Below are 57,671 nucleotides of genomic sequence, written 5' to 3' on the forward strand. Positions count from 1 at the left end.
GACCGACCATGTGACGAACACCGCGACGGGCGTGATCATCGGGTCGATTGACCTCAATGCCGGCGATGACCGCATCGACAATGCCGGCCGGATCACCGGCGACATCTACATGCGTGAAGGCAATGACACCATCGTCAACGCAGGCACCATCACCGGAACGGTGCGGATGGGCGATGGCGATGACAGCTTCACCCATCTCCTCGCTTCGGCGGTGTTGAACGGAACGGTCGACGGCGGCGCAGGGGAAGACACGCTTTCGTTCGACATCACCGGAACGACCTACACCGGTTCGATCGATCCGGCCCTCCGTCAGCTGTTCACCAATTTCGAGATCGAGAAGATCATCGGCACGGGTCAGGTCGTGGTCCAGCAGACGGTTCAGGTATCCAGCGGTGGCCCGCTCAACCTGACCCAGGGATCGAGCATCGTCGTGGCCCCGGGCGAAACAGCCATCAGCGGCGGAAGTGAAAGCGTCACGATCGCAAACAGTGGCGAAGTGATCGGCAATGTCGATCTGGGTGCAGGCGACAATGTCTTCAGCAATGCGAGCGGTGGCTCCGTCACCGGAAACATCATCACCGGTCCCGGCAACAACAGCATCAGCAACCAGGGTGGCACGATCAATGGCAATATCCTCGCCGGAAGCGGCGCGGACAGTCTGACCAACACGGGTGCGATCTCCGGCAATGTCGATCTGGGCGCAGGCGCCGACACGGTGACGATCGGCACGGGCGGCAGCTTCGGCGGCACGGTGGCCGCGGGCGGGGGATCCGATACGCTCGCCTTCAATACGGGCAGCACCTATGAATCGCAGACCACGATCAACGGGTCCAACTTCACCGGCTTTGAAGAAGTGAACAACGCCGCGGGCGTGAACAGCTTCACCGGCGATCTCGACGTCAACCAGGTCAATGTCACCGGTGGCCGCCTGATCGGTCTGGCCGGATCGACCCTGACCGGATCGGTCGACGTGGCGAGCGGCGGCACCTTCGGCACCGCCGGAACGGTCAGCGGCAACGTCACGATCGGCAATGGCGGCACGCTGTCGCCCGGCGCTTCGCCCGCGATCATGACGATCAACGGCAATCTCGCGATCGGCAACGGCACCACCACGACCTTCGAGTTCGTGCCCGTGGGCCAGAGCGACCAGATCATCGTCAATGGCGGATCGGTGGCGATCGGCGACAATACGGTGCTGAACCTGACCGGCTCGCTCACCCCCGGCGCATCGCGCGACCTCATCATCGTCAACGGCGGCGGCACGATCACTGGCGAGTTCGACATCGTCAACCGCGATCCCGGCATCGTCGGTGTGCTGCGTTACAATGCATCGAGGCTGCAACTGCTCGGTACTTTCGTGGCGCCCGCGGGCACCAACGTTCAGGCCAACGCCGCGATCAATTATGTCAACGGCCTGTTGGTCGCCGGCACCGCCGGCACGGCGCTGATCAATGCCGTGCCCACATTGCTCAGCGGCAGCACGGCAAATGCGGCGGCCTTCGGCCAGCTTACAGCGGAAGCTTATGCCAGCGCCTCGCAGCTCGGTGTGGAACAGGGACTGGCCATTGCGAAGGCCGGCCGCTCCGGCCTCGCCGCAACCCGGCGCGACACGGCGGGCCCGTTCACCTTTGCGCAGAGCCTGGGGAACTGGCGCACGCTGAAGGGCAATGCGGTCCTGGGTAGTTCCACGGCCAAGAGCCACAGCTATGGCGTGCTGGGCGGCATCGGCTTTGGTTCGGCGGCGGCATCGGTCGGTGGGTTCGTCGGCTATGTCGACAGCCGTCAGACCGTCAAGGCGCTGGGCGCGCGTACCGATGCGGACGGCGTGGTTGCCGGTCTGACCGGTCGCGTCACCAGCGGCGGTTTCGACGCGGCGGTGACGATGGCCTACGACTGGAGCGAGGGCAGCACCCGCCGCGCCGTTCCAGGCGCGACGGTCGCATCGAACGACTATCGCCTGCGCAGCCTCGTGCTGGACGGTTCGGTCGGCTACAGCTTCCCCATGGGTAGCTGGGCGGTTCGGCCGGAAGTCGGCATCACCCACGTCTCGACCCGCCGTGGACGCGCCACTGAAACCGGCAGCGCCGCCCTCGCACTCGCCATCGATCGCGCCAAGACCCATGCCACCTTCATCGACGGCGGCCTCAAGTTCGAGGGCGGCGTCGGCGAGGGCGACCGTTTCCATCCCTGGGCACAGGCCGGCGTGCGTCACCAGCTTGAGGGCGAGCTTTCCGCCGCCAGTGCCGGGTTCGTCGGCAATGCCGAACGCTTCACGGTCTTGGGCGCCGGCCGCAAGGAGACGATGGCGACCGCCGGTGCCGGCGCGCGCTACGATGTGGCTCCGGGCTTCAGCCTCTACGGCGCCTATCAGGGTGAGTTCGGCGGCACGCGCAGCCATAATGTCAACCTGGGCGTCCGTTTCGATTTCTGACGCATCGGAGCGCGTCGGGGGCGTCACCCAAATCCACAGGGGGCGCCGGTCGCAAGGCCGGCACCCCTGATCCCCTTCCGCAACGCGCCGGTATTCCCCGCCACACACGGCGGTGTCCGGCCCCTGCGATCCGGCAGGCGCCGAGCCTCGATCGCTAAATGACTCCCATGGCCTGCATCGCTTCGGCGACCCGCACGAAGCCCGTGATATTCGCCCCAAGAACATAATTGCCTGGCGCGCCATAGGCTTCGGCGGTTTCCGCACAGCTATCGTGAATGCGGCGCATGATCGCGGCCAAACGGGCCTCGGTCTCCTCGAAAGTCCAGCTGTCGCGCGAGGCGTTCTGTTGCATTTCCAGCGCCGAGGTCGCGACACCCCCGGCATTGGCGGCCTTCGCCGGACCGAAGAGAATATCGGCTTGTTGCAGGAGACGCACTGCCTCCGGCGTGCAGGGCATGTTCGCGCCTTCTCCCACGGCGATGACGCCATTGCGTATCAGGGCTGTCGCGTCATTTCCGTTCAGCTCATTCTGTGTGGCCGATGGCACCGCCACATCGCACGGAATTTCCCAGACCGATCCCTGGTCGGAATAATAGGCTCGTTCGCCTTTCAGACGGACATAGTCCGAAATCCGCTCACGACGGACGAGCTTGATTTCCTTCAGCAGTTCCAGATCAATTCCGTCTTCGTCGACGATGAAGCCCGACGAGTCCGAACAGGCGACCGCCTTGCCGCCGAACTCATTGATCTTCTCGATCGCATAGATCGCGACATTGCCCGACCCGGATACGACCGCGCGCTTGCCATCGAGGCTCTGCCCCCTGGTCTTCAGCATCTGGTCGATGAAATAGATGGCTCCATATCCCGTCGCTTCCGTCCGCGCCCGCGATCCGCCGTAGATCAACCCCTTGCCGGTCAGAACACCGGCCTCGTACCGGTTGGTAAGGCGCTTATACTGGCCGAACAGATAGCCGATCTCCCGAGCGCCGACACCAATGTCGCCGGCGGGAACGTCGGTATATTCACCCAGATGCCGATACAGTTCGGTCATGAAGGATTGGCAGAAGCGCATGACCTCGCCATCCGACCGGCCGCGCGGATTGAAGTCGGAGCCGCCCTTTCCGCCGCCGATCGGCATGCCGGTCAGCCCGTTCTTGAAGGTCTGTTCGAAACCGAGGAACTTGATGATCCCGACATTGACGGACGGATGGAACCGCAAGCCCCCCTTATATGGCCCCAGTGCGGAGTTGAACTGCACACGAAAGCCGCGGTTGATGTGGATATGCCCATTATCGTCGACCCACGGGACGCGAAAGATGATCTGCCTTTCCGGCTCGCAGATCCGCTCGATCAGCGCATTGTCGATATATTCCGGATGTTTCGCGATGACGGCGCCCAGGCTTTCCAGAACCTCCTCGACGGCCTGATGGAATTCCGTCTCGCCTGCATTGCGTCGCAGGACATCCTCGTAAATGGGAAGAAGCTTTTCGTCGATCCGTGGCAAAGTCGGGCCTCCTGTTCAGTTATTTTATTGTGTGAAAACATGCGGGTAAGCGGGCGGATGATGATCGCTCTGCCTAGGATCGCGGCGGCTGCGTAACCTTCAAAATGGCGAGAGGTCGCTCGCGTCCGTCGCGGTCGGGCCAAAGGATCACATCGCCCGCGCTCAAGCCTATCAGACCGGCGCCCACGGGCGTGAGGATCGAAATGCGTCCTTTCGATATATCGGCTTCTCCGGGATAGACCAGTTGCACCGTACGGCTGGCGCCGCTCGCCGCGTCCTCGAATTCGATCATCGAATGCATGGTAATGATATCGCCGGGAGCCTGGTCGGCCCTGCATATCGAGGCCCGGGCAATTTCATCGAGCAGCAATTCTCCCGCCTGCTTCGCTGGGCCGGAGGCATTCAGGGCAATGTCGGTGAGCCTTTCGGCTTCGGTGTCGATGAGGCGAACGGGAGGGCGTTTTGTCTTGAGGCGGCTGGCCATGGCGCTGACTTTCGATCGTGAGGGGGCGCCTGCCCCTCAAGGCGGCGACCATCATGTGTCGATTTGCCCCGAGTCCGGGGCAAGTGCGCCGAGACCCGGGGCTATATGCCCGCGAGAAGCTGCCCTCCGTGATGGCGAAAGCGCGCAAAGTTGACCCGAAAGTTCATGCCGGCACTTTGGCAGGCGAAGTCGTGCGAGTCAAACGCCGCCAGTTTCGCCTGCCTTCGATGGTTCATGCGAGATGATGCCGGCGGAGGTCAGAAGCCGGCCATTTCCGCTTTCTCGACCGCGCCCAGGTGCGGCGAAGCAACAGAGGCGCGGGCCTGCGCCGCGACGTGGCCACCGGGGCCATCGTCAACGCCGCGGGACCACCCTAGTGACCCGAATCTGAAGTTCGTCACATTGTCGGGCAGGCGTTGAACGAACTTCAGATTCATCAGGGTCACTAGCAAATATATGATTCTACTGTGGTTTATGGATTTGAAATACGCTCCCCACCTGGCCGCTATAAGGAGGCGTATTTCAAATCCACCACACTAGCGCATGACATTCATTTCTCCGCAGCCGGAGCTGCGGGGACGACGACGCCCTTTTCCCTGGCGTAGCTGTCCCAATCGGCGATCAGTTCCCGCAGCTTTGTCGGTTCGCTTGTCGCCAGATCGTGCGCCTCGGCAGGGTCCTTGGCGACGTTGAACAACTGCCATGTGCCAGTGCCAAAGCCACCGCGCGGATAGGTGCTGCCGGACTTCGGCAGGTAGACCGCCTTCCAGTCGCCCTTGCGCAGGGCGCGACGATAGAACAGCTCCGTTCCGACGGGTTCGGTCGGCTGGCGCAGGTTGGTTTGGCTGGCGGTCAGCACGGGCACAAGGCTATGCCCCTGCATGGCCAGGATGGGCCGCCCTGCGAAGCTGGCGGGCTGTGTCTGTCCTGCGAGGTCGAGCAGCGTGGGCGCCACATCCGTGACGCTGAGGAATGCGTTGGCGATCCGTCCGCCGGCGACATGCGGCCCGGCGGCAAAAGCGGTCACGCGCGTGCCGCCTTCGGTCGGATAGCCCTTCACCAGCCAGGATGGCGAGCTGTTCGCCTGGGCCCAGCCGGGGCCATAGCCGACGTAGGAGGTGGCCGCGCCGATATTCCCGAGGCTGTTGTCGATGCCCAGCTTCGCCGCGCCCTCAGGCTTCGACGCGGCCTGGAACGGCGCGTCGATCACATTGCCTTCCGGTCCATTGTCGGCGAGGAAGATGATGACCGTGTCGTCATATCTGCCCAGGCGCTTGAGGGTCGCGACGACCCGGCCGACATTCTGGTCCATGCGGTCGACCATCGCGGCATAGACTTCCATCTTGCGCGCCTCCACCGCTTTTTCCTCCGGGCTGAGCGAGGCCCACGGCTTTACATTCTGAAACGCGTGCGGTGTCAGATCGGCGGGCACCAGGCCGAGCTCCTTCTGGCGTTTCAACCGTGCATCGCGCAGCGCCTCGTACCCCGCATCATAGCGGCCCTTATATCTGGCGATGTCTTCCGCCGGCGCCTGTATCGGCCAGTGCGGCGTCGAATAGGGCAGATAGGCGAAGAAGGGGCGTTTGTCCTTCCTGCCCTCCTCCAGGAAGCCGATCAGCCGATCCGTGAAGTAATCGGCCGAAAAGCGCCCCTTGGGATAGGAGACGATCTTGCCGTTGTCGCGATAGGTCGGCGCGGCATCGATCGCCCTCCACGCCTTATTCTGGTCCGCGCCGAAATGATTGCCAAGGCCCTGGAGCAGAGCGTAGGACCGCTCAAAACCCCGCGCCGCCGGGCCGCGTTCGGAGGTGAGGCCCAGATGCCACTTCCCCGCCATCAGCGTGCGATAACCACCCTGATGCAAGAGTTCGGCGATGGAGGCGACCCGATCGTTGAGATAGCCTTCATAGCCCGGCTGGCCGGTCTGTTCGGGTTGGAGGGTCTCCGCCATGCTGCCAAGGCCAGCCTGGTGATTGTCGACACCGCTCAGCAGCATCGAGCGCGTCGGCGAACAGGTCGGTGCGGTGTGGAAGCCGGTGAAGCGGACGCCGGCATTCGCGATGGCGTCCAGATTGGGTGTCGCAATCTCTCCACCGAACGATCCAAGGTCCGACCAGCCAAGATCGTCAGCGACGATCAGCAGGAAGTTCGGGCGTTGCTGGGCAGGCGCCGGAACAGTGCTGCCGGTCGCCGCCGGTGTGGTCCGCGCCTGCCCCATGGCGCCCCATGAAAGAGCGGTCGCGGTCAAAAAAATAGCTGATTTCAGAAATTTACTCATCCGATATCTCCAGAACCGATTGGCGCGTCAGGCGCTGGACCTAAGGCAAAAGGGCCGGAAATTCGTAGCAATCAATTGTCTATGATATTGATAGAAAAACTGTCTGGCAGGCTGTCCAGTGATTTCTCTAGTGGATGAGTTGAGAATCATTCAACCGTCCTGGTCGCTGAAAAAAGGGGATTTCATGACTATCCTGCGTTCTTCTTCCACCTTCGCTCTGGCATTCGCTCTCGCCGCCATCGCCGTGCCGCAGGCCCGTGCGACGGAAGGCGAAGTCGCCGCTATTCCATCGGCCGTCGATGCCATGGATGATGGCGGCGCGATCATCATCACGGCCCGGCGCCGGGACGAAAAAATCCAGGACGTTCCTGTTGCTGCGAACAGCTATGGCGGGGATAAGCTCGCGGCCACGCGGACTTACAATTTGCGCGATCTTCAGGCGCTCAGCCCCAGTCTGGTGGTGACGGTCACCAATCCGCGCAACACCAGCATCAATATCCGGGGACTTGGCAACAATGTCTCGGTCTATAATGACGGGCTGGAGCCGGCGGTAGGCGTTTATATGGATCAGGTCTATCTGGCGCGACCGGGTCAAGCCGTATTCGATTTGGCCGACATCGAACGGATCGAAGTGCTGCGTGGACCGCAAGGCACCCTATTCGGCAAGAATACGTCGGCGGGTGCCGTTGTCATTACCACAAAGTCACCCAGCTTCGAGCCGGAATTTGGCGGCGACATAAGCTATGGCAATTACGACTTCCGTCAACTGCATGCCTATGCCAGCGGCGCGCTGATCGACGACAGGCTCGCTGCCCGGCTCTACGTCTCGAAGACCGACCGAGACGGCTATGTCACCAATCGTTATGATCATGGCCGGACGCAGGATTATCATGATTTCGGCCTGCGCGGGCAGCTGCTGTTCACGCCTGCCGACAATTTCAAGCTGCGGCTGATCGGCGATTATGGATTCCAGAAGCAGCAAACCGCCGCAGCCGTGCTGACCGGGGTGATCCGCACCTATGATAATGGCGCCAATTTCGCGAACAATTATACCGACCGGACGACCCGGTTGGGCGTACCGGTCGTTACCGATGCGCCGGGTGAACGCATCGTCGATGTGAACGGCAACCCGCGTTACAAGATGCGTCAGGGCGGCGTGGCCGCAATCGCGGATCTGACATTGCCGGGGCACAGCTTGACTTCGGTCACCTCCTGGCGGCGGTGGGACTGGTATCCGCATAATGATGGCGACAGCACGCGCCTCGATGCCGGTCGCGATTTCCACCAGAGCAACAACCAGCAACAGTTCAGCCAGGAACTGCGCATCGCATCCGAGGGAGAACGCAAGGTCGACTATATCGGCGGCCTTTATTATCTCTGGCAATCGATCAGGGCGGAAGCGCTCAACGCCTATGGCGCGGACGCGGCGAACTGGTTCTTGGCGCCCAGCACTGATCCGGCGGTGGGTGCGGCGGCGCTCAACAATTATACGGTCCTCAGCCATTCCCGGCCCGTCACGAACAGCTATGCCGCGTTTGGCCAGACAATCTGGCACATCACGCCGACGATCGACCTCACCACCGGCCTGCGTTATACGTACGAGACCAAGGGCGGCTGGTTTGATCAGGAGGCGACAGGTGCCGTTCTGAGCGGCCTCACCGCAGCACAGCAGGCCGCCGCGCAGGCGATCCGCGCCCGCTATGGCGTCGCCAACTTCTATGAGGCGAAAACGAAGGAAGGCCGTCTGTCGGGACAGGCGACGCTGTCGTGGAAGGTGACTCCTGATGCGCTGATTTACGCCACCTATGGCCGGGGCAACAAGTTCGGCGGGCTCAACCTTGCCAACATCATCACCACCGGCCAGTTTGCCGTCGATCCTGTGATCAAGCCCGAGACGATCGACAGCTATGAACTGGGCCTCAAAACCAGTTGGGCTGGCGGCAAGCTGACCGCCAACCTCGCTGGATTCTGGACCGATGTCAGCGATTATCAAACGACGATCGTCGATACCGCGCCGGATCGCAACAATATCTCCTATTTCACGAATGTCGGCAAAGTGCGCACCCGCGGGATCGAGGCGGATCTCCAGGCCAGCCCGGCTCCATGGCTCTCTCTTTATGGATCGGGCACCTACACCGACGCGAAATATGTGAGCTACCCCAATGCGCCTTGTCCGATCGAGACGACGGGCGTCACATTCTGCGATCTTTCGGGTGACCGCCTGCCAGGCGTGTCCAAATGGGCCTTCTCCGTTGGCGGAGAGGCAAAGGCTCCGGTCGGCAACCATTGGGGGCATGATATGGAAGTCTATGCGGGCGCCGATTACAGCTACCGCTCCAATTTCTATACGACGGCCAGCCTGTCGCGCTATTCGTTGATACCCGGTTACAGCCTGCTCAACGCGCGGATCGGCGTGCGGGCGCTGGACGGGTCGGTGGATTTGCAATTGTGGGGCCGCAACCTGTTCGACAAGGATTATTTCCAGAGCCTGTCGGCCGCGAACACGGGTGCGATCACCGGCACGCTCGGCGATCCGCGTACCTATGGCGTGACCCTGCGAACGCGTTTCTGAGGTCGAAGCTGCCGGGGATGGCGACGGACGATAGTTTGAACGGCTCGATCATGGCTTGGTGCGCGGCGACGATGCTTATGGCGGGGTACACATGCGTGTCACAAGCGCGAGCGTGTCGTCTATGATCTCGTCCCTCTCCCTAGCGCTTCGTGCAACCGTCATATCTTCGATATCGCGGATCATCGAAAGGAAGACGATGTTCGCGTAGATGAGATGCCGCGCAGTGACTTCGCGGGGGATGTCCGACCGCAAATTCAGGATCATGTCGACGATGAGGTTCGTCACCGGTGTTTGATCGGGCATCTCCGTGAAGGCGAAACGCCAATTGGGCGATTCAAGTGCCTGAAGCTGGAAAGCCGCATAGCTGCGTCGGCCGTGTTCATCGACATGTTCGGTCAGCGGCACGAAAAACGCGGCCATGAGATCTCGGGCGCTTGCGCCCGATCGAGCGACCCGCAATTGGGCGAGGCGATCGGCCCGCATTCGCTCCAGGGCGGGGATGTTGCGTTCATAGATGGCGCGCACCAGGCCGGCGCGATCGCCAAAATGATATTGCACGGCGTTCACATTGCGCTGTCCCGCCGCCGCGGCCACCTCTCGCAACGAGATACGGTCGATACCCTGTTCGGCAAATAGCCGTTGCGCAGCGTCCACAAGCGCGTCCGGCACCGATTTCCTGGGATTGAGCTTGCGTGCGAGAACCATCCTTGCCTCTGTGCTTCCGATCACGCGGCGTGTCCATTCCGGTTTTGGATATAATTCTCATGACTGATATTTACAAACACATGTTTTAAATTTATCAGCATGCCTTGCGGTAGGCGGGGATAGGAGAAACTGTGGCTGCATCCTGGATCTGGAAGGCGTCATTGTGCGCGCTGATGAGCATGGCCCTGCCGCTTCATGCGCAAGAGACAGATCGTACCAGCCTGCCTTTGCCGGATCCGGCGTTCAAGGGGACCGTCGGGCGTACCTACCGCGATTCCACTCCGGCCGTGCCGCATCAGGCGGTACAAGCTCCGAAGGGCGCGCCGAACATCGTGGTCATCCTGCTCGACGACGCCGGCTTCGGGCAATATGCGACCTTCGGCGGGGCGATCCCTTCGCCGGCGCTGGACATGCTCTCCCGTACCGGACTGCGGTATAATCGGTTCCACACCGCGGGCATATGTTCGCCAACCAGAGCAGCGCTGCTGACCGGCCGCAATCCCCATAATGCGGGTGTCGGGATCGTCACCGAACTGTCCACCGGCTATGATGGCTATACCGGCGTTATTCCGCAAAGCACCGCGCCGGTCGCCCGCATCCTGCGCGACAATGGCTATGCGACCGCAATGTTCGGCAAAAACCATAACACGCCGGCCGCGGAGGCGGGCGCGGGCGGACCCTATGCACATTGGCCCAACGCCCTTGGCTTCGACTATTTCTACGGGTTCAACGCCTGGGGCACCAGCCAGTACCAGCCACTGCTGTTCGAGAATATGCGCGCGCTGTCCCCCTCCAACGATCCCGATTATCATCTGACGCACGATCTGGCCGACAGGGCGATCGACTGGGTCCGTCAGACACGGTCGGTCCACCCCGACCGACCCTATTTTCTGTACATCGCCACGGGTGCCACCCACGCTCCACATCATGCGCCGAAGGAATGGATCGACAGGTTCAAGGGCAAGTTCGATCAGGGCTGGGACAAGTATCGCGCGGAGATATTCGCCCGCCAGAAGAAGCTGGGCGTGGTCCCGGCCGACGCGAAGCTGACGCCGCGCCCCGACGAACTGCCCGCCTGGGACAGCCTGACACCCGAACAGCGGCATATTGCCGCCCGGCAGATGGAAGTATTCGCGGGCTTTGCCGCCCATACCGACGCGGAGATGAAACGCGTGGTGGACGCGGTGCGCGCCATGCCCGGCGGCGAGAATACGCTGATCGTCTATATTGCGGGCGATAATGGCGCGAGCGCGGAAGGCGCGGTGACCGGCACCCTCAATGAACTTGCACCGGCCAGCGGGCTGGAGGAGGAGGCCCGGCCCACATTGGCGAGCCTTCCCGACCTGGGCGGACGGAGATATAATAATAATTACCCGGCCGGTTGGGCGTGGGCGGTCAACACACCCTTCCGCTATTACAAGCAGATCGTTTCCCATCTGGGCGCCGTGCGTAATCCGATGGTCATTTCGTGGCCGGCCGCGATCAAGAAGGGTGGCGGTCTGCGGTCCCAGTTCGCCGATGTCACGGACATCGCGCCGACCCTGCTGGAAGCGGCACATGTGCCGGCGCCCGAGAGCGTCGACGGATTCAAGCAAAAACCGATGGATGGCGTCAGCCTGCTGCCGACGTTCAGCGACGCCCATATGCCGGAAGTGCGCAGCCGCCAATATTTCGAGGTCTTCGCCAACCGTGCCATCTACGACAAGGGATGGATGGCTTCGGCAAGGATCGCCATTCCCTGGGAGGCGAACCGCGACGCGCTTGATCCGGACGAGGTCAAATGGGAGCTTTACAATCTCGACAAGGATTTCACCCAGGCCGATGATCTCGCCGCGAAAGCGCCCGAGCGGCTTGAGGCATTGAAGATTCTCTGGTGGGAGGAAGCGAAGCGCAACGATGTAATGCCGCTCGACTGGCGGGCGGGTTCGCGGATGGCGGCGCTGCAACGACCGCAAACGCGGACCAGCTTCACTTATTATCCGGGGCTGGCCGGCCTGCCGGAAGCGATCGCTCCCAGCATTCGCAATCGTTCCTGGACGATCAGGGCGGATGGCGATTTCATGCCGACTGACAGTGGCATATTGATCGCACAGGGCGGCATGACGGGAGGGTGGGCGATCCGCATGGAGGGCGGCCGGCTGGTGTTCGATTATAATCTCGCTCTTGTCGACCATTTCACGGTCAGGGCCGACGCCCAAATCCCTGAGGGGACGAAAAACCTGTCCGTTCGCTTCGACTATGACGGCAAGGATCGCGAGCGGGGGCGTGGCGGGACGATCACCCTGCTTGCCGATGGCAAGGCAATGGGCTCCGGCAGGCTGCCACGAACGCTTGCGGGGAGCTTCGCACTGAATGAAGGCATGGATGTCGGGGCTGATTATGGCTCCCCGGCAGGAGATTATGCTGTGCCGTCGCTCTTTACCGGGAAATTGCGAAGCGTTTCCCTTGATTTCCCGAAGTGATGGGCGTCTGGAAGACCGAAATGATGCCCGCGACGATCCGTCGTGAGGACGCAGTGGCCATCGGCGCAAAAGCGCTGCACGAGTAGCCGGCTGATGGCTTTTCTGCGCTCTCAGCCGAGCGATTTCATGACGATCGGCGTTATTTTGCCGACGATCACGTTCACGCCGGCGGGATTGGGATGAATGGAATCCGCCTGCATCAGCTTGGCGTCGCCAATGACGCCATCGAGGAAGAAAGGGTAGAGCGACAGATCGTAATCCTTCGCCAGCCGGGGATAGATGGCGTTGAACTTGGCGCCATATTCCGCCCCCATATTGGGCGCGGCCCGCATGCCGGTGAGGAGCACGGGGATTTGGCGCCGCTTGAGTTCGTCCAGGATGGCGCGCAGGTTCTTTTCGCTCTCCTCCGGTTGAAGGCCGCGCAGCATGTCGTTACCGCCCAGGTCGATCAGCAGCAGGTCGGGCTTGCGCGGAAGACCGTCGAGGGTGAAGGCGAGGCGCTGCATGCCCCCTAGGGAAGTTTCGCCCGAAACGCCCGCATTATGGACCTGGGCCGCCAGCCCCTTCGCCCTCAGCGCTTGTTCGAGGCGGTAGGGAAAGCTCTCATTCTGGGCCACGCCGTATCCGGCATAGAGGCTGTCGCCGAAGGCGAGGATCAGCTTTCCGTCGGCTATCGGAGCGGCGCCGTTCTGGAGCTGTGCGGACGGGACGGCGCCGTTGCTGGTGGCCGGTTCATTCGAACAAGCGGTGAGCAATTGCACAATCGCTGCCATACCCACATATATCGGCCATCTCCCCGCGTTCATGGAGTTCCTTTCGCTGATGCACGGTTCTTCCCACCTCGACCATATCGCGATTGAAGCGCGCAATGTCACCCTCTCGCTTGGCAGCCGTGAAGCGCCCACCCCTATTTTGAAGGGCGTCGACCTTTCCATCCCCAAGGGAGAGAGCCTGGCGATCCTGGGACCGTCGGGGTCCGGCAAGTCGTCGCTGATGGCGATCCTGTCGGGTCTGGAGCGCGCGAGCGGCGGTGATGTGCGCGTCGCGGGAATCGATTATGGACCGCTGGACGAAGATGCGCTGGCGCGGGCGAGGCGGGGGCGCGTGGGCATCGTGTTGCAGAGCTTCCACCTGCTGCCGACCATGACGGCCGTGGAAAATGTTGCGGTGCCGCTGGAACTGGCCGGTTTCCGGGATGCATTCGCCCGCGCCGCGAATGAGCTGGAGGCGGTCGGACTGGGACACAGGCTGCATCATTACCCCGCGCAACTTTCCGGCGGCGAGCAGCAGCGCGTCGCCATCGCGCGCGCCGTTGCGCCCGAGCCCGGCATCATCTTTGCCGATGAGCCCACGGGCAATCTCGACGGGGCGACCAGCGGGTCGATCGTCGAACTGTTGTTCGCCCGGCGGGAAGCCAATGGCGCGACGCTGGTGATCATCACCCACGATCCTGCCCTTGCCGAGCGGTGTGACCGCATCGTCGAGATGCGCGACGGCCTGATCATTGCGGACCGGCGGCCATGACGGTGCTGGGGGCGGAATGGGGGCCGGGGCTGGGCTGGCGGGGTTGCTGGCGGATCGCCCGGCGCGATCTGCATCGCGGCTTTCGCGGTTTGCGGTTGCTTTTCATCTGCCTGTTTCTGGGGGTGGCGACGCTTGCCACGATCGGTGGCCTGACCGCCGCCATCATGGGCGAGATCGCAAGCAAGGGGCAGCTATTGCTGGGCGGCGATGTCGAGGTGGCGATGTCGCAGCGTGAGGCGAGCGCGGCCGAGAAGGCGGCATTCCGTCGGGAAGGGGTATCGAGCGAGACGATCAGGCTTCGTGCCATGGCTCAGCGGGTTGAAACGCAACGGGCAGGGGCCGGCCACGCCCCGTCCGCGGTGCTGACCGAACTCAAGGGAGTAGATGCGGCCTATCCGCTCTACGGCACCTTGATGTTGAAAGCGGGACGTGCAGGGCCGATGCGCGCGGACGAAGTGGTGATCGGACAGGCGCTGGCGGACAGGCTGGACGTGAAACCGGGCGATTCCCTGCGCTATGGCATGGCGACCTTCCGAATCCATGACATCATCGCGGACGAGCCCGATCGTGTAGGAGAAGGCTTCACCCTGGGCCCGGTCGCCCTCACGTCGATGGAGGGCATCCGGCGCACGGGCCTTATCCAGCCGGGCAGCCTCTATGAAAGCAAATATCGCATCCGCATGGCAGCGGGCCTGGACGCGGGGGCAGCCGGCGACCGGCTGAAACATGCCTTTCCATCCGCCGGCTTTGAGATCAAGGACCGCGACGGGGCCGCGCCGGGGACCAGCCGTTTCCTGGAACGGATGGGGCAGTTCCTGTCCCTGATCGGTCTTGCTGCGCTCGCCATCGCCGGGATCGGGGTCAGCAACGGGGTCGCATCCTATCTGGCGATCAAGCGCAACGGTATTGCGACGCTCAAGATATTGGGCGCCTCGTCCGCCGACATCGCGCGCATCTATTTGATGCAGATCGGCGCGGTGGCCATACTGGCCATAGGTTGCGGGCTGGCGGCGGGCATCGTGCTGCCTCTGGGCCTGGTGGCGGCGATGCGGGACATATTGCCGGTGCAGCCGGGCTTCGCCATCGCCGCTTGGCCGCTTGTCACCAGCGCGCTCTACGGTTTGCTGATCGCCTTCATCTTCACCATGCCGCCACTGGCGCATGCGCGGACGCTGCCCGCCGCCGCCCTGTTCCGCGAGACGGTGGACAGGCGTCGCGCCATCGACCGCGCCAGCATGATCGCGGTAGGTGCGGCGGGGGGCGCTGCCGTCGCGCTGGCGCTGGGCACCGCGAAGGAGCCATGGTTCGCCGCGTCGATGCTGGGCGCGGTCGCCGCCGTGCTGGTCTTGTTGACCGGAATCGGACTGCTGGTCCGATATGTGGCGCGCCGTGCGCCCGCGCCCCGGCGGCCTCTTGCCCGGTTGGCGGTGGCCAATCTCCACCGCCCGGGTGCGCAGACATCGGCATTGGTGGTGGCGCTGGGGTTGGGGCTTACCCTGTTCGTGACGCTCGCGGCGATCCAGTCGAGCCTGAGTTCCGAAATTCGCGATAGCGTGCCCCGCACCGCGCCCGACCAGTTCGTGCTCGACATTCCCATCGCCGGAAAGGACCGGTTCCTCTCACTCGTCTCGCAAGAGGCGCCGGGGGCACAGGTCAACATTGTCCCGACCCTGCGGGGCACGATCGTCGCCTATGGCGGACAGCGCGTGGCGGACCTCAAGGAGCTGCCCGAGGGCGCATGGTTCCTGCGCGGCGAGCGGGGCGTCACCTATAGCGAGACGCTGCCCGAGGGATCGGAACTGGTGAAGGGGCAATGGTGGCCGCGAAACTATGCCGGGCCACCGCTGATCTCGCTGGATCGGGAGGCGGCGAAGGTGATGGGCGTCGACATCGGCGACACGCTCACCATCTCAGTATTGGGGCGCGAGATCGAGGCGCGGATCGCATCGTTGCGGCAGGTCAATTGGGAGACGATGGGGTTCAACTATATCATGGTCTTCCCGCCGGCCACGCTGAGCAGCGCGCCGCATAGCCTGTCGGCGACGATCACCATGAAGGGCGCGTCGGAGGGAGCGATGACGCGCACGCTGCTGGCGGCGTTCCCGTCGGTGTCGATCATTGCGGTCGGTGAGGTCGTGGCGCAGGTCACCGAGCTGCTGGGTCAGATGTCGACCGCGATCGTGCTGGCGGGATCGGTGGCGATCCTGGCGGGGATCGCGGTACTGATCGGCGCAATCGCGGCGTCGCGGCAGACGCGTGCCTATGACAGCGTGATCCTCAAGACGCTGGGCGCGACGCGTGGACAGATATTGGGCGCGCAGGCGATCGAATATGCGCTGCTTGCCGGGGTGCTGGCGCTGGTGGCACTGGGCTTGGGGCTGGCGGCGGCGTGGTTCGTGATCGTGGAGATATTCCATTTCGGATGGGCGCCGGATTGGGTGCTGGTGCTCTCGACGCTGGGCATGGGCGCAGTGCTGACATTGGGGATCGGCCTATTGGGATCGATCCCCCTCATGTCGGTTCGGCCGGCGCGTGCATTGCGAACGCTGTAAGCTTGTCGACTGCCCGAAGGGTGGAGTGAAATATGATCCAATTTGGGCCAGCATATCCTTGAAAGATCGCTGACGGGTTCTAGATTCGACGGATCACTCTTCCCCCTTGGAGTGATGCTTCCCTGAACCTTGGCCCCGCCGTGGAGCTTGCTCCGGCGGGGTTCTTATTGTTCGAAGGGCGGATATGAGCGATGTCACTGCGATCCGAAGATCGGTAAGCAGGACAATGAATCAAGGATATAAGGCGGTCACGGCACGCGTCTACCGGCCACGAGCTGATAAACCAGGACGATCAACGCCAAGACGAGCAGCAGATGGATAAGACCGCCGCCGACGGGTATGATGAATGCGCCCAAGGCCCACAGGACCAGAAGAATAAGAAGGATGGTCCACAACATGATCCATCTCCGATTGAGTAACTGTACATTAAATGGTTCGGAACGGATGCGGTTCCATGCCCTGGCCGAACTATGTGCGTCAGCCTGGTCTTTGCAGTCCAAGGATTTCTAATCGAGCAGCGCGATGCCCAACGGGTTGGCGCAACTGGCGCCCATGGTCGATAGGCGCACGTTCGGCAGGTCGGCGCCTCGGGTCTCCTGATATTCTCCCTGTGGCTGGATACCTGCCGCCATTTCTGGGAACTGGCGGCCTTCGCTACCCCGTTAATCCGGTTGAGTACGGTCTTGGGCTCTTGTTCGGTGCGTCGATCACACAATGCCCTGCGTCATATCGAAAAATGGACGCTCGTGATCGTGGTCTTTCTGTCCATTGTTGTCACTGACGCTCGGGATGGCGACGGTGGCCCTGTTGGTCAACGGGCTCCTGGGCTATCATCTGGCACGGAAAGAGCATGGGCGATCGCGCAATTCGAACAACGCGATGCGAAGGAGGAAAAATAGGAGTGGCTGGATGGTCCGGCCCCGGAGGATGCGATGGACAGGTCGATGCGAAAGATATGAAGATTTGACTGTAACATATGTTTGGTATAACCGCTGACACTGAGATTTTCACGTGAGGCCCCGATGTTCAACTATATTCCGCCGATCGACGATTACCGCTTCCTGCTGACGGAGGTTCTGGGCTTTGACCGGGCGATGGCGGACATCGGCAAGGAGGTCGATGCGGACCTCGCCGCCGCCGTGCTGGAGGAAGCCGGCCGGATGTGCGCGGAACGGCTGCACCCGCTCAACCGTCATGGCGATGAGGAGGGCAGCCGCCTCGTCGGCGACAAGGTGGAAACGCCCGCTGGTTTCGCCGAGGCGTGGCGTGATTTTGCCGCGGCAGGTTGGGCTTCGTTGTCGGCGGCGCCGGAGCATGGTGGACAAGGACTGCCCTTCATCCTCCAGCTTTGGCTGGACGAGATGATGGCCGCCGCCAACCTGTCCTTCGGCCTCTTCCCGGGCCTGACGCGCGGCGCGTGCGAGGCGATTGCGGCGCATGCGGATCAGGCTCTGAAAGCCACCTATCTGCCGCCCATGGTCAGCGGTGAATGGACGGGTGCCATGGCGCTGACCGAAAGCGGTGCGGGCACGGACCTCGCCCTGCTCAAGACCAAGGCCGTGCCCCAGCAGGACGGCAGTTATCAGGTCACCGGCCAGAAGATCTTCATTTCGTCGGGCGATCATGATTTCGGCGGCAATATCGTCCATCTGGTGCTGGCCCGGCTGCCCGACGCGCCTGCGGGCGTGAAGGGAATCAGCCTGTTTCTGGTGCCCAAATTCCTGCCCGATGCCGATGGCGGCTTCACGGTCCGCAACGCCCTGTCGGTCGGCGCGCTGGAAAAGAAGATGGGCATCCATGCGCAGCCGACCTGCGTCATGAACTATGATGGCGCGACCGGATGGCTGGTAGGCGAGGCGAACAGGGGGCTTGCCGCCATGTTCACCATGATGAACGCGGAACGCCTGATGGTCGGCATTCAGGGGCTCGGCATTGCCGGTGCGGCTTATCAGCAGGCCAGCGGCTATGCCAAGGAGCGGCTCCAGGGGCGCAGTGCCGACGGCGCGCGCAATCCGGTGGCGATCATCGAGCATGCCGATGTGCGGCGCATGCTGCTCAATATCCGGGCTTTTGTGGAGGCGGGAAGGGCGCTGGCCGGATGGACCGCGTTGCAGCTCGACCGGGCGCACCACCACCCCGACGCCAGCGAGCGGGCCAGGGCCGATGCGCTGGTCGCCCTGTTGACCCCCGTGGTGAAGGCGGGCTTCACGGATTTCGGTTTCGAAAGCGCCGTGCAGGCGCAGCAGGTGTTCGGCGGCCATGGCTACATCCGTGAATGGGGCATGGAACAATATGTCCGCGATGCCCGCATCGCCCAGATCTATGAGGGCACCAACGGCGTGCAGGCGATGGATCTGGTCGGGCGGAAACTGCCGCTTGCGGATGGCGCGGTGGTCGAGGGCTTCTTCGACCTGATCGCGGCTGATCTGGCAGCCGCCGAAGGTCTGGCGATCGCGGAACGGACGAGGGAGGCGCTGGCCTTGCTCCGCGCCACGACGGCTTCGCTGCGCGGTGCGGGCATTGACGCGGCCGGGGCGGCTGCGGTCGATTATCTGCGTTTCTTCGCCCTGGTGGCCATGGGGTGGATGTGGACACGCATGGCCGTGGCGGCCCAGGAGACCGACAGCCCGCTGCACGAGGCCAAACGCGCCGTGGCGGACTATTTCGCTGCGCGGATGCTGCCGCAGTCGCAGGGTCTCGCGGCGAGCATCGCGTCGGGCGAAGGCAGCATCATGGCGCTGGCCGCCGACGCTTTCTGAAAAAGACGGGACAGGATAGGGATAGAAGATGACGGACGTTTTCCTGGTGTCGGCGGCGCGGACCGCCATTGGCAGCTTCGGCGGGTCGCTGAAGGATCAGAAGCCCGGTGAACTCGCCGCCCATGTGGCGAAGGCCGCGATCGGGCGGGCGGGCATCGATGCGGCGCAGATCGGCAATGTGGTGCTGGGCAATGTCATCCATTGCGAGCCGCGCGATGCCTATGCCGCGCGCATCGCCGCGATCGGCGCGGGCGTACCGCAGGAAAGCCCGGCGCATGCGGTGAACCGGCTTTGCGGGTCGGGCTTGCAGGCGATCATCACGGCCGCGCAGTCGATCATGCTGGCGGATTGCGAGATCGCCCTGGGTGCGGGCGCGGAGATCATGAGCCGGGCACCCTATTTCCTGCCCGCCGCGCGCTGGGGCCAGAAGATGGGCGATGCGCAGGTGCAGGATGGGTTGACCGGCGCTCTGACCGACCCGTTCCAGGCGATCCATATGGGCGTGACGGCGGAAAATGTCGCGGCGCGTTATGGCATTTCGCGTGAGGATCAGGATGCGCTCGCCTATGAAAGCCAGAAGCGGGCGGCGCACGCCATCGCGCAGGGCTATTTCAAGGACCAGATCGTGCCGGTCGAGGTGATGGTGCGGCGCAAGCTGGTGCCGTTCGACACCGACGAATTCGTCCGCGCCGATGCCACGGCAGAGGATTTCGGCAAGCTCAAGCCGGTCTTCCAGAAGGACGGCACCGTGACGGCGGGCAATGCTTCGGGCATCAATGACGGCGCGGCGGCGGTGGTGTTGGCGAGCGGCGCGGCGGTGCAGGCGCAGGGATTGAAGCCGCTGGCGCGGCTGGTTTCCTACGGTCATGCCGGCGTCGACCCCGCCTATATGGGCATCGGCCCGGTGCCTGCCACGCGCAAGGCGCTGGAACGGGCGGGGCTCAGCGTCGCCGACCTCGACGTGATCGAATCCAACGAGGCGTTCGCGGCCCAGGCCTGCGCCGTCGCGCGGGAGCTGGACTTCGACCCTGCCAAGGTCAATCCCAATGGCAGCGGCATTTCGCTCGGCCATCCGGTCGGCGCCACGGGTGCGATCATCACGACCAAGCTGGTCCATGAATTGCATCGCGTGAGCGGTCGTTACGGGCTGACGACGATGTGCATCGGCGGTGGCCAGGGCATCGCCGCGATCTGGGAACGGGTGTAACGATCAGCCCGCTTGCTGGCTGGGCCGGTTCATCGCCGGCCCCAGCTCATGTTGCAGGCAGTCGACCACCTGCTGCACTTTCGGCAGCAGGTGGCGGCGCTGTGGATAGACGGCCCATATGGGCTCATCCTCGGGCTGCACATCTTCCAGCAGCAACTCCACCATGCCGTGCTTCAGATGCGGTAATATATAGAAATCGGGGAGTTGGCAGATGCCGAGGCCTGCGATGCATGCTTCCATCACGGCATGGCCGCTGTTGCAACGGAAACGGCCTCTGGGACGGTGAAGCACTTCCTGCCCGTCGATCTGGAAATGCCAGGTGGCGCTGGTCCCGGCGATGCATTCATGCCCCTCCAGCGCATCCACCGTCCCGGGGCGCCCCGCCTGGGCAAGATAGCTGGGCGCGGCGCAGGTGTAGAGCGTGCGGGAGGCGACCCGCACGCCGATCAGGCGCGTGTCCGTGACGACGCCGGTCCGCACCGCGAGGTCGTAACCCTCCGCCACTAGGTCGATCACGCGGTTGGAGAGCTCGATCGACACGTTGAGCTTGGGATGCCGCATGGCAAAGCGCCGGATGATCGGCGCCACGAACCGCTCGCCCATTGCGGTGGAGCAGGTGACCCGCAATTCCCCCTGCGGTTCGCTTTGTTCGGAGATCAGCGCAATGGCTTCGTCCCGTTCCTGCGCGATCCTGGCACAGCGTTCGAAGAATACGCGGCCCGTGTCGGTCAGGCGGACGGTGCGGGTCGTGCGATGGAATAATTGGGCCTGCACCCGCTGTTCCAGTGCCATCACCGCCCGGCTGATATGGGTTGGCGAAACACCCAGCGCCCTGGCCCCCCGCGTGAAGGATTCCGCCGTTGCCACGGCAATGAATTCGTCAATGCCGTCCCACGCGGTCATATTTGTCCCATCTTCGTGATAATAAGCCGTCAGATGGTCCGATTATCACATCGGAGACGGATTGTCATAAGGGTGATGGGGCCGGTCGAGCCAATTCCCGGCCAGTATGCACGCCCGGCCGCAGCCTCTTGTGCTGTTCCGTGGAACCGTGCGAGTGCATGCCTCATGCCCCGGCGGAAAGACATATGGAGATGCGGCATCGTCGCCCAGCCGATCCCGGCGATCGTGGCGGCGGGTGGTATCGGCGGGCCGGTGACTTGGCTGGAGGAGGAGCCGGATTTCCAGTTCCTGGCCGACCCCTTCGGCTGGCGTGACGGGGAAGGGCGGCTGCATCTCTTCGCCGAACATTATGACTATCGCATCCGGCATGGGACGATCGAACGGCTGCTGTTCGACGATGCCCTGGCCTTGATCGACCGCCGCCCTTGCATGATCGAGCCGTGGCATCTTTCCTATCCGCAGGTCTTTGCCGGGGAGGGGGCGATGTGGATGCTGCCCGAAGCGCACCGGTCGGGCGGGTTGACGCTCTATCGCGATCATGGCGGGCTGGTCGACTGGCGGGCCGAATGCCGGATCGCGCTCGACTGCGTGCCGGTCGATGCCAGCGTGATGCGGCATGAGGGGCGCTGGTGGCTGTTCTATTCGCCCGCCACCAGCAAGTTGACGAAGATGGCGCATCTGCATGTGGCCTGGGCCGATCGGCTGTGCGGGCCGTGGACCGCACATCCTGGCAATCCGGTGCGGATCGACCGTCGATCGGCCCGGCCCGGTGGGACGCCCATGCCGATTGGCGGGCGCATCATGCTGCCGGTGCAGGATTGCGCGGCGACCTATGGCGGTTCGATCCGGCCGCTATGGATCGATCGGCTCGACGAAGGGCGGTTCGTGGCGGAGGCGGGCGAGGCTTTGGCCATGCCGGAGGAGGCGGGGAGCTATCGGGAGGGGATGCACACGCTGACCGCCTGTGGCGATGTCACGCTGTTCGACGTCAAGCGGATCGACCGGTCGCTGCGCGGGTTGATGCTGGACGTCCGGCGCGGGCTTGGCGGATATAGTTGAGGATTGCCGTCCCGTTGGCAACGAAGCGATCCTGCGAAAAGCGGTTGAGCATGTCGCGACGGGCCGCCCCGCCCATGATCTGAAGCCGGGCCGGATCGGCAAGCATGGCGTCCAGCGCGCTCGCCAAGGCCTCGGGATTGCCGGGGGGCACGATGACGCCGGTTTCACCCTGCCGGATCGAAAAGGGCAGTTCCCCCACGGCGGAGGCGACGACCGGCAGGCCTGCGGTCAGCGCCTCATGGGCGGCGATGCAAAATCCCTCCGAACGCGACGGCTGGACATAGAGGTGCAGGCCCGCAAGAAAGGCGTGGGGATCGTCGGTATAGCCGGTGAAATGGACCTCGACGCCCGCCTGCCGCGCGAGGCGTTCGAGATGGTCCCGCTCCGCGCCGTCGCCTGCGATCGAGAGGGTGAAGGCGCGGCTGTCCATTCGGGCCAGTGCGGCGATCAGTACGTCATAGCCCTTGACCGGATGGAGGCGACCCAGCGTGCCGATCCGGACCGGTTCGCCCGGCTGCCAGGGGCGAGACTGCGGCATGACAGGATCGGCGGCGAAGATCGGCCAGCAGGCCAGCCGATCCTGTGGAACGGCCAGGCGCTTGGCCGTCAGCGCCGCGACCGACTGCGAATCTCCGACCCAGAGCATCGCCCGGGATTCGAGCAGGCGCATCAGCCGCCGGTTCCAGGGTTTCAGGAAAGCGGCATGTTGCCAGCTCACCACCGGCAGGCCCAACATCGGACCAAGGATCAGCCCCAGGATCGTCGCCCGGCTGAGCGAGGTCCAGATATGGGTCGCGCCCCAGTCCAGAAGCTGCCGCCGCAACCACAGCGCAGCGGCAAGATGATCGGTCAGGCCGCCCTCGCGCACCGCGGGATCGAGCCCCGCCTCCACCATGGCGGGCAGGCCGCGTCGGTCGCGCGGGGTGAGGGCGAAGACGCGCACCTGCGCACCCGCATCGCGCAGGACACGGGTGATGGCGGGCACCGGCTGGGCCGCGCCGCCGCCCTCCACCGAATTGATGACGTAAGCGATCCTCAATGGGCAAGGCTCCTGCGCCACACGAGGCTGGCGAGCAATATACTCGCCAGCAATGCCTGTCCCACCGCCTGCGCGCCCGCGCCCATCAAACCCCAATGATGCAGCATCAAGGGCAGCACCGGCAGGAAGATCAGGCTGGCGAAGAGATTGGCGCTCATCGACAGGGCGGGAAAGCCCATGGCGGAGAGGGCGGATGAGCAGGGCGGACCGATCACCGCGATCATCCGCGCCGCGACCAGCACGACCATGACGCTGCCCGCCGCCTTGAACGCAGGACCGGCCAGCAGCGTGACGATCTGCGTGGGAAAGAGCGCCGCGATGATCACCACCGGCGCGGCCGCCGCCAGCGCGATGCCAATCACGCGGGTGAGTGTCCGGCGCAGCGGCGCGCCGCCCTGTCCGGCGGCGACCATGCGGGCGAGTTCGGCATAGGCGGTATTGCCCAATATCTGTGCGGGCTGGGCGATGATGACGGTAGCGCGCTGGGCGACGGCGAACAGGCCCGCCATGGCTGGCCCCATCACCCAGCCGACGATCAACGGTGCGATCCGTCCTGCCAGTTCGCTCAGGGTGACGTCGGCATTGCTGGCGACCAGGAAGCGCCAGATGCCCGGATTGTCCCTTACCGCGCTGCCGTTTGCGGGGTGGCGTAAAACCATGCCCAACCGGTTATGGGCGCAGATGAGGCCCATCCCCCACAAAACCGCGAATTCTGCAAGCGCGGCCGCGAGCCAGGCGATCAGAAAGCCCTTCAGCCCCCAGCCCAGCAGCCAGGCCAATGTGGCGCCGGTGAGGCGCACAAGCGGCTGCACCATATTGTGCAGGCCGATCAGGTCGAAGCGGTCGATCAGTTGCAGATAGCCCGCCGGGGCCGACCGCACCGATCCCAGCACGGCGAAGCTGTAGGGAATGGCGAAGGCGACGGTTTCCGGCGGCCAGCCCAGATGCGGCCCGACCAGCGGCGCCAGTGCCATGGCCGCGATGATCGCCGCTGCTCCGCCCGCCAACTCGACCGCTGTGCCGAAACGCAGCAGGCGGGCGAGGCGGTGCGGCGCATCCTCCGCGCTGGCTTCCGCGCCATAGCGGACGATCGCCTGCCAGGCGGGAAATTCGACGATTCCGACCACCGCCGTCACATAGCCGTGGACCAGAACCAATATGCCATAGTCGCGCGGCCCCAATGCGCGCGCGGCGATGATCAGGTACACAAGGCTGATCAGCCCGGCGCCGGCCTTTCCGCCCAGCACCAGTCCCAGTCCCTTGAAAATCCGCCCCGTGATTCCGGCCCGTTCCGTCATGCGTTAGGGAAAGACCAGTCTTTCCGGCGCAAGGCAATGCCCATGCTGTTGCGGGCGGCCAGACGGCGGCCCAGAAAGCGGTAGAAATACCAGTTCATCGCGGCGCGGGGCGTGTAGCGGTAGAGCAGCCGCTCGCCCCGCGTCCAGCTCACCGCGGTGCGCGAAGCGCGCCGGTCCGACGGAAAGCAGACATGGCTTGGATGATAGACGGCCCGGCCATGGGCCATCACGCGATGGACGATCTCATGATCCTCCAGCACATAGGGCCAGCGCTTGACGTCGAAGCCCCCGGCCGCTCGCAGCGCATCGGCGCGGAAGGCCTGGGCATAGCCACCCGCATGGCATTTGCCGGCGAAACGGCGGCTCTTGCGCAGGATGAAGGCGATGCGCTCGCGGGACTGGCTGTTGGTTTCGGGGGCGTAGAGGTCGATCGCCATCACCGCCGCCGCGTCGTCATGATTCTCAAACAGCTCGATGATGCGCCGCACATAATCGGGGGGATAGCGTGTGTCGGCATCGCAGATCGCGACCAGCGGCGTGGTCACATGATCGAGGCCATGCGCCATGGCGTGGATCTTGCCGGGCGTGGGGCAGGGCAGGATCGTGGCGCGTTCCCCCAAGGGGAAGGCATGGGTCCTGGCCTCGTCCGCCCCCGCATCGGTCGAGCCATTGTCGATCAGCAGCAGCCGAAAGCGCGGATCGCTCTGGGCGGCCAGGCTGTCGATGGTGGTGCCGATCCACCCCTTTTCATTGAAGAAGGGAAGGATGATCGTCAGCAGCGCAGTCATGCCGCTTGCACCGCCGACCCGCTACCCGGCTGCCCGGAGCGGCGTTCGGCCAGGCGCGCGATGACTTCGGCGGCGCGTTCGGAGGAGGGGCGGCCGTCCAGGTCGAAACTGTCGGCGAACATCTTCTCCTGCACAGCGTGGTAATGGTTCGCATGCAGATCCTCGGCGCGGTCCAGGGCATCGCCCAGTTTCGCCGGATCGCGAATGACCTCGCCCGCGTGCCAATGCGCGAAATTGGGGTCGCCCCGCCAGTTGGTGCCATGGCTGTCGAGGAAGATGCAGGGGCGTGGGTGCAGCAGGAATTCATAGACCTGGCTGCTGGCATCGCCCAGATAGATGTCCGCCGCCATGGTATAGCTCATGTCGGTGGAAGCCCGGCTGCCCAGGTCGAAATGGATATTGTCCCCGTGCAGATAGCGGTTGTCGATCGCTCCTGCGCGACTGATCGTCAGCTTGTCGATGGTCAGGACGAAGGGGCGTTCGAACAGCATGACATGGGGCGCGAAGATCAGTTCGCGCTCGTCATGCTGAACGAAATGGTCCAGCACCGCCCGCCCGTCCTTGTACCAGGAGGACAGATGCGGCGACACATGGGGGTTGTAGAGGACCACGGGCCGTTCGCGGCTGAAATGATGGGTGCGGCCGGCTTGGCGGACCATGTCGAACTTGGGATAGCCCACGATGCTGATCGTCTCGGGATCGACCCCGGCCTCGACGATCAGGCGGCGGCGGATCTTCTCGCCCGAACAGAGAACATGATCGAAGCGTGCGCTTGCCCGGTCGAAACCGATGGCCCGGTCCCCGGCGCCGTGCCGGGTGTGGACCATGAACAGATTGTCCAGGCCATAGTGCGTCTTGAGCAGAAGTGATGTCTTTTCCGCCACCACCAATATGTCGAGGCTGCGGAAGAAATCCAGATTGTCGCGATAGAGCATCAGCTTGCCCGCCGGCACGAGCTTGCCCAGCACGCCCGCTATGCGCGCGGATCGGGGCGTCAGCGTCAGGCGGACATGGGTGATGCCCGCGTTGAGCCATTCCCCGGCCAGCCGTTCGACCTCGGCCGCCAGCCGGTCGTTGGTCGTCGCCACGATGATTTCGCCCGCAAAGCCGCCCTTGGCGAGCGCGATGGCGATGGGCAGGCTGTGGGCGACCTGGTGAATCTGGTCGTGGTTGAACAGGAATCCGATGCGCATGGCGCGGGGACGTCACGCCCCTGCATCCACCTCAGTCCTGTTTCGGCGGGGTCCGAAATTTTTTCAATATTGTGTCCGGCCTGGCCTCAACGCTCCTTGACCGTCTCCATGGCGACAAAGGTCGATGTGCTGGCGACATGGGGCAGGCTCGAAATCTTCTCCCCCAACACGATGCGATAGCGGCGGATGTCCGCTGTCCGCACCTTCAGCAGATAGTCGAAGCTGCTGGCGATCATATGGCATTCCTCCACCTCGGGAATGCGGCGGACGCCTGCATTGAATTCCTCCAGCGCCTTTTCCCGCGTGTCCGACAGTTTCACTTCGGCAAAGGCGACATGGTCGAGCCCCAACTTGGCGGCATCGGTAATGGCACGAAAGCCCAGGATCACGCCGGTGTCGATCAGCCTTTTCAGCCTCACCTGGCAGGGCGTCTTCGAAAGCCCGACCTGTCGCGCGAGATCGGTGACGGTGATCCGGCCGTCCTGAGCCAAGGCCGCGAGAATCTTGCGGTCAAAGCCATCCAATTCGACTGATTTATCGTCCATAGCTATATTATATGACCTGAATATGGGGAAATTGAAGTATATTTTGTCGATATATGGATAGTCTTTGGCCGGATCGGCAGGATGAAGTGCGATATCATATGGCCATGACCAGCCAGCTCCCCTTTGCCGCCTTCGCCCCGCCCATCCGTCAGCAGTCGCCGCTGCGACGGGCCATCACCTCCGCCTATCGCCGGGATGAGGCCCAATGCATTGCCCCGCTGATAGAGGCCGCCACTTTGGACGAGCCGACCCGGCGAAAAGCGCGGGAGACGGCACGTCAGTTGGTGACGACGCTGCGCGCCAATCATCGCGGCAGCGGGGTCGAGGGGCTGGTGCAGGAATATTCGCTCTCCAGTCAGGAAGGCGTGGCGCTGATGTGCCTGGCCGAAGCGCTGCTGCGCATCCCCGACGCGGCGACCCGCGACGCGCTGATCCGCGACAAGATCGCCGATGGCGATTGGAGCTCCCATCTGGGCGGCGGCAAGTCGCTGTTCGTGAATGCGGCCACCTGGGGCCTCGTCGTCACCGGCAAGCTGGTCGCCAGCGTCGACGATCGGGGCCTGGGCGCGGCGCTCGCCCGCCTGGTCGCGCGGGCGGGGGAGCCGGTCATCCGCCGGGGCGTCGATCTGGCGATGCGGATGATGGGCGAGCAGTTCGTGACCGGGGAGACCATTGCCGAAGCCCTGAAACGCGCCCGCGATCTGGAGGCGAAGGGTTTCCGCTACAGCTACGACATGCTGGGCGAAGCCGCGACGACAGCCGCCGACGCGGCGCGCTATCATGAAGATTATGAGCGGGCCATCCACGCCATCGGCCGGGCATCGGCCGGGCGCGGAATCTATGAGGGACCGGGCATCTCCATCAAGCTGTCGGCGCTGCATCCCCGCTATGCCCGTGCGCAGGCGGACCGGGTGATGGGCGAATTGCTGCCGCTGGTGAAGCGACTGGCGCTGCTGGCCAAGGGTTACGACATCGGCCTCAACATCGACGCGGAGGAGGCCGATCGCCTCGAACTTTCCCTTGACCTGCTGGAAAGCCTCGCTCTCGATCCGGACCTTGCGGGCTGGGACGGCCTGGGCTTCGTGGTGCAGGGCTATGGCAAGCGTTGTCCCTTCGTCATCGACTGGATCGTCGATCTCGCCCGCCGCGCCGGACGGCGGATCATGGTCCGGCTGGTCAAGGGCGCCTATTGGGATGCGGAGATCAAACGCGCCCAGGTGGACGGCCTCGCCGATTTCCCGGTCTATACGCGCAAGGTCCACACCGACGTCTCCTATGTGGCCTGCGCCCGCAGGCTGCTGGCCGCGCCCGACGCCGTGTTCCCGCAATTCGCGACCCATAATGCGCAGACGCTGGCGACCATATACCATCTCGCCGGGCCGGATTTCGTGGTCGGCCAATATGAGTTCCAGTGCCTGCACGGTATGGGCGAGCCGCTATATGAGCAGGTGGTGGGCGCGGCGAAGCTCAATCGTCCCTGCCGCATCTATGCCCCGGTCGGCACGCATGAGACGCTGCTGGCCTATCTGGTCCGGCGACTGCTCGAAAACGGCGCCAACTCATCCTTCGTCAACCGCATCGCCGATCCGCAGGTGCCGGTCGAGGAGATGATCGCCGATCCGGTCGAGATCGTCCGCGCCATGCCCCGCCCCGGCGCGCATCACGATCAGATCGCTCTGCCCGCCAACCTCTATCCCGACCGCCGCAATTCGGATGGCATGGACCTGAGCGACGAAGCGGCGCTGGCGGACCTCACCGCCGCGCTTTTGCATAGCGCCACGATCGAGTGGACCGCCGCGCCGGAAGATGGCGAGGGCACGCCGCGTCCGGTGTGCAATCCCGCCGATCATCGCGACCGGGTCGGCACCGTGACCGAAACGTCGCCGGGGCACGCCGCCGCCGCCGTGCATCGCGCCAGCGGATCGGGTTGGAGCAAAGTGCCGGTCGTCGATCGGGCGGCGGCATTGGATCGGGCTGCCGATGCGATGCAGGCGCGCATGCCGGTCCTACTCGGCCTGATCGTGCGGGAGGCAGGCAAGTCCCTGCCCAACGCCATTTCCGAAGTGCGCGAGGCGATCGATTTCCTGCGCTATTACGCCGGGCAGGCGCGCGCGACCTTCGGCCCGGCGCAGACGGCCATCGGGCCGGTCGTCTGCATCAGCCCGTGGAACTTCCCGCTTGCCATCTTCACGGGGCAGGTCGCCGCCGCGCTGGTCGCGGGCAATCCCGTGCTGGCCAAGCCCGCCGAGGAAACCCCGCTGATCGCGGCCGAAGCGGTGCGTCTGCTCCATGAGGCGGGCGTTCCCGCCGATGCGCTGCACCTGGTGCCCGGCGATGGCGCCATAGGAGCCGCGCTGGTCGCCGCGCCTGAAGTCGCGGGCGTCATGTTCACCGGATCGACCGAGGTGGCGCGGCTGATCCAGCGCCAGCTCGCGACGCGGCTATCGCAGGGGGGCAAGCCGATTCCGCTGATCGCCGAAACCGGCGGACAGAATGCGTTGATCGTGGATTCCTCCGCATTGGCGGAGCAGGTGGTGGCGGACGTCATCGCCTCCGCCTTCGATAGCGCGGGGCAGCGCTGCTCGGCGCTGCGCATCCTCTGCTTGCAGGAGGATGTGGCCGACCGCACGCTGGCGATGCTGAAGGGCGCGCTCAAGGAACTCCGCATCGGCCGCACGGACCGGCTGGCGGTCGACATCGGTCCGGTCATCACCGCTGAGGCGCAGGCGGGGATCGAGGCGCATATCGACGCCATGCGCGGCCTTGGTCGATCGGTCGAGCAACTGGACCTGCCGCCGGAGACGCAGCACGGCACCTTCGTCCCGCCGACGATCATCGAGATCGACGATATCGCCGATCTGAAGCGGGAGGTTTTCGGCCCTGTCCTGCACGTCATCCGCTTCCGCCGGGAAGGGCTGGATCAGCTCATCGAGTCGATCAACGCCACCGGCTATGGCCTGACCTTCGGCCTCCATACCCGGCTGGACGAGACGATCGCCCATGTCACCGGACGGGTGAAGGTCGGCAATATCTATGTGAACCGCAATGTCATCGGTGCGATCGTCGGGATCCAGCCCTTTGGCGGCTGCGGCCTGTCGGGCACCGGGCCGAAGGCGGGCGGGCCGCTTTATCTGGGGCGGTTGGTGGCCGTGCCGCCGGTCTTCACGGCCCGCGCCGGGCATCCGGATTCGCCGCTGCACGACTTCATCGCCTGGCTCGAGGCGCGCGGCGACAGCAAAGGGGCGGCCATCGCCCGCCGCCATGGCGCGGAATCGGCGCTGGGCGTGACGCTGGAATTGCCCGGCCCTGTCGGGGAGCGCAATCTCTATGCCCTCCATCCGCGCGGCCTGATCCAGATGAAGCCGGAAACCGCCGCCGGGTTGGTCGAGCAGATGGCCGTGGTGCTGGCGACCGGCAATCGCGGGATCGTCGAGGGCATGGCACTGCCGGCCGCTTTGCCCGACAGCGTGGCGGCGGCCTTCCCGGCCAGGGCGGATCGGCCCTTTGCCGCGATGCTGGTCGAAGGCGGCACGGATCGCGTGTCGGCGGCTGTGGCCGCCGCTGCGGAGATGCCCGGCCCGATCGTTCCTGTCCATGCCGCCGATTCCGGCCGGGCTATCGCCTATCATGCCAACTGGTTGCTGGAGGAGGTGTCGACCTCCATCAACACCACCGCTGCCGGCGGCAATGCCAGCTTGATGATGATCGGTTGATTTTCGCGTTCAGCCGCGCCGGGGCAGGCGCGGCACGGCGTCGGACTGGCGACGGACCAGGCTGTAATTGAGCTGCGCGAGCTTTTGTGCATTCGTCGCTTCGCCATTGCGCAGGGCATGGGCCAGCAGCGTCATGGCGGCCCGGCTCATATCGCGGATCGGCTGGCGGATGGTGGTCAGCGTCGGCCAGATCGCGGCCGCCAGGGGCGTATCGTCAAAGCCGCAGACGGTCAGGTCCGCAGGGACGCTGATCTGCCGCTGATGGGCGATGGTGATGGCGGCCGCCGCCATGTCGTCATTGCAGGCGAAGATCGCGCTGGGCGGGGAAGGCAGGGCCAGCAGACGCTCCGCCGCCTCCAGCCCCGAGCGATAGCTGAAATCGCCCTCCACGACCCACTCGTCTTCCACCGTCAGGCCATGGTCCGCCATCGCCTGGCGAAAGCCCTCCAGCCGTCGCGCGCTGGCCCGGTGCTGCGCATTGCCCTGGATGAAGGCGATGCGGCGGTGGCCCAGGCCAATCAGGTGACGGGTCATCTCGCTGGCGGCTTGCCGGTCGTCGATCGCCACGACCATCGCGCCTTCCTGCCCCTGGTCGGGCGCGATCGCGACGCGGAGAATGCCGTGCCGTGCCAGCGCGTCCGTCAGTTCGTCCCAATCGCACAGGGGCGGCGGCACGATGACACCGGCAACGCGCGCCTGAAGGATCTGGGCGATGATGTCCTCCGCCGATGAAGCGGCGTCGCATTGCTCCACCACCAGATGGAGATGGTGCCTGGCTGCCTCGTCCAGCCCGCCCAGCAGCAATTCGCCCAGATAGGCCGATGTCGTGGTGTTGCGGTACAGCAGCGCGACCCGCCGGTCGTCGCCCCCGGCCAGGGCACGCGCCGTGGCGTTGGGTGCGTAGTGGAGGTCCTCGATCGCCTTCTCGACCTTCGCGCGGGTCTGCGGGCTGACCCAGCTCTGCTTGTTGACCACGCGCGAGACGGTCATCACCGACACGCCTGCCCGTGCGGCCACATCGCGGATCGTCGGCGGTTTCCGGTCGTTCATAATGGATCGTGCCCTAGCGTCGCCTGGCGTCGAAAGCCAGTCATGGATGCCCCGGCGCGTGGGGAAATTGCAGGGCCTTGTACCAGTTCAGATCATGTTCCGGTGTCGCCGCGCCGGCCGGCAGGGGGCGTTTCGAAATCGACTGGAAATAGGCGATGCTGGCGTCGCGCCACCATTGCGCCTCCCGGTGCTGGATGCGCAGGAAAGTCTGCGTCTTGGCAAAGCGTTCCGCATCGATCGCGGGGCGCAGGCTTTCCCATGTCTTCTGCATGCCCGCGACATAGGCGACGCCCGCGTCATAATGGCGGATGAGGGCATTCCACAGGGTTTCGCCCGATTTCAGCTTCGTGTCCCAGCCGACATGATGGAACCAGAGCAGGTCGCGTTCGGGCGTCGTTTTCGGGTCCGCCAGCATCTTCGCGACCGCCGGCGCATATTGGGCGACGGCGTTGCTGCCCGTCTTCGTACGGTCGAAGCCTATGCCCTGCGCGTCGGCCTTGTGATAATAGGCCGGGTTCCATTCCGGCCGGGCGAGGTCGGCAATCCATGGCGCGGGGCCATAATGATGGCCTGTCCCCATGAGATGGGTGAGGCCCAGCGGGGTCATGTAATCGACCGCGGCCTCGCGCGATCCCATCATCATCGCGACGACGGGGTCGATGACCTTCGCATCCGCCGAAAATGTCTGGGCCGCCCATTCGCGGGCGATGGCCTGCGCCGACAGATCGGGATTCCAGGCGAGGCGGCCGAAGGCATACCAGTCCGCCTGGTTGAAGATCGATCCGCTCCAGTCGCGGTCCACACCGATATTGGCGACCCCGGCAATGCCCGTCAGCCTGTGGCCCTCCAGCGAACCGTCGATCACCCTGGCGATGGTCGAACCCTTGCCACGGGCGAAGGTGTCGCTCTTCAACGTCTCCTCGAACAGCGTGCCGAGATAGGTCAGATGGGTGGACTGGCCCAGATATTCCTTGGTGATCTGGAATTCCATCATCAATGGCGTCCTGGGCATCGCGCCGAAGAGCGGATGGAACGGCTCGCGCGGCTGGAAGTCGATCGCGCCGTTCTTCACCTGCACCAGCACATTGTCGGCGAACTGCCCGTCCAGCGGCTTGAAGTCGCTATAGGCCTGCTTGGCACGATCGTCCGGATTGTCATGGGCGTAGACGAAGGCGCGCCACATCACGATGCCGCCATGCGGTTTCACCGCCGCTGCCAGCATGTTCGCGCCGTCGGCATGGGTGCGCTTGTAATCCTGTGGCCCGGGCTGGCCCTCGCTGTTCGCCTTGACCAGGAAGCCGCCGAAATCGGGGATCGCCCGATAGATTTCATCCGCCTTCGCCTTCCACCAGGCCGCGACCTCCGGGTCCAGAGGATCTGCGGTCCTGAGGCCGGAGAGCTCCATCGGCGCCGTCCATTTGACAGACAGATAGACCTTGATGCCATAGGGGCGGAAGATGTCGGCCAGCGCTGTGGCCTTGGCGATATAGGGCGCGGTCAGGCTGTCCGGCGAGGCGTTGACATTGTTGAGCACCGTGCCGTTGATGCCGATGGAAGCGTTTGCCCGGGCATAATCCGTGTAGCGCGGCCCCTTCCAGTCGGGCAGGCGCCACCAGTCCCAGATGGATTGCCCGGCATAGCCGCGCTCCACCGTGCCATCCAGATTGTCCCAATGGTTGAGCAGCCGCAGCTTCACCCGCGGCGCGCTGCGTATGTCGAGCCGATCGAGCGAGGCGCCGGTTTCCGCCAGTCGTAGATAGGCATAGGCGCCGTACAGCAAGCCCATATCGCCGTTGGCGGCGATCACGGTCACGGACTGGCCGTTCAGCGTGACTGAGCGAATGGCATAGCCTTCCTCGCCGAGCCCATCGAGCTTCACGGGCAAATCGGGCGCGGCGGATGGGGTGGCCAGCCAGATCGCCCCGTCCCGGGGCTTGTCGGCCTGCACAGGTGCGACACCGGTGGCGCCGGAAAGGCCGCGCATCAATTCATCGCGGGCGGCAAGGGCGGTCGCGCCGCGGCCGGGGGCGATGATCGCGGTTGCGTGCCTGGCCAGATTCCCGCCGTCCTCCACCTTTGCATGGCGCAGCCACAGATCATAGCCGTCCTCCGCCATGGCGGGTGCCGTCATGATGCTGGTGGCGATGGTCCAGACAAACAGGCGCGCGAACATAAATCCCCTTTCCTCTCCATTCCTGTCTTCGCCCCGATTCAAGCTTTGCACCGAAGGGCATTGACAGGCCGCTCTTGTCTGAGCAATGTTAACGCTATCAGTTGCGGCGGGGCAAGCAAAAAGCTCAGACCCGCCGAAAAAGGGAGAGGCTGTTTGGAGATCCGGTTTCGTAAGCTGTTGTGCGCGGCTTCCGCGCTGACGCTGATGGTCGGGATGCCTGGCGTGCCTGCCATGGCGGTGCCCGCTTCGAACGCCGCGAAGCCGCTCTACAAGGATGCGGCGGCGCCCATCGAGTCGCGTGTCGACGATTTGCTGTCGCGTATGACGCTCGACGAAAAAATCGCCCAGATCACCGCGGTCTGGACCGATAAGGTCAAGATTTTCGATGACAGGCTGCAACTCGACCCTTCGAAGCTCGACGGAGTTTTTCCCCACGGAATCGGGCAATTCACGCGTCCCTCCGATGCCAAGGGTGCCTTTTCCCCGCGCGAAGTGCCTGGCCGCAACCCGCGTCAGACGGTCGCCCTGGTCAATGCCCTGCAACGCTGGGCGACAACCGGCACACGCCTCGGCATCCCGATCCTCTTCCATGAGGAAGGGCTGCATGGCTATACGGCTGTTGGCGCTACCAGCTTCCCGCAATCGATCGCCATGGCTTCGTCCTGGGACCCGGACATGGTGCGTGAGGTGAACGCGGTGATCGCCCGCGAAATCCGCTCGCGCGGCGTCAGTCTCGTCCTCTCGCCCGTGGTCGACATTGCCCGCGACCCGCGTTGGGGCCGGATCGAGGAAACCTACGGCGAAGACCCCTATCTGGTCGGAGAAATGGGCGTCGCTGCCGTGGAGGGCTTGCAGGGCAAGGGCCGCTCACGACTGCTGCCGCCCGGCAAGGTCTTTGCCACGCTCAAGCATCTGACCGGCCATGGCCAGCCCGAAAGCGGCACCAATGTCGGCCCGGCGCCCTATTCGGAACGCGAGTTGCGCGAGAATTTCTTCCCGCCCTTCGAACAGGTGGTGAAGCGCACCGGGATCGAGGCGGTGATGGCCAGCTATAATGAGATCGACGGCGTGCCGTCCCATGCCAATCGCTGGCTGCTGCACGATGTGCTGCGCGGCGAATGGGGCTTCAAGGGCGCGGTGGTCAGCGACTATTCGGCGGTCGACCAGTTGATGAGCATCCACCATATCGCCGGCAGTCTGGAGCAGGCGGCCGGCCGCGCGCTGGATGCGGGGGTGGATGCGGACCTGCCCGACGGCCTGTCCTATGCGACGCTCGGCAAGCTGGTGCGCGAGGGCAAGGTCAGCGAGGCACAGGTCGACCGGGCCGTGCGGCATATGCTGGAATTGAAGTTCCGCGCCGGACTGTTCGAAAATCCCTATGCCGATGCGGCGGCGTCGGAGAAGATCACCAATAATGCCGAGGCGCGCGCTTTGGCGCTGAAGGCGGCGCAGCGCTCGATCACCCTGCTCAAGAATGACGGCATGTTGCCGCTGAAGCCCGAAGGCACCATCGCGGTGATCGGTCCCAGCGCGGCGGTGGCAAGGCTGGGCGGCTATTATGGCCAGCCGCCGCATACAGTGTCCATCCTGGAGGGGATCAAGGCAAAGGTCGGCGCCCGCGCGAGGATCGTCTTCGCGCAGGGGGTGAAGATCACCGAGAATGACGACTGGTGGGCGGACAAGGTCACCAAGTCCGACCTCGCCGAAAACCGCAGGTTGATCGCGCAGGCGGTGGAGGCCGCGCGCCACGTCGACCGCATCGTGCTGACGCTGGGCGACACCGAACAGTCGAGCCGCGAAGGCTGGGCCGACAATCATCTGGGCGACCGTCCCAGCCTCGACCTGGTGGGCGAGCAGCAGGAGTTGTTCGATGCGCTGAAGGCTTTGGGCAAGCCGATCACCGTGGTCCTGATCAATGGCCGCCCGGCCTCGACCGTGAAGGTATCGGAACAGGCCAACGCGATCCTCGAAGGCTGGTATCTGGGCGAGCAGGGCGGCAATGCCGTCGCGGACGTGCTGTTCGGGGACGTCAATCCGGGCGGCAAGCTGCCCGTCACGGTGCCGCGTTCGGTCGGGCAGTTGCCGATATTCTACAACGTCAAGCCCAGTGCCCGGCGCGGCTATCTGTTCGATACCACCGATCCGCTTTATCCCTTCGGTTTTGGCCTCAGCTACACCAGTTTCACCCTGTCGGCGCCGCGCCTGTCGGCCACGAGGATCGGGGTTGGCGGAACCGCCAGCGTCTCGGTCGATGTGCGCAACAGCGGTCAGCGCGAAGGCGATGAGGTGGTCCAGCTCTATGTCCGCGACAAGGTCAGCTCCGTCACGCGCCCGATTAGGGAATTGAAGGGCTTCCAGCGGGTGACGCTGAAACCTGGCGAAGTGCGAACCCTCACCTTCATCGTCGGGCCGGAAGCGCTGCAAATGTGGAACGATCATATGGATCGCGTCGTCGAGCCGGGGGATTTCGAGATCATGACCGGCAACAGTTCGGTCGCGCTCCAGTCCGCGACGCTGACGGTGACGCCATGAGCGGCTTCGCACGTCGTCAGGCGCTGGGCCTGCTTGCATCGACATCGTTGATCGCGGCCGCGCCTGCGGTTGCAAAAGGGAAGGGTGGTCCGCTCTACAAGGATGCGTCGGCGCCCATCGACCTGCGCGTCAGGGACCTTCTCTCACGCATGACGCTGGAGGAAAAGGTCGGCCAGATCATCGCGCTCTGGGCGACCAAGGCCGACATCATGGATGACCTCACCTTCTCGCCCGCCAAGGCGAGCAGGGCCTATCCCCAAAGCTTCGGTCAGATTACCCGGCCCTCCGACAGGCGCGGTGCGCCCAATGGTTCGACCCAGGCCGGCGGCGTCGGCGCGCGCTGGCGCACCCCGGCCGATACGGTGGCCTTCGTCACGGCGGTCCAGAAATGGGCGCTGGAGGAAACGCGGCTCGGCATCCCCGTGCTGTTCCACGAGGAATCGCTCCACGGCTATATGGCCACCGATGCGACCATGTTCCCGATGGCGATCGGCCTTGCGGGCAGCTTCGACCGCCCGTTGATGGAGGAGGTCCAGTCGGTCATCGCCCGCGAGGTCCGCGCCCGTGGCGTGCATCTGGCGCTGTCGCCTGTGGTCGACATCGCTCGCGACCCGCGCTGGGGCCGGATCGAGGAGACTTTCGGCGAAGACCCCTATCTCTGCGGCGAGATGGGCGTCGCCGCCGTGCGTGGCCTGCAAGGCGATGGCAGGCAGATCGGCCCGGACAAGGTCATGGCGACGCTCAAGCATATGACCGGCCACGGCCAGCCGCAAAGCGGCGAGAATATCGCGCCCGCACCCATCTCCCAGCGGGAGTTGCGCGAGAATTTCTTCCCGCCCTTCCGGGAGGTGGTGAGGCGTACCGGCATTGGCGCCGTCATGCCGTCCTACAATGAAATCGATGGCGTCCCCTCGCACCAGAACCGCTGGTTGCTGAACGACATATTGCGCGGCGAATGGCATTTCGACGGCGCGGTGGTCAGCGATTATGGCGCGGTGCCCGAACTCGACACCATCCATCATGTCCAGCCCGATCCGGAGGCGGCGGCCCGCGCCGCACTGCGGGCGGGCGTCGATTGCGAGCTGCCCGATGGCCAGACCTATCGGACGCTCGTCGAACAGGTCCGCGCCGGAAAAGTCCCCCTGCAAGCGGTCGATCTGGCCTGCACCCGGATGCTGACGCTCAAGTTCCGCGCGGGCCTGTTCGAAAATCCCTGGCCGAGGAAGGATTATGACCGGCTGACCGGCAATGCGCAGGCGCGCGCGCTGGCGCTCAAGGCCGCGCATCGGTCGATCGCGCTGCTCAAGAATGACGGCACGCTGCCGCTCACTCCGGGCGCGCACAAGCGGGTCGCGGTGATCGGTCCCAATGCCGCCATTGCCCGCTTGGGCGGCTATAGCAGCATTCCGCGCCATGCCGTCTCGCTGCTGCAAGGCGTGCGCGAGAAGCTCAAGGGACAGGCGGAGGTCGTCCATGCGCAGGGCGTCTTCATCACCCAGAGCGAGGATCGCTCCGTCGACGAAGTGTTGCTGGCCGATCCGGCCAGGAACCGCGACCTGATCGCGCAGGCCGTCGAGGTCGCGAAAACGGCCGACATCATCCTGCTCGCCATCGGCGATACCGAACAGACCAGTCGTGAAGGCTTTGCGAAGAACCATCTGGGTGACCGCACCAGTCTCGATCTGGTGGGTGAACAGAACGACCTGTTTGCCGCCATGAAAGCCACGGGCAAGCCCTTGGTCGTGTGCGCGATCAACGGCCGCCCGCCCAGCTATCCGGCGGTGGTCGATGGGACCAATGCGCTGCTGGAGTGCTGGTATCCGGGGCAGGAGGGCGGCACTGCCATGGCCGATATCCTGTTCGGCGATGTCAACCCCGGCGCGAAGCTGCCCGTTACCGTGGCGCGCGATGCGGGGCAGGTTCCGATCTTCTACAACCGCAAGCCTTCTGCCCGGCGTGGCTATGTGTTCGAGGATATTTCCCCGCTTTTCCCCTTCGGCTTCGGCCTCAGCTACACCAAGTTCGAATTCGGGCCGCCCCGCCTGTCGTCGCCGCGCATCGGCACCGGCGGCGAGGTGACGGTGGAGGTCGACGTCCGCAATGTCGGGCAAAGGTCGGGCGATGAGGTGGTCCAGCTCTATGTCCGCGACCAGGCAGCCAGCGTTACCCGGCCGGTCAAGGAACTGAAGGGCTTCGAACGCGTCACGCTCGCGCCGGGCGAAAGCCGCACCGTGCGCCTGACGCTGACGCCCGTCGCCTTCACTCTTTGGAACCTCGACATGGAGGAGGTGGTCGAACCCGGCCTCTTCGACATCATGACCGGGCCGGACAGCGAGAATCTCCAGAAAACGACGCTTGAAATCATCTGAACAGGATCGTTCCCATGCCCAAGATCATAGACGCCAAGGTCATCGTCACCTGTCCCGGCCGCAATTTCGTCACGCTCAAGATCATCACCGACGAGGGGATTTACGGCCTGGGCGATGCGACGCTCAACGGCCGCGAACTGTCGGTGGCAAGCTATCTCACCGATCATGTCATCCCGTGCCTGATCGGGCGCGACGCGCACCGGATCGAGGATATCTGGCAATATCTCTACAAGGGCGCCTATTGGCGGCGCGGGCCGGTCACGATGACGGCCATCGCCGCGGTCGACATGGCGCTGTGGGACATCAAGGGCAAGATTGCGGGTCTGCCGGTCTATCAGCTTCTGGGCGGGGCGAGCCGCGAAGGCGTGATGGTCTATGGCCATGCCAACGGCACGAGCATCGAGGATACGGTCAATGTCGCGCTGGAATATCAGGCGCAGGGTTACAAGGCGATCCGCCTGCAATGCGGAGTTCCCGGCATGGCATCGACCTATGGCGTGTCGAAGGACAAATATTTCTACGAACCCGCCGACGCCGACCTGCCGACCGAGAATGTCTGGAACACGTCCAAATATCTTCGCGTCGTCCCTGAACTCTTCAAGGCCGCGCGCGAAGCCTTGGGCTGGGACGTGCATCTGCTGCACGACATCCATCACCGTCTGACTCCGATCGAGGCAGGGCGCCTTGGCAAGGATCTGGAGCCGTATCGCCCCTTCTGGCTTGAGGATGCGACGCCCGCGGAAAATCAGGAAGCGTTCCGCCTGATCCGCCAGCACACGACCGCGCCGCTGGCGGTGGGTGAGATTTTCAACTCGATCTGGGATGCCAAGGACCTGATCCAGAACCAGCTCATCGACTATATCCGCGCGACGGTGGTGCATGCGGGCGGCATCACCCATTTGCGCCGCATCGCCGCGCTGGCCGATCTCTATCAGGTCCGCACCGGCTGCCACGGCGCGACCGACCTGTCGCCGGTCTGCATGGCCGCCGCGCTGCATTTCGACCTCAGCGTGCCCAATTTCGGCATTCAGGAATATATGCGGCATACGGAAGAAACCGATGCGGTCTTCCCCCATGCCTACAGCTTCGGAAACGGCATGATGCATCCGGGCGAAGCGCCGGGCCTGGGCGTCGATATCGACGAGGAACTGGCCACCAAATACGAATATAAGCGCGCCTTCCTGCCGGTGAACCGGCTGGAAGACGGCACGATGCATAGCTGGTGATGCTCGTGACGATCCTACAGTCCCTCTCCCGCCGGGAGAGGGAAGGAGCCGCGAAGCGGTGGGAAGGTGAGGGCGGTTTGCACCTCACCCTCACCCTTCCCATCGCCTTTGGCGACGGGCCTCTTCCCTCTCCCAAGGGGAGAGGGAGATGACAAAACCCTCCGGCAGGGTCCGCTGGATCGTCTGCGGCCTGCTTTTCGCGGCGGTGGTGCTCAGCTATGTCGACCGGCTGGTCCTGCCGACATTGAAGCCCGATCTCCAGGCCCGCTATGGCTGGAGCGAGAGCGGCTATGCCGACCTCGCCATCTGGTTCCAGGCGGGCTACGGCATCGCCTATGTCTTCTTCGGGCGGCTGATCGACCGGATCGGCGCGCGCGCGGGCTATGCGCTGGCGGTGGGGCTTTGGACCGCGGGCCATGTCATGCACATCTTCTTCACCTCGACGGCGGGGATGCTCTTCGCGCGCATCCCGCTGGCCATCGGGGAGGCGGGAACCTTCCCCGCCGCCATCGCCGCGACCAACGAATGGTTCCCGAAGAAGGAACGCGCCTTCGCCATCGGCATCTTCAACGCCGGATCCAATGTCGGCGCCATCCTGACGCCGCTGATTGTGCCGGTCATCGCCGTCACTTTGGGCTGGCGCTGGGCCTTCATCCTGACCGGCCTGCTGACGGTGGTGTGGCTCGCGGCATGGCTCGGCTTCTATCGCCGCCCGCGCGAGAAGAAGGGGTTGAGCGCGGAAGAACTTGCATGGATCGAGGCGGACCCCCAGGAAGCGCCGCGCCCGGTCCAATGGCGCACCCTGTTCCGCCATCGCCAGACATGGGCCTATATCATGGCCCGTTTCCTGATCGATCCGGTGTGGTGGACCTTCCTCTTCTGGCTGCCCGACTTCTTCAACAAGCAATATGGCGTTAAGATGATGGACTTCGGCCCGCCGCTGATCGCCGTCTATCTGATGGCGGATGTGGGGTCGGTCACGGGCGGCTGGCTGTCCTCGCGCCTCATGGGCCGGGGCATGAGCACCAACCGCGCGCGCAAGACCGCCATGTTCTGCGCCGCGCTCTGCGCCCTGCCCATCGCCTTCGCCGCGCAGGCGCCATCACTGTGGATCGCGGTCGGGCTGATCGGTCTGGCCTGCGCCGGGCATCAGGGCTTTTCCGCCAATGTCTATGCGCTGCCGGGCGACCTCTTCCCGCGCTGGATGGCGGGGTCGGTGGTGGGCTTGGGCGGCCTGTCCGGAGCCGTCGGCGGCATGTTGATGGCGAAGTTCGCGGGCATCATCCTCGAAAGCGTCGGCAGCTTTCAGCCGATCTTCATCGTCGCGGCCTGCGCCTATCTGATCGCGCTGCTGGTCCTCCATCTCATCGCGCCGCGCTACGCGCCCGTCACTCTTTCGGAACCTCGTTCATGAAGCCTCTCACACTCCATCCCGACCGGCTGTTTCCGTCCGACCCGCGTACCCGTGCCATAGCGCGCGCCTTGCACGCGACGGTCAAGGATTTGCCCATCATCAGCCCGCATGGCCATACCGACCCGCGCTGGTTCGCCACTGACGCAGCCTTCGCCAATCCGTCCGAACTGCTGATCGTGCCGGATCATTATGTGTTCCGCATGCTGATGAGCCAGGGCGTGAAGCTGGAGGAACTGGGCGTGCCGACCGTCGACGGCAGCGCGACGGAGAGCGATCCGCGCGCCATCTGGCACCGCTTTGCCGCCCATTATCACCTGTTCCGCGGCACGCCGTCGCGCCTGTGGCTGGACTGGGTCTTTGCCGAGGCGTTCGGCATCGACGTGCGGCTGGAGCCGGAGACGGCCGATCACTATTATGACATCATCGACGCGGCATTGAAGACGCCCGATTTCCGGCCACGCGCCCTGTTCGACCGCTATAATATCGAAGTCATCGCGACCACCGAAGGTCCGCTCGATCCGCTCGACCATCATCGCGCCATCCGGCAATCGGGCTGGGGAGGGCGGGTCATCACCGCCTATCGCCCCGACCCGGTCATGGACCCCAACATAGCCCGCTTCGCCGACAATGTCCGCGTCTTCTGCGCCATGGCGGGGGAGGATGCGGGCAGCTTCGCCGGCTATCTGCGAGCGCATGAAAAGCGCCGTGCCGACTTTCGCGCGGCAGGCGCGACCTCGACCGACCATGGCCATCCCAGCGCCTTCACCGTCCACCTGCCCCGGACGGAGATCGAGGCGCTCTATGCCAAGGCGCTCGCCGGTCCCGTCAGCAGCCGCGATGCCGAACTGTTCCGCGGCCATATGCTGGTGGAGATGGCGCGCATGTCGATCGAGGACGGTATGGTGATGCAGCTCCATCCCGGCGTGCATCGCAGCCATAATGCCACGGTGCTGGCGCGCTTCGGCAGGGACAAGGGCGGCGATATTCCGGTTTCCGGTGAGTTCGTGCGGGCATTGAAGCCGCTGCTGGACCTCCATGGCAATGATCCGCGCCTGACGCTGATCCTCTTCACCCTGGACGAGGATGTCTATTCGCGCGAACTGGCGCCGCTGGCGGGCCATTATCCCGCGCTCCGGATCGGCCCGCCCTGGTGGTTCCATGACAGTCCGGAAGGAATGCGCCGTTTCCGCGAGCGCGTGACCGAAACGGCGGGCTTCTACAACACCGTCGGCTTCAACGACGATACCCGTGCCTTCCTGTCGATCCCGGCGCGGCACGACGTGGCCCGCCGGATGGATTGCGCCTGGCTGGCCCAGTTGGTCGCGGAGCACCGGCTGGAGGAGGATGAGGCCTTCGAACTGGCCCGCTCCCTGTCCTATGACCTGGCGAAACAGGCTTATAAATTGTGAACCGGCTGTCCTCCGCTACGCTGGACCGCCTGCCCGCCGATGTTGTCCGCCCCGGCTATGACCGGGCGGAGGTCCGATGCGGCGTCGTCCATCTCGGCATCGGCGCCTTCCACCGCGCCCATCAGGCAGCGATATTCGACGATGCCCTGAACGCGGGCGACCTGCGTTGGGGCATTGTCGGCGCGTCGCTGCGCTCCGTGCAGGTGCGCGACCAGATGGCGCCGCAGGACGGCCTCTACACCATGCTGGTGCGCGACGGCGTGTCGGAACAGGCCCGCATCATCGGCGCCGTGCAGCGCGTCATCGTCGCGCCGGAAGATCCGCGGGCGCTGCTGGACGCGCTGGCATCGCCCGACACGCATATCGTCACGCTGACCGTCACGGAGAAAGGATATAAGCTTGATCCCGCCACCGGCGCATTGATCGAGGATGATCCGCAACTCGTCGCCGACATCGCTTCGCTCGCCCGCCCGCAGACCGCGCCGGGCTATCTGGTGGCGGCGCTGGCGATGCGGAAGGCGGCGGGCCTTCCTCCCTTCACGGCGATCAGTTGCGATAATCTGCCGCATAATGGCGCGCGGCTGCGGGGTGCGGTGCTTGACCTGGCCCGCCGCCATGATCCGGCGCTGACCGACTGGATAGCGGAACGGGGCGCCTTTCCCCAGACCATGGTCGATCGCATCGTCCCTGCGACCACGGGGGAGGATGTCGCCGCGCTTACGACCCGCTTCGGCATCGTGGACCAGGCGATGGTCAAGACCGAACCCTTCCTGCAATGGGTGATCGAGGACCGCTTCTGCGGCCCGCGCCCGGCCTTCGGTTCCGGCGTCCAGTTAACCGCCGCCGTGGCCCCTTGGGAAGAGGCGAAGCTGCGCCTGCTCAACGGTGCGCATAGCGGCATCGCCTATCTGGGCGGACTGGCCGGCATGGAGCATGTCCATGAAGTGCTGGCCCTGCCGCAGGCGCGCGCCTTCGTCGATGCGCTCTGGGACGAGGCGCAGACGACGCTCTCGCCCCCGCCCGAGCTGGACATCGCGGCCTATCGCGATGCGCTGATGGCGCGCTTCGACAATCCCACGCTGCGTCATCGCACCCGTCAGATCGCCATGGACGGATCGCAGAAACTGCCCCAGCGGCTGCTCGCGCCTATCATGGCCCGACTGGGAACGGGGCAGGGGATCGCGGCGCTGTCCCTCGGCTTCGCAGCCTGGGTACGCTGGCAGGCGGGGCAGGACGATCTCGGTCAGGTCCATGAGGTCGATGATCCATTGGCGGACGAGATCGCCGCCAGCCTTGCCGATGCGGTCACGACGGAGGAACGGGTCGCCGCGATCCTCCGCTTCGATGCCGTGGTTCCGCCCGCATTGGCGTCGAATACGGCCTTCCGTGCGGCACTGGTCCGCTGGCTCACCATCCTCGAAACGCAGGGCGCCCTTGCCGCGCTCGCGACCTTCCACGGAGAGACATGATGCAGTTTGCGAAGATCGGCTCGGCCTTCACCGCGCTCGCTTTGGCCGCCGCCGCGCAGGCCGAACCGCCGCGGCTGGTGAAGCAGGGCACCGCCACCCAACTCACCGTGCAGGGCAAGCCCATGCTGCTGATCGCCGGGGAACTGGGCAACAGCAGCGCGTCGAGCGCGGCCTATATGGCGCCGCACTGGAAACGGCTGAAGGCCATGCACCTCAACACCGTGCTGGCCCCGGTGTCATGGGAACTGATCGAGCCGGTCGAGGGGAGGTTCGACTTTTCCTCGGTCGACGCGCTGATTCGCGAGGCGCGGGCCAATGATCTCAAACTTGTCTTCCTTTGGTTCGGAGCGTGGAAGAACAGCATGTCGACCTATGTGCCCGGCTGGGTGAAGCGCGATCAGGTCCGCTTCCCGCGCGCGCAACTGCCCAATGGGCAGGGCGTCGAAATCCTCTCCGCCATGGCACCCGCCACGCTGGAGGCGGACCAGAAGGCCTTTGCTGCGTTGATGGCGCATATCAAGACGGTCGACGACCGGCAGAACACCGTGCTCATGACCCAGGTGGAAAATGAGATCGGCATGCTCCCTGTCGCGCGCGACTATGGCCCGCTGGCGGATGCCGCGTTCAAGGGGCCGGTGCCCGCCGAACTCATGAACTGGCTCCAGCAGCATCGTGACAGCCTGGTGCCGCAGATGAAGCAGCTCTGGGAGGAACAGGGCGCCCGGACCGGAGGAACATGGGCGGAGGTGTTCGGCCCTGGCCATCAGGCGGAGGAAATCTTCACCGCCTGGCACTATGCCCGTTTCGCCGATGCCCTGACCCGTGCGGGCAAGGCGGCCTATGCCATGCCGATGTATGTCAATGTGGCGCTCAATCGTCCCGGCCGCCTTCCGGGCGAATATCCGAGCGGCGGGCCGCTGCCGCATCTGATCGATATATGGAAGGCGGGGGCGCCCGCGATCGATTTCCTGGCGCCGGACATTTATTTTCCGAACTTCGTCGACATCGTGAACGTCTACAAACGGCCTGACAATCCGCTGTTCATCCCCGAAGCCAATAATGCCGACCATCCCCAGGTGCCGGGCAATGCACTTTATGCGATCGGCAAGCTGGATGCGATCGGCTTCGGCCCTTTCTCCATCGAGTCGATCGATGAGAAGCCAGGAGCGTTGGGCGAAGCCTATGGTCTGTTGAAGCAGCTTGCCCCCCATATCCTCGCTGCGCAGGGGTTGGGGCGCATGTCCGCCTTTCGCCCAAAGGCGTTGTATGACGAAACTCTGGTCTATGAACCGATCACCGAGAAGATCGGCGATTATCGTTTCACAGTCGCCTTTGCCGATATTCAAAAACCCGTCGCCACTCCTGATACCGCTAACGCGGGAGGGATAATCATCCAGACCGGCGCCGAGGATTATCTGATAGCGGGGCAGGGTATCACCGTGACCTTCGCCCCGCTGGGGCCGGGACCGAGTCTCGCGGGAATAGACAGTGACTGGGAAGGCGAGTTCGACGCGCAGGGGCGTTGGGTCGCAGGGCGGCTGCTGAACGGCGACCAAACCCATCAGGGTCGTCATATCCGCCTGCCGGCTGGGAAATTCCAGATCCAGAAGATACGTTTATACCGTTACCAATAAAGCGGCTTCAGGGATTGACAAAAATAACTCAGGGTTTATCAATGGCGAACTGATAGCGCTACCAGATACGCTTACCGGATAGTCGGAAGCCGCGCTCAGGAGGGGATTCTCAGATGGTCGATTCTCGTATCCAGTCTTTCCGCATGGCGCTCTGTGCAGCGTCGGCCTTCGGGGCGCTCACGCTGGCGCAGGCTGCGTTCGCCCAGGACAGCGCGCCGCAGGCCGCCGCCGCTCCGCAGAATGATGACGTTGCCGATATCGTTGTGACCGGTATCCGGGGTAGCTTGCAAAGCGCCACCAATGCCAAGAAAAATGCCGTCGCTTTCGGCGACTCCATCTTTGCCGAGGATATCGGCAAACTGCCCGCCACCAACCTTGCCGAAACACTGAACCGCATGCCGGGCGTGCGTCTGCGCCGCGACAATAATGGCGAAGGCACCCAGGTCGCGATCCGTGGCCTTGGCCCCAGCTTCACGCGCGTCCTGCTGAACGGCTCTCAGATCCAGGTGGCATCGGACGGCGGCACCAACGGCGGCAGCGCCAACCGCGAAGTCGACCTCGACTTCTTCCCCTCCGAACTCTTCACCCGCCTCGACCTTGCCAAGACCCCGTCGCCCTCGACGCTGGAAGGTGGCATTGCGGGCACCGTCAACCTGCGCAACGCCCGTCCGTTCGACAAGCCGGGCACCCATGTCACCGTCGTCGCCCAGGGCCAATATACCGACGCCAATGACAAGATCAGTCCGCGCGGTGCGATCGTGGCCAGCCATACCACCGATACGTTCGGCATTCTGGTCGGCGTCGCGGGTGTCAAGACCAAGACCCGCATCGACGGTTTCGAAACGGTCGGCTGGACCGACGGCAATCTGGGTGCCGTCAACGGCGTTCCCGATGCGGGCGGCAACAATTTCTCCTGGGCCTCGGTCGTTCCCGCCAATGCCGGTCACGGCCTGATCGCCGGGCAGCCCGTCGATGTCGTCGCCACATCGGGCCTGACGCGTTCGCAGCTCAGCACCGCGCTGCTCCCCCGCCTTGGCCGCAACAGCCTCACCACCGGCGACCGCTCGCGCATTTCGGCGCTCGCCTCGCTGGAATGGCGGCCCAGCGATGAGCTGCACTTCGCCCTCGACGCCATCTGGGCCAAGTCGAAGCGCGATTATACCAAGGTCAACATGAACTGGCAGGTCCGCAATTCCGGCCCCGGCACCAGTGCGCAGTCGACCGGCGGCATGATTCCGATCGACCTGACCGTCGACGACAATGATGTCGTCACCAGCGGCACCTTCGCCAACTCTTCCTTCTTCCTGGAAGCGAGCCTGTTCAAGCAGACGACGAAGTTCTGGAACATCAACCCCAGCGTCAGCTGGCAACCGGCCGACAATCTGAAGATCGATCTCAGCGCCAATTATTCCAAGAGCCGCTTCTTCCGCGAACAGCCGACCTGGGCGTTCCAGACCACGCCGAATTCGGGTGTCGACGTCTATTATGACAATACAGGTGGCGACTATCCGTCCATCACCACCAATCTCGACCTCAACGATCCCAATAATGGCAGCTGGCAATGGTATCGCCAGAACGTCCAGCTCGTCCGCCGCAAGACCGAGACCAAGGGTGCGCATTTTGACGTCACCTATGGCGACGACAATCTCAATGTGAAGGTGGGCGCCGCCTATGACCAGGCGACCCGCTCGATCCGCGCCTACGACAACAGCACCGCCTATCAGTTTTCTGTCTGCGGGACGGGCTGCACCGGCGCCACCGGTTCCATCCCCAACAGCCAGATCGCCCAATATCTAAGGGCCTTCCCCGTCGGCAATTTCGGTCATCTCGCCAGCGGCAACATTGGCTACACGTCCTTCGTCGTTCCCGATTTCGATGCGATCAAGTCGGCCACCAACTATGAAAGCTATCGCGACTCCGCACCGGAAACCCGGGGCGCGGTGACCGGCGGCGCGACGGGCGACATGGACGAGAAGGTCTGGGGCGCCTATTTCGAGATCAACGGCGTCACCCAGATTGCGGGACGCGACCTGCATGTGAACGCGGGCATGCGCTACGCCCATACGGGACAGCGGGTTGTCGGGCCGAGCCAGGTCGGCACGACCATCGTCGATATCGAAGCGAACTCGAAATATGACAATTTCCTGCCGTCGATCAACCTGACCTATGACATTGCCGATAATGTGAAGCTGCGCGCGTCGGCGTCGCGGACGATGACCCGGCCGGACGCCGGCCTGATCCTCCCCGGCATCACCTTCTCCGATCCGTCGGCGCTGGTCGCCAATGCCGGCAATCCGGGCCTCAAGCCCTATACGTCGGACAATTACGATATCGGTGGCGAATATTATACCGGCGGCATCGGTTATGTCGGCCTGTCGGCCTTCATGAAGAATGTCCAGGGCTTCACCGTGATCCAGCCGACACGGGCGACCTTCGGATCGCTGAACATTCCCTTCAGCACCCTGATCTCGACCCAGCAGAACGCGTTGAATGATCGGGCGGCCGCGACAGGCGTGGCGGTCGACGATCTGCCGATCACCGTGCAACGGCCGATCAACCTCAGCGATCTCAAGATCAAGGGGGTCGAGGCGACCTGGGTGCAGCCGCTCGACTTCCTGGTGAAGGGCCTCGGCTTTTCCGCCAACGGCACCTATCTCAAACAGTCCTCATCCTCTGGCCTGGTCGCGGAAGGTGTTTCGAAATGGTCCTATAATCTTCAGGGCTTCTATGAAGATCATGGCCTGTCGGTCAGCCTGAACTATGTCTGGAACGGCAAGTCGATCGCCCAGAACGGTCCGCAGAACGGCATCACCGGCGCCGATCTGAAGGCCGATGCCCGTGGTCAGCTCGACATGTCGGCGGGCTATCAACTGCCCTTCCTGGGCAAGGCGATGCGCCTGACACTGGACGTACTCAACATCACCAACGAACCGATCCGGACTACCTTCGAATATGATAATGCCGCCTATTCGGTCTATTATCCGGGCCGAACGGTGATGGCGGGTATCCGCGCCAACTTCTGATCCTCCCCCCAGGGACCTGAGGGCCGGTTGGAAGACCGGCCCTCTTTTCTTTTGTTCAGGGATATGGACCCATGCGATTGCATCTGACCCATTGCCTCCTGCCGCTGGCTGCTTTCGTGACGGCACCAGCCCTTGCCGCGCCTTGCGCCGGCCAATGGGTCGCCGCCTGGACCTCCGCACAGATGGTGCCGACCGGGGATAATGCGCTGGCGCCGGGCATGTTGGCCGATGCCACGTTGCGGCAGATCGTCCGACCCTCCGTCGCGGGGAGCCAGGTGCGGGTGCGTCTTTCCAATCTCGCGGGCACCAGTGCGTTGCACGTCGAAGGTGCCAGCCTGGCGCGCGCATTGCGGCCGGGCGCGGCTGCGGTCGACGGCAGGACCATCGTCCCGCTCCGCTTCGACGGGCATGCCGATGTCGTGATACCGGCGGGCGCGGATTATCTCTCCGATCCTGTGGTGCTGCCGGTCAAGGCCTTTGACGATCTGGCGGTCAGCATCCGCTATGGCAAGGAGCCGTCGGTGCAGACCTCCCATCCTGGATCGCGGGCAACATCCTGGTTGCTCAAGGGCGACCATCTGGCCGATGCCGGTATGGCGGGCGCGCAGCCGGTGGAGCATTGGTTCTCCCTCGCCGCACTGGAGGTCGAGCGTTGCACCCTGACTCAGGTGATCGTCGCGCTGGGCGATTCGATCACGGACGGGCGCGGCGCGACCACGGACGGCAATGATCGCTGGACCGACAATCTCGCGCGGCGGCTTCAGGCCGATCCGAAACGGAGACATATGGCGATCGTCAATCAAGGGATAGGCGGCAACCGCCTGCTCCAGGACGGGCTCGGCCCCAATGCGCTGGCCCGGCTAGACCGGGACGTGCTGGCGCAGCCGGGCGTGCGCGCCTTGATCCTGCTGGAGGGTATCAACGACATCGGGACGCTGACCCGCGAGGCGCCGGCCAGCGCCGCCGATCATGCCGAACTGGTGAAACGGATGACCGGCGCCTATCGTCAGATCATCGCGCGGGCGCGGTCCAGGGGGATCAAGGTCATCGGGGGAACCATCCTGCCTTTTGTAGGCAACGGCTATTATCACCCGGACGCAGCCAATGAGGCGGACCGGCAGGCCGTGAACCAATGGATCAGGACGCCGGGCCATTTCGACGCGGTGATCGATTTCGACCGTGCCCTGCGGGACCCGGCCTGGCCCGATCGCCTGCTGCCCCGCTATGATTCCGGTGATGGTCTGCATCCCTCGCCCGCCGGTTATCGCGCCATGGCGGACGCCATTCCGCTCGGCCTCTTCCCATAGCGGACTGGTCAGCCGCTTGGAATCCCGACTAAATTTATTCAAATCGGTGCAATGGCGGCATTGCTCATCTTTTCAGGCGGGTGAATTTCGGGTTATGTATCACTCCTGATCCTTGGCTTTGTCCCTTGAAGGGGCGGCATGATTGCCTGGCCAGGAACAGGAAAGGAGACGAACGTGCCCTTGCCCGACCATTCCGGACATGAGCCGCAGGCAGGTAAAGCCTCCACTGGCCTGCAAACGCCGCGCGAAACGCGCGTCACGACGATCCTTCTGATCGGCAAGTTGATGAGCCGCCATGGCGAAGCGCTGTGCCGCATCCGCAACCTGTCGAGCGGCGGCCTGATGGCGGAGGTCCATGTGCCGTTGCACGAGGATGACCCGGTCCAGATCGAGCTCAAGGCCGGTGACCAGTTGGCGGGCAGCGTCCGCTGGACCCGTGAGGGGAGGCTGGGCATCGCCTTCGACGAACCGATCGACGTGGCGGCGATGCTGGCGCGGGCGACGGTCAAGACCGCTGCGCAGGGCCTGGTGCGGGCGCCGCGCTTTGCCGTGGATTGTCTCGCCGAACTGCGCAGTGACGGGCGTCGCCATACGGGCCGGCTCGTCAATCTGTCGCAGGGCGGCGCGCGGGTCGAAGCGGATTTCGAGCCGGAAGAGGCCAAATTGCTGATCCTCGCCATTCCCGGTCTGCCGGACCGGCGGGGTGCCGTCCGCTGGGTGGGTAACGGCGCGATCGGCCTGTCTTTCCTGGAGCCGCTGGCTTTCGAGGAACTCGGCCTCTGGCTGGTGGAGCAGCAGGGGAAGGTGTGAAAGGCCCGGGCCGGGATGCCGGTCAGGGTTCGTGCGGCGGGTCATTCGCGCGCCCAGTCTCATTTATCGTCAATAGGCGACGAACAGATCGATGTCGTCGGGTTCACCCACACGCCGCGCGACCACCGTGCCGGCCAAGCGTTCCAGCGCGATCGTCAGGCGTGTCGGGCCGACCGGCAGATTGTGCAACATCAGGTCGTTGAGGAAATCGGGCAGCTCCGGATTTTCCAGCTTCACCTTGCGCGCCGCGGCATCGATGCGCAGGCCGAGGCAGGACTGGATCAGCGACAGCGGCGTCGCGGCCGACCAGGCCTGCGGGCTGCACGCTACGGGGTAGAAGGTCGGCCCCTGCGAGCGGCGTCGCGGAAAGCCGCAGAACAGTTCGGGCAGGCGCATCAGGTCGACATAGGTGGCCGCTGCGAACAGCCCCTCGAATATCTGCCGTGCCTCGCGCCGGTAGCCATAACGGGAAAATCCGGCGGCTATCAGGGCGTTGTCGTGCGGCCAGATCGAGCCGTTATGATAGCTCATCGGATTGTAGCGGGCTTCGGTGGAGGCGATGGTCCTGACTCCCCAGCCGGAAAAGGAAGCAGGCGCCATCAGCGTGCGCACCACGCTTTCCGTCCTTTCCTCAAGGGCGAGACCGGTGAAGAGCACGTGTCCGGCATTGGAGGAACGGACCCGGCATCGGCGTTTCCCGCCATCCAGCGCCAGGACATAGGTGCCGAGCTCCGCGTCGAAAAAGGCGGCGTCGAAGTGGTCGCGCAAGCCAGCCGCCCGGTCCGCGAAAAGCGATGCTTTCGTCTCGTCCCCCCATGCCGCGAACAGAACAGCCGCACTGGTCCAGGCGCCGTGGACATAGGCCTGGACCTCCGCAAGCGCGATCGGACCCTGGGCGATGGTGCCGTCGGCGTGGAAAACGGAATCATGGCTGTCCTTCCAGCCCTGATTGACCAGCCCCTGGTCGGTGAAGCGGCCATATTCGACGAAACCGTCCTGGTCCCGGTCGCCATGCAGGTCGATCCAGTCGAGCGCCGCCAGGATATTCGGCCTGATCCCGTCCAGGAAGGCGAGGTCGCCCGTGCGCTGGAGATAGGCGCCGGCGAGCATGATGAAGAGTGGGGTGGAATCGATGCTGCCGTAATAATGGCGAAAGGGGACTTCGCCCAGTTCCGCCATTTCGCCATGCCGGACTTCGTGCAGTATCTTGCCCGGTTCGGCATCGGAGGCGGCGTCGAAGGCGGTCGCCTGATGCGCGGCCAGATAGCCCAGCACGGCCCGGCTGATGTCGGGGTCCAGCCAGAGTGTCTGCAACGCGGTGATGATGGCGTCCCTGCCGAAGACGGTGCTGAACCAGGGTATGCCCGCATAGGGATAGGGGCCGAATGGTGTATTGGTCGACAGCATGGCGATGTCCGCCCCTGACCGGCGCGTGACTTCGTTGAATAATTGGTTGCTGGAGCCGACGGAGCCGCCGCGCATGCGCGTCGCGCGATCCTCCTGCATCTTGCCCCGCAGGGCCTGAAGAAATTGCTTGGGAAGTTGGGCGACGGGCGGGCTGCCTTCGCAGCAGAGCCGCATGAAGATCGCGCAGCGCTGTCCCGGCAGCAGCGAAATGTCGAAATCCGCGGCGCTTTCCGACAGATTGCGAGGGACAGGATCGAACTGGAGCAAGGTCTGCCGCTCGCATTCATCCCGGCCCAGATAACGCAGCCGTACCTCGGCCGTTCCGATTTCGGGTTCAAGCATCGCGCCACGGCGCAGGCGCGTCGTGCCGCGAATTTCGAACAGATCGGCAAAGTCGGCGGCAAAGGCAATGGCGACCCCGATGCGCCGTTCCTCCTTGTCGAAATTGCGGATCGTGATCCGTTCGTAGACTGCGTCATTCCACAGAAAACGCGTCCTGCGCAGGTGGATGAGATCATGTTCCACCGCGACTCGGCCGTCATCGCCGATGAAATCGGGATTGGCGAGATCGCAGATCAGCAGGCTGTTATCGTCCCGCAGCGCCGAACTCAGCAGGATCGGCCGCATCCCGTTCACCGTCAGATACAGATGCGAGAGGTGACGCGTGTCGCGGAAATAGAGACCCTCCGGACTGCCGGCACCGGCTATGGCGTCGCCACTATGGTCAAACACGGCGAAACTGTCGCCATGCTTGAGCGTGCGGGGACGGCGCTCATGCAGGGAGGCGGTCGCGGGGATGAAGAACTGCGTCTGTGCCTTCGACAGGTTCGGTGCCGGTCCGATGCCGGGCGCCTGCGTATCGGTTGATGGGGCTTGCTGCGTTACCGACATAGCTACTCCCTCATGCGACGACCTGGAGTCCGGCTCCTTCCCCTCGTTCCCTGCGCAACCGCGCCGCATCGGTCCTTGCGCCAGGAAGATCATGATAGAGCGCGACATAATCGGCCGCCATCCGTTCGGCCGTGAAGCGTGCGTCAAATGCGGCGCGCACAATGGCGCGGTCGAGTTTGGGCAGGTCTGCCACCGCTGCGACGGCCTCGTCCTCGCTCTCGACGATGAAGCCGGACACCCCATGGTCGATCACTTCGGGAACCGAACCGCAGCGGAAGGCAATGGTCGGCGTGGCGCAGGCCATGGCTTCGATCATCACCAGGCCAAAGGGTTCGGGCCAATCGATCGGGAAGAGCAGTGCGCTTGCCCGTCCCAGGAAATCCGCTTTCTGCGCCTCATTGATCTCCCCGATGAAGCGGACATTGGGGTATTGCTCGATCAGCGGCGCGATGTCGCTTTCCCAATAAGCGCGGTCGACGGCATCCACCTTTGCGGCGATGCGCAGCGGCATGCCCGACCGCGCGGCGATGCGGATAGCACGATCGGGACGCTTTTCCGGTGAAATCCGGCCGAGAAAGGCAAGATAGCCGTCTTCCACTTGGAATCGTGGCGATAGCAGCCCTGCGGGCAGGCCATGATAGACCGTGCCTGCCCAGTTGACGGGGGGCATGGGCAGCCGCTGATGGTCCGAAATCGACACCAGGCTGTTATCGGCGAAAGTCCTGTAAAAAGGAGGCAGGTCGGGCAGATCGAGCCGGCCGTGCAGGGTCGTGATGGTGCGACCCGCAAAATCCTGTGTCATGGGGTGATGCAGCAGGTCTATATGGAAATGCAGCGCATCGAACTCGTCGGCGCGCCGCCGCACCTCTTCCAGCAGCATCATGTGATAGGGAATGGGGTCGACCACCCTCGGGTTCAGGCGCAGTGCCTTTTCGGTAATCGGAACCAACTCCGCGCTCGTGCGGGAATCGCCACTGGCGAAGAGGGTCACGTCATGGCCTTGCCGGACCAGTTCTTCCGTCAGATAGGAAACGATGCGTTCGGTTCCGCCATAGAGCAAGGGCGGGACGCTTTCGGCTAACGGCGCGATTTGGGCGATCTTCATGCGCTTTCCTCTCCTACGCACACCACCGAGGAGGGTGATAGCATGGACAGAAAGCCTGAAAGGCTCCGGCGGTTGCGAGAGAGACAGGCTACTCTTTTGCCTTATATCATCTATCTATTTGTTATATATTTCTTTTTTAAACGCGCCATTGATCCCGGTTAATATTATTTCCTTCAGTTCAGCGAAAAAAGAAGAACCAGATCAAAATGACCAGCGGCAAAGGAACGCCCAGCAACCACAGCAAGCAACCTCTTCCCATGGGAAACCTCCTATTCAGTTCTGGCTAGGCCAACGCGCGGGGGATAGGGGCGTTCCGCTCCTGTAAATGGAATCAAAACTGGAAACCGAGTGTTTCTCATTTCGCAATTGCAACATTCATGTTGCAGTGCAATAAGGGGCCTGCCTTTCAGGCATCCTCTCCTAAAACTTTCAAGGGCCGGTCAACTGATCGGCCTTTTTTTTAACTTTCGTCAATCGAACCGTTATGCCGCCACCCGTTCGAGCAGGAGAAAGGGCCAGGCGGTCGACGATCCACATCGCCGCCGCCATCGCAGTCCCTTGTTCTTATGCCATCGTGGGAATGACGAAGCTTTGATCGATCACTGCCCCGCCGGTCGGCCAGCGCTGGGTGATCTTCTTGGTGCGGGTGTAGAAGCGCACGCCGTCCATGCCATATTGGTCGAGATCGCCGAAGCCCGACCGTTTCCAGCCGCCAAAGCTGTGATAGGCGACCGGCACAGGGATGGGCACGTTGATGCCGACCATGCCAACCTCGACATTGGCGGCGAACCTGCGGGCATAGTCGCCATTGCGGGTGAAGATGGCGACGCCATTGCCATATTGATGCTTGGAGGGATAGCTCAGCGCCTCCTCGAAGGTCTTGGCGCGCAGGATCTGGAGCACCGGGCCGAAAATCTCGTCCTGGTAGCTTTTCATCTGCGGCGTCACCCGGTCGATCAGCGTCGGGGCGAGGTAGAAGCCCTCCTCATAGCCCTGGAGCGAGAAGCCGCGGCCGTCGACGACGATTTCGGCGCCCTCGTCCGCCGCCATCTGGATATAGCTTTCCACGCGGGCCTTGTGCTGGCCGGTGACGAGCGGGCCATATTGGGCGTCGGGGTCGGTCGGAATGCCGGGGCGAAGCGTTTCGATGGCGCTGACCAGCTTGGCGCGGAAGGCGTCCGCCGTGGCTTCGCCGACCGGCACCACCACCGGCAGCGCCATGCAGCGCTCGCCCGCCGAGCCATAGGCCGCACCGACGATGTCGGCCACCGCCTGGTCCATGTCGGCGTCGGGCAGGATGATGCCGTGATTCTTCGCGCCGCCCATCGCCTGGACCCGCTTGCCGTTCTGGGCGCCGCGGGCATAGACGTAATTGGCGATGTCGGACGAACCGACGAAGCTGACCGCCTTGATATCGGGATGGTCGAGAATGGCGTCGACGATTTCCTTGTCGCCATGGACGACGTTCAGGATGCCGGCGGGTAGGCCCGCTTCCATTGCCAGTTCAGCGAGGCGGACGGGGACGGAGGGATCGCGTTCCGAAGGCTTCAGGATGAAGGCATTGCCGCAGGCGATCGCCATGGCACTCATCCACAGCGGGATCATCGCGGGGAAATTGAACGGGGTGATGCCGGCGACGATGCCGAGCGGCTGGCGCATCGAATAGACGTCGATGCCGGGACCGGCGCCTTCGGTATATTCACCCTTCAGCAGATGCGGGATACCGCAGGCGAATTCGACGACTTCCAGACCGCGCTGGATATCGCCCCTGGCGTCGGCCAGCACCTTGCCATGTTCGGAGGAGAGCAGGTGGGCGAGTTCGTCCATATTCTGCTCGATCAGTTCCTTGAAGCGGAACATCACGCGGGCGCGGCGCTGCGGGTTGGTCGCGGCCCATTGGGGCTGGGCTTGCAGGGCGGAGTCGACGGCCTTCTGGAGATGGGCGGGGGTGGCGAGTTCGACCTGCGCCTGTACGGCGCCGGTGGCGGGGTCGAGGACGTCGGACAGGCGCGCGCCGGGCAGGGCGGCGGCGACTCCATGAATGTAATGAGTAATTGAACGCATATTCCCGTCCTCTCCTAGTGATGGGGTATGGGCGATGGGTGTGGGGTAGGATTGTCGTTCTACGCCTGTCGGCTTTGCAGATATACAGATATGATGGCACATTGGTTGTGCATGAATGCAGGTGCTGTCACGGTCTCGTCATGGCAATGACTTGCTTTGGTCAAGCGGATCACATCGCAGTGCAACATCGCGCGGTTAGGGCGTCCCCGATCACCGGTCCGAAAAGGGGGACTCAAGACCCATGCGTATCTCCACCGTCCTGTTGATGGCATCCACCGCCGTCATTGCCCTGCCAGCCTTCGCCCAGGAGCCCGCGCCTGCCGCCGATGCCGCGGCGGAGGGCGCCAACATCATCGTCTACGGTCGGGGCGAAACCCGGCAGGTGCAGGAAATCACCAACAGGGACATCGTCGCCCTGACGCCGGGCACCAATGCGCTGAAGGCCATCGAAAAGCTGCCCAGCGTCAATTTCCAGTCGGCGGACCCGTTCGGCAATTATGAATGGTCGCAGCGCGTCACCATCCGCAGCTTCAACCAGAACCAGCTCGGCTTCACCTTCGACGGTATTCCGCTGGGCGACATGAGTTATGGCAATCATAACGGCCTGCACATCACCCGCGCGATCAGCTCCGAAAATATCGGCAGTGTGCGGGTGTCGCAGGGGGCCGGGTCGATCGGCACCCAGGCGACCAATGCGCTGGGCGGAACGGTGGAGACCTTCTCCGCCGATCCGGCCGATTATCTGACCGGCGGCGCGCTCGCCGGACAGGGC

At 64.1% G+C, this 57,671-nt stretch carries 39 protein-coding genes (2 of these 39 running past the window's edge); 20 read left to right on the forward strand and 19 right to left on the reverse strand.

Annotation, left to right across the window (positions count from 1 at the left end; genetic code table 11):
• Positions 1-2,431 carry the 3' portion of an autotransporter domain-containing protein gene (locus YP76_RS11610; RefSeq protein ID WP_084733123.1) on the forward strand. The gene continues 2,360 nt to the left of window position 1, outside the view, so 2,431 of the gene's 4,791 nt are visible here — the last part of the coding sequence; its start codon lies beyond the left edge, outside the window; the stop codon is at positions 2,429-2,431.
• A 154-nt stretch (positions 2,432-2,585) separates the two neighbouring features.
• On the opposite strand, the gene gdhA is transcribed toward YP76_RS11610, so the two are convergent.
• The 4 genes from gdhA to YP76_RS11630 form a co-directional block, all read right to left on the reverse strand.
• Positions 2,586-3,935: an NADP-specific glutamate dehydrogenase gene (gene gdhA / locus YP76_RS11615; RefSeq protein ID WP_046763772.1), complete on the reverse strand. Its 1,350-nt coding sequence runs from the start codon at positions 3,933-3,935 to the stop codon at positions 2,586-2,588.
• Between the two features lie 73 nt (positions 3,936-4,008).
• Positions 4,009-4,419 (reverse strand): nucleoside diphosphate kinase regulator, encoded by a 411-nt coding sequence (gene rnk / locus YP76_RS11620; RefSeq protein ID WP_046763773.1) that lies wholly within the window; start codon positions 4,417-4,419, stop codon positions 4,009-4,011.
• A 257-nt stretch (positions 4,420-4,676) separates the two neighbouring features.
• Positions 4,677-4,856, reverse strand: a complete 180-nt coding sequence (locus tag YP76_RS11625; RefSeq protein WP_046763774.1) for a hypothetical protein — start codon at positions 4,854-4,856, stop codon at positions 4,677-4,679.
• 113 nt (positions 4,857-4,969) lie between these two features.
• On the reverse strand, positions 4,970-6,697 hold the full coding sequence (locus YP76_RS11630; RefSeq protein ID WP_046763775.1) for an arylsulfatase: 1,728 nt from the start codon (positions 6,695-6,697) through the stop codon (positions 4,970-4,972).
• A 184-nt stretch (positions 6,698-6,881) separates the two neighbouring features.
• Here YP76_RS11630 and YP76_RS11635 point away from each other — a divergent pair, with 184 nt between their 5' ends.
• Entirely contained in the window at positions 6,882-9,269 is a 2,388-nt protein-coding gene (locus tag YP76_RS11635; protein WP_046763776.1) for a TonB-dependent receptor, read from the forward strand.
• A gap of 75 nt (positions 9,270-9,344) precedes the next feature.
• Here YP76_RS11635 and YP76_RS26625 read toward each other — a convergent pair whose 3' ends face one another.
• On the reverse strand, positions 9,345-9,974 hold the full coding sequence (locus YP76_RS26625) for a TetR/AcrR family transcriptional regulator (RefSeq protein ID WP_052757390.1): 630 nt from the start codon (positions 9,972-9,974) through the stop codon (positions 9,345-9,347).
• 131 nt (positions 9,975-10,105) lie between these two features.
• On the opposite strand from YP76_RS26625, the gene YP76_RS11645 reads away from it, so the two are divergent.
• On the forward strand, positions 10,106-12,436 hold the full coding sequence (locus YP76_RS11645) for an arylsulfatase (protein WP_232307520.1): 2,331 nt from the start codon (positions 10,106-10,108) through the stop codon (positions 12,434-12,436).
• 110 nt (positions 12,437-12,546) lie between these two features.
• On the opposite strand, the gene YP76_RS11650 is transcribed toward YP76_RS11645, so the two are convergent.
• Complete coding sequence (locus YP76_RS11650; protein WP_046763778.1) at positions 12,547-13,242, reverse strand: arylesterase; 696 nt, start codon at positions 13,240-13,242, stop codon at positions 12,547-12,549.
• Between YP76_RS11650 and YP76_RS11655 the strand changes: the two genes are divergently transcribed.
• Both YP76_RS11655 and YP76_RS11660 read left to right on the forward strand, forming a co-directional pair.
• Positions 13,241-13,960: an ABC transporter ATP-binding protein gene (locus YP76_RS11655; protein ID WP_157035762.1), complete on the forward strand. Its 720-nt coding sequence runs from the start codon at positions 13,241-13,243 to the stop codon at positions 13,958-13,960. The two genes, YP76_RS11650 and YP76_RS11655, sit on opposite strands and share 2 nt — an antisense overlap.
• Positions 13,957-16,512: an ABC transporter permease gene (locus tag YP76_RS11660; protein ID WP_046763779.1), complete on the forward strand. Its 2,556-nt coding sequence runs from the start codon at positions 13,957-13,959 to the stop codon at positions 16,510-16,512. The genes YP76_RS11655 and YP76_RS11660 overlap by 4 nt, the downstream gene beginning before the upstream one ends.
• 248 nt (positions 16,513-16,760) lie before the next feature.
• On the opposite strand, the gene YP76_RS27790 is transcribed toward YP76_RS11660, so the two are convergent.
• A complete protein-coding gene (locus YP76_RS27790; protein ID WP_157035763.1) occupies positions 16,761-16,910 on the reverse strand; it encodes a lmo0937 family membrane protein in 150 nt (49 codons plus the stop codon).
• A 108-nt stretch (positions 16,911-17,018) separates the two neighbouring features.
• Positions 17,019-17,144, reverse strand: coding sequence for a hypothetical protein (locus YP76_RS29070; RefSeq protein WP_269748639.1), 126 nt, complete (start codon positions 17,142-17,144; stop codon positions 17,019-17,021).
• A gap of 390 nt (positions 17,145-17,534) precedes the next feature.
• Here YP76_RS29070 and YP76_RS11665 point away from each other — a divergent pair, with 390 nt between their 5' ends.
• Positions 17,535-19,271: an acyl-CoA dehydrogenase C-terminal domain-containing protein gene (locus YP76_RS11665; RefSeq protein ID WP_046763780.1), complete on the forward strand. Its 1,737-nt coding sequence runs from the start codon at positions 17,535-17,537 to the stop codon at positions 19,269-19,271.
• A gap of 28 nt (positions 19,272-19,299) precedes the next feature.
• Positions 19,300-20,478: an acetyl-CoA C-acyltransferase family protein gene (locus tag YP76_RS11670; RefSeq protein ID WP_046763781.1), complete on the forward strand. Its 1,179-nt coding sequence runs from the start codon at positions 19,300-19,302 to the stop codon at positions 20,476-20,478.
• Between the two features lie 3 nt (positions 20,479-20,481).
• Here the strand turns inward: YP76_RS11670 and YP76_RS11675 are convergent, their stop codons facing one another.
• Positions 20,482-21,381: a LysR family transcriptional regulator gene (locus tag YP76_RS11675; protein ID WP_046763782.1), complete on the reverse strand. Its 900-nt coding sequence runs from the start codon at positions 21,379-21,381 to the stop codon at positions 20,482-20,484.
• 165 nt (positions 21,382-21,546) lie between these two features.
• On the opposite strand from YP76_RS11675, the gene YP76_RS11680 reads away from it, so the two are divergent.
• Positions 21,547-22,440 carry a glucosamine inositolphosphorylceramide transferase family protein gene (locus tag YP76_RS11680; RefSeq protein WP_046763783.1) on the forward strand — a complete coding sequence of 298 codons (894 nt, stop codon included), beginning with the start codon at positions 21,547-21,549 and terminating at the stop codon, positions 22,438-22,440.
• On the opposite strand, the gene YP76_RS11685 is transcribed toward YP76_RS11680, so the two are convergent.
• The 5 genes from YP76_RS11685 to YP76_RS11705 all read right to left on the reverse strand — a co-directional run bounded on the left by YP76_RS11685 (position 22,370) and on the right by YP76_RS11705 (position 27,303).
• Entirely contained in the window at positions 22,370-23,479 is a 1,110-nt protein-coding gene (locus YP76_RS11685) for a glycosyltransferase family 4 protein (RefSeq protein ID WP_046763784.1), read from the reverse strand. The genes YP76_RS11680 and YP76_RS11685 overlap by 71 nt on opposite strands.
• Entirely contained in the window at positions 23,476-24,777 is a 1,302-nt protein-coding gene (locus tag YP76_RS11690) for a lipopolysaccharide biosynthesis protein (protein WP_046763785.1), read from the reverse strand. The genes YP76_RS11685 and YP76_RS11690 overlap by 4 nt, the downstream gene beginning before the upstream one ends.
• Complete coding sequence (locus tag YP76_RS11695; protein ID WP_046763786.1) at positions 24,774-25,565, reverse strand: glycosyltransferase family 2 protein; 792 nt, start codon at positions 25,563-25,565, stop codon at positions 24,774-24,776. The genes YP76_RS11690 and YP76_RS11695 overlap by 4 nt, the downstream gene beginning before the upstream one ends.
• Positions 25,562-26,758, reverse strand: a complete 1,197-nt coding sequence (locus YP76_RS11700) for a hypothetical protein (protein WP_046763787.1) — start codon at positions 26,756-26,758, stop codon at positions 25,562-25,564. The genes YP76_RS11695 and YP76_RS11700 overlap by 4 nt, the downstream gene beginning before the upstream one ends.
• Positions 26,759-26,844: 86 nt before the next feature.
• Positions 26,845-27,303 carry an Lrp/AsnC family transcriptional regulator gene (locus YP76_RS11705; protein ID WP_046763788.1) on the reverse strand — a complete coding sequence of 153 codons (459 nt, stop codon included), beginning with the start codon at positions 27,301-27,303 and terminating at the stop codon, positions 26,845-26,847.
• A 104-nt stretch (positions 27,304-27,407) separates the two neighbouring features.
• Here YP76_RS11705 and putA point away from each other — a divergent pair, with 104 nt between their 5' ends.
• Positions 27,408-31,016, forward strand: a complete 3,609-nt coding sequence (gene putA / locus YP76_RS11710) for a trifunctional transcriptional regulator/proline dehydrogenase/L-glutamate gamma-semialdehyde dehydrogenase (RefSeq protein ID WP_046764085.1) — start codon at positions 27,408-27,410, stop codon at positions 31,014-31,016.
• Between the two features lie 9 nt (positions 31,017-31,025).
• Here putA and YP76_RS11715 read toward each other — a convergent pair whose 3' ends face one another.
• Positions 31,026-32,066, reverse strand: a complete 1,041-nt coding sequence (locus YP76_RS11715) for a LacI family DNA-binding transcriptional regulator (protein ID WP_046763789.1) — start codon at positions 32,064-32,066, stop codon at positions 31,026-31,028.
• A gap of 40 nt (positions 32,067-32,106) precedes the next feature.
• Positions 32,107-34,239: an alpha-glucuronidase family glycosyl hydrolase gene (locus tag YP76_RS11720; protein WP_046763790.1), complete on the reverse strand. Its 2,133-nt coding sequence runs from the start codon at positions 34,237-34,239 to the stop codon at positions 32,107-32,109.
• Positions 34,240-34,443: 204 nt separating this feature from the next.
• On the opposite strand from YP76_RS11720, the gene YP76_RS11725 reads away from it, so the two are divergent.
• The 10 genes from YP76_RS11725 (at position 34,444) to YP76_RS11770 (ending at position 51,432) form a co-directional block, all read left to right on the forward strand.
• Positions 34,444-36,771, forward strand: a complete 2,328-nt coding sequence (locus YP76_RS11725; protein ID WP_046764086.1) for a glycoside hydrolase family 3 N-terminal domain-containing protein — start codon at positions 34,444-34,446, stop codon at positions 36,769-36,771.
• Positions 36,768-39,140 (forward strand): glycoside hydrolase family 3 N-terminal domain-containing protein, encoded by a 2,373-nt coding sequence (locus YP76_RS11730; protein WP_046763791.1) that lies wholly within the window; start codon positions 36,768-36,770, stop codon positions 39,138-39,140. Before YP76_RS11725 ends, YP76_RS11730 begins: the two co-directional genes overlap by 4 nt.
• A gap of 14 nt (positions 39,141-39,154) precedes the next feature.
• A complete protein-coding gene (gene manD, locus YP76_RS11735) occupies positions 39,155-40,366 on the forward strand; it encodes a D-mannonate dehydratase ManD (protein ID WP_046763792.1) in 1,212 nt (403 codons plus the stop codon).
• Positions 40,367-40,514: 148 nt separating this feature from the next.
• Entirely contained in the window at positions 40,515-41,780 is a 1,266-nt protein-coding gene (locus tag YP76_RS11740; protein ID WP_046763793.1) for an MFS transporter, read from the forward strand.
• Entirely contained in the window at positions 41,777-43,189 is a 1,413-nt protein-coding gene (gene uxaC / locus YP76_RS11745) for a glucuronate isomerase (RefSeq protein ID WP_046763794.1), read from the forward strand. The genes YP76_RS11740 and uxaC overlap by 4 nt, the downstream gene beginning before the upstream one ends.
• Entirely contained in the window at positions 43,186-44,658 is a 1,473-nt protein-coding gene (locus YP76_RS11750; protein WP_046763795.1) for a mannitol dehydrogenase family protein, read from the forward strand. The genes uxaC and YP76_RS11750 overlap by 4 nt, the downstream gene beginning before the upstream one ends.
• Positions 44,658-46,292, forward strand: a complete 1,635-nt coding sequence (locus YP76_RS11755; RefSeq protein ID WP_198147472.1) for a GH35 family beta-galactosidase — start codon at positions 44,658-44,660, stop codon at positions 46,290-46,292. The genes YP76_RS11750 and YP76_RS11755 overlap by 1 nt, the downstream gene beginning before the upstream one ends.
• Positions 46,293-46,405: 113 nt before the next feature.
• The gene (locus tag YP76_RS11760) at positions 46,406-49,315 is read left to right on the forward strand and encodes a TonB-dependent receptor (protein WP_046763797.1); all 2,910 of its coding nucleotides are present in this window, start codon (positions 46,406-46,408) and stop codon (positions 49,313-49,315) included.
• 71 nt (positions 49,316-49,386) lie between these two features.
• A complete protein-coding gene (locus YP76_RS11765) occupies positions 49,387-50,622 on the forward strand; it encodes an SGNH/GDSL hydrolase family protein (RefSeq protein ID WP_046763798.1) in 1,236 nt (411 codons plus the stop codon).
• Between the two features lie 174 nt (positions 50,623-50,796).
• The gene (locus tag YP76_RS11770; RefSeq protein WP_046764087.1) at positions 50,797-51,432 is read left to right on the forward strand and encodes a PilZ domain-containing protein; all 636 of its coding nucleotides are present in this window, start codon (positions 50,797-50,799) and stop codon (positions 51,430-51,432) included.
• 69 nt (positions 51,433-51,501) lie between these two features.
• Here the strand turns inward: YP76_RS11770 and YP76_RS11775 are convergent, their stop codons facing one another.
• The 3 genes from YP76_RS11775 to YP76_RS11785 form a co-directional block, all read right to left on the reverse strand.
• The gene (locus tag YP76_RS11775; RefSeq protein ID WP_046763799.1) at positions 51,502-53,730 is read right to left on the reverse strand and encodes an amylo-alpha-1,6-glucosidase; all 2,229 of its coding nucleotides are present in this window, start codon (positions 53,728-53,730) and stop codon (positions 51,502-51,504) included.
• Positions 53,731-53,740: 10 nt separating this feature from the next.
• Positions 53,741-54,835, reverse strand: coding sequence for a glycosyltransferase family 4 protein (locus YP76_RS11780; protein ID WP_046763800.1), 1,095 nt, complete (start codon positions 54,833-54,835; stop codon positions 53,741-53,743).
• A gap of 564 nt (positions 54,836-55,399) precedes the next feature.
• The gene (locus YP76_RS11785) at positions 55,400-56,899 is read right to left on the reverse strand and encodes a CoA-acylating methylmalonate-semialdehyde dehydrogenase (protein ID WP_046763801.1); all 1,500 of its coding nucleotides are present in this window, start codon (positions 56,897-56,899) and stop codon (positions 55,400-55,402) included.
• Between the two features lie 241 nt (positions 56,900-57,140).
• Between YP76_RS11785 and YP76_RS11790 the strand changes: the two genes are divergently transcribed.
• On the forward strand, positions 57,141-57,671 hold the start of the coding sequence (locus YP76_RS11790) for a TonB-dependent receptor (RefSeq protein ID WP_046763802.1). The gene runs 1,782 nt beyond the window's last position; 531 of the gene's 2,313 nt are visible here — the first part of the coding sequence; its start codon is at positions 57,141-57,143; its stop codon lies off the right edge, out of view.

The sequence above is a fragment of the Sphingobium chungbukense genome (assembly GCF_001005725.1).
Taxonomy (GTDB): domain Bacteria; phylum Pseudomonadota; class Alphaproteobacteria; order Sphingomonadales; family Sphingomonadaceae; genus Sphingobium; species Sphingobium chungbukense.

What these genes read in the sequence shown, in the direction of transcription:
- YP76_RS11720 (WP_046763790.1), bottom strand. Translation starts at nt 34,239, where the DNA reads ATGTTCGCGCGCCTGTTTGTCTGGACCATCGCCACCAGCATCATGACG.
- YP76_RS11760 (WP_046763797.1), top strand. Translation starts at nt 46,406, where the DNA reads ATGGTCGATTCTCGTATCCAGTCTTTCCGCATGGCGCTCTGTGCAGCG.
- YP76_RS11705 (WP_046763788.1), bottom strand. Translation starts at nt 27,303, where the DNA reads ATGGACGATAAATCAGTCGAATTGGATGGCTTTGACCGCAAGATTCTC.
- YP76_RS11725 (WP_046764086.1), top strand. Translation starts at nt 34,444, where the DNA reads ATGGTCGGGATGCCTGGCGTGCCTGCCATGGCGGTGCCCGCTTCGAAC.
- YP76_RS11635 (WP_046763776.1), top strand. Translation starts at nt 6,882, where the DNA reads ATGACTATCCTGCGTTCTTCTTCCACCTTCGCTCTGGCATTCGCTCTC.
- YP76_RS11670 (WP_046763781.1), top strand. Translation starts at nt 19,300, where the DNA reads ATGACGGACGTTTTCCTGGTGTCGGCGGCGCGGACCGCCATTGGCAGC.
- YP76_RS27790 (WP_157035763.1), bottom strand. Translation starts at nt 16,910, where the DNA reads ATGTTGTGGACCATCCTTCTTATTCTTCTGGTCCTGTGGGCCTTGGGC.
- YP76_RS11630 (WP_046763775.1), bottom strand. Translation starts at nt 6,697, where the DNA reads ATGAGTAAATTTCTGAAATCAGCTATTTTTTTGACCGCGACCGCTCTT.
- YP76_RS11785 (WP_046763801.1), bottom strand. Translation starts at nt 56,899, where the DNA reads ATGCGTTCAATTACTCATTACATTCATGGAGTCGCCGCCGCCCTGCCC.
- YP76_RS11675 (WP_046763782.1), bottom strand. Translation starts at nt 21,381, where the DNA reads ATGACCGCGTGGGACGGCATTGACGAATTCATTGCCGTGGCAACGGCG.
- YP76_RS11690 (WP_046763785.1), bottom strand. Translation starts at nt 24,777, where the DNA reads ATGACGGAACGGGCCGGAATCACGGGGCGGATTTTCAAGGGACTGGGA.
- YP76_RS11765 (WP_046763798.1), top strand. Translation starts at nt 49,387, where the DNA reads ATGCGATTGCATCTGACCCATTGCCTCCTGCCGCTGGCTGCTTTCGTG.
- uxaC (WP_046763794.1), top strand. Translation starts at nt 41,777, where the DNA reads ATGAAGCCTCTCACACTCCATCCCGACCGGCTGTTTCCGTCCGACCCG.
- YP76_RS11680 (WP_046763783.1), top strand. Translation starts at nt 21,547, where the DNA reads ATGCCCCGGCGGAAAGACATATGGAGATGCGGCATCGTCGCCCAGCCG.
- YP76_RS11665 (WP_046763780.1), top strand. Translation starts at nt 17,535, where the DNA reads ATGTTCAACTATATTCCGCCGATCGACGATTACCGCTTCCTGCTGACG.
- YP76_RS11650 (WP_046763778.1), bottom strand. Translation starts at nt 13,242, where the DNA reads ATGAACGCGGGGAGATGGCCGATATATGTGGGTATGGCAGCGATTGTG.
- YP76_RS11625 (WP_046763774.1), bottom strand. Translation starts at nt 4,856, where the DNA reads ATGAATCTGAAGTTCGTTCAACGCCTGCCCGACAATGTGACGAACTTC.
- YP76_RS11695 (WP_046763786.1), bottom strand. Translation starts at nt 25,565, where the DNA reads ATGACTGCGCTGCTGACGATCATCCTTCCCTTCTTCAATGAAAAGGGG.
- YP76_RS11700 (WP_046763787.1), bottom strand. Translation starts at nt 26,758, where the DNA reads ATGCGCATCGGATTCCTGTTCAACCACGACCAGATTCACCAGGTCGCC.
- manD (WP_046763792.1), top strand. Translation starts at nt 39,155, where the DNA reads ATGCCCAAGATCATAGACGCCAAGGTCATCGTCACCTGTCCCGGCCGC.
- YP76_RS11780 (WP_046763800.1), bottom strand. Translation starts at nt 54,835, where the DNA reads ATGAAGATCGCCCAAATCGCGCCGTTAGCCGAAAGCGTCCCGCCCTTG.
- YP76_RS11715 (WP_046763789.1), bottom strand. Translation starts at nt 32,066, where the DNA reads ATGAACGACCGGAAACCGCCGACGATCCGCGATGTGGCCGCACGGGCA.
- YP76_RS29070 (WP_269748639.1), bottom strand. Translation starts at nt 17,144, where the DNA reads ATGGCGGCAGGTATCCAGCCACAGGGAGAATATCAGGAGACCCGAGGC.
- YP76_RS11655 (WP_157035762.1), top strand. Translation starts at nt 13,241, where the DNA reads ATGGAGTTCCTTTCGCTGATGCACGGTTCTTCCCACCTCGACCATATC.
- YP76_RS11730 (WP_046763791.1), top strand. Translation starts at nt 36,768, where the DNA reads ATGAGCGGCTTCGCACGTCGTCAGGCGCTGGGCCTGCTTGCATCGACA.
- YP76_RS11660 (WP_046763779.1), top strand. Translation starts at nt 13,957, where the DNA reads ATGACGGTGCTGGGGGCGGAATGGGGGCCGGGGCTGGGCTGGCGGGGT.
- YP76_RS11755 (WP_198147472.1), top strand. Translation starts at nt 44,658, where the DNA reads ATGCAGTTTGCGAAGATCGGCTCGGCCTTCACCGCGCTCGCTTTGGCC.
- putA (WP_046764085.1), top strand. Translation starts at nt 27,408, where the DNA reads ATGACCAGCCAGCTCCCCTTTGCCGCCTTCGCCCCGCCCATCCGTCAG.
- YP76_RS11740 (WP_046763793.1), top strand. Translation starts at nt 40,515, where the DNA reads ATGACAAAACCCTCCGGCAGGGTCCGCTGGATCGTCTGCGGCCTGCTT.
- YP76_RS26625 (WP_052757390.1), bottom strand. Translation starts at nt 9,974, where the DNA reads ATGGTTCTCGCACGCAAGCTCAATCCCAGGAAATCGGTGCCGGACGCG.
- YP76_RS11775 (WP_046763799.1), bottom strand. Translation starts at nt 53,730, where the DNA reads ATGTCGGTAACGCAGCAAGCCCCATCAACCGATACGCAGGCGCCCGGC.
- rnk (WP_046763773.1), bottom strand. Translation starts at nt 4,419, where the DNA reads ATGGCCAGCCGCCTCAAGACAAAACGCCCTCCCGTTCGCCTCATCGAC.